The sequence below is a fragment of the Methanofollis sp. UBA420 genome (genome assembly GCF_002498315.1).
Lineage (GTDB): Archaea > Halobacteriota > Methanomicrobia > Methanomicrobiales > Methanofollaceae > Methanofollis.
Map to the genome: position 1 here is coordinate 2,808 of NZ_DAGX01000002.1, position 56,222 is coordinate 59,029.

Genomic DNA, 56,222 nt, shown 5'->3' on the forward strand with positions numbered 1-56,222 from the left:
GTGCGTGGATTGAAACGTACTTGCATGTTCTACCCCCATGACAACTTTAGGTCGCACCCTTCACGGGTGCGTGGATTGAAACTCCAGGCCACCCCCATCAAAACCGACCACATCCGTCGCACCCTTCACGGGTGCGTGGATTGAAACCCGGTCGCTACCAGTGCGTCGCGCATCGTGGTGGTCGCACCCTTCACGGGTGCGTGGATTGAAACACGAGGACGGGAAAGTCCTCCAGCGTCCCGCTCACCGTCGCACCCTTCACGGGTGCGTGGATTGAAACTCCTCGGTTTTCGGGGCACATGGCGGAGCGTTGCAGTCGCACCCTTCACGGGTGCGTGGATTGAAACCTCGCCCTCTCCCCCGCGGACGGTAAGCGCGGCGGCACGTCGCACCCTTCACGGGTGCGTGGATTGAAACCAGGAGCTGTGCGGGTACTCGCTCCTCGCCGAGGTCGCACCCTTCACGGGTGCGTGGATTGAAACCCCCCGACGCGGACGATGACGCTCCGGCCACTAGTCGCACCCTTCACGGGTGCGTGGATTGAAATCCGTACCTGATACGACCTTACCTGGATAATGGAGTCACACCTTCACAGGGGTGTGGACGAAATCACTGTCGGTCATCTCTTTAGGGGAGTGCCGGTGAGGGTATCAGGAGGGTGATCACCGGATTTTACTATTTTTCACCTGTATTGGTGCCTCAATTCTGTTCCTTCTGATCACATCACCGATTCCTGGTGCTGCCTGAGCATATTGCATATGGGGAATATTATATATCCTCTCGATATCTTCACCATGGACTCTCATATCGGTACCGGGCCGCCCGGACCGAAAGCCCGCGACGCTGCCGGGATCGATACCGGCCCTGCCATCCCCGACGCGGCGATGGAGGGCCTCTGAGAGGTGAAGATGATGAAACAGAAGATTACCTATGTATCCCTTGAATCGGACGAGAGCATGCACCAGTTCTACGAGGCGGCGCTCGCGGAGATCGAACGCACCCTCGGCCACCGCCACCCGCTCTATATCGGGGGCAAGGAGTTCGCCCCTGTCGACGAGTTCGTGGTGCGCTCGCCCATCGACCGGGACATCGTGATCGGCCACTTCCAGAAGGCAGGAAAAAACGAGGCCGAAGCCGCGATCAGGGTCGCGAAAGGGGCCTTCCCGGCATGGAGCCGGACCGATCCCGAGGAGCGTGTCGAGACCATCGGGCGCGTTGCCGACATCCTGGAGGAGGAGATCTTCGCCCTTGCGGCCCTGATCACCCTCGAATCCGGGAAGACGCGAACCGAAGCCGTCGCCGAGGTCGGCGAGGCGATCGACATGATCCGGTACCACTGTCTGGTCTACGACAGAGCCAACAGTTTCGTCTTCAGGATGACGCCCGAGGTGCGGGGCGGCATGAACTACAGCGTGATGAGGCCCCACGGCGTCTGGGCCGTCATATCGCCCTTCAACTTCCCGCTCGACCTTGCGGCCGGGATGGCGTCTGCGGCCCTGCTCACCGAGAACACCATCGTCATGAAGCCGTCGAGCGCCGCGCCTCTCTCCTGCATCATGCTGTACGAGGCATTCGAGGAGGCTGGCGTCCCGCCGGGCGCCGTCAACCTCGTCACCGGCCCGGGCGCCACCTTCGGCGAGGTCGTCACCACCCACCCGGACGTCGACGGCATCGCCTTCACCGGGTCGCATGAGGCCGGGATGTGGCTTCAGCGCGCCTTCGCCGTGAAGCAGCACTACCCGAAACCCGTGATCACCGAGATGGGGGGCAAGAACCCCTGCATCGTCACGGAGAAGGCCGACCTTGAGAAGGCCGCCGAAGGGGTTGTGCGGGCCGCCTTCGGTTATGGCGGGCAGAAGTGCAGCTCCACGTCGCGTCTCTATATCCAGGAGAGCGTGGTCGAGGAGTTCGGCCGGGCGCTGATCAGGCGGACGGCAGACCTGGTGGTCGGCGACCCGCGGCGGCGTGACGCCTTCTTCGGTCCGCTCATCTCGGCGCATGCCCTGCAGACCTACGAGGACGCCGTCGCCCTCTGCAGGCAGGACGGCGGGCATATCCTCACAGGCGGGGAGGTGCTCCGCGACGGCGACCTGGCCCGGGGCTATTATGTGCGCCCGACCATCGCCGCCGGCCTCCCGCAGGACCACCCCCTGATGAAAAAAGAACTCTTCGTGCCCTTCCTCTGCGCCCGCACCTTCACGACGCTGGAGGAGGCCCTCCTCCTCGCCAATGACACGGAGTACGGCCTGACAGCCGGCATCTTCTCCGAAGACGAGGACGAGGTCAGGTACTTCTTCGACACCATCCGTGCGGGCGTCTGCTATGCGAACAGGCAGGGCGGGGCGACGACCGGCGCCTGGCCGGGGTACCAGTCCTTCGGCGGGTGGATGGCGAGCGGTTCGACCGGCAAAGGGGTTGGAGGGCCGTATTATCTCCTCTCCTTCCTCAGGGAGCAGGCACGGACCTCCCTCTGAACCCAACCTTTTTCCCCTCGCCCTGCCCATTCCCGGTCATGGCAGGTCCTGACAGGCGCTGGTTTCTTCCCGACCTCGACGCGGCGGTGCTTTGGTGCGACGAGAGGAATCGCCAGGGCATCAGCTGCAGCATCAGCCCCCTCGGCGAGTACGTGCAGGACCGTGACGCCGCGCGGGAGGCCGCATCAGAGTGCCGTGCCGCCGTCAGGGCCGTCGAGGCGCACGCGCTCGACGCCTCGGTCGCGGTGAAACTCTCTGCTCTTGGTGCAGTCTTCGATAGGGACGGGTGCATGGCGCACCTCGGACGCATCATGGACGAGGCGAAGAGGCGAGGGGTCAGGGTGGAGATCGACATGGAAGGGCGAAACCTTGTCGACTTCACCCTTGCAGCGGCAGGACGCATGGCCGGGGAAGGGCACCGGGTGACGCTGGCCGTCCAGGCCTATCTCCAGAGGGCCGCCGCCGACCTCGGTGCGATGGAGGAGGCCGGGATCAGGCCACGGCTTGTCAAGGGAGCATATCTCGGCGACACCCGCAACTTCGAGTTGATCCAGCAGCAGTTCCGGGCCCTGGCCGCCTCACTCCTCTCCTCCCGCACACCCTTCTCGGTGGGGACCCATGACCCCGACCTTGTGGAATGGCTGACCGCCCATGCGGAGAGCCGCGACCTGGTGGAGTTCGGCTTTCTGATGGGCCTTGCCGACCAGACCAAGACGGCGATGGCCGCGGACGGCTGGAAGGTCTCCGAATACGTGCCGTACGGCCGGAGGGGATCGATATATGAGGCGCGGCGGCTGCAGTACCTCGACCGTCTCCGCGACCTCGGCCGGTCGCCCCTCCCCTGACTCACCACCACCGCGTCTGTGCCAGGGGTGCGATGAGGGAGGGGTCGTCGTTTGCCGGGTCATTGACCCTGCTCCCCACAGGGGCCACGGTCATCGTCTCCGCCGGGACGGGCCCGAGGAGTCCGGCGGGGTCGTCCCCTGCAAGCCATGCCGCCTCCCTCTCCTGCCCCAGGACTGCGGGCATGCGGGAGTGGACCTGCGCCACGAGCACGTTTGCGTCCGTCGTGACGATGACGAACGACCCCCGATCGTACAGCCCCGCGAAGGCGAAGAGGGGTTCCTCTTTCAAGGTGAAATAGAAAGGCCTCTTCAGGGCGTCCCACTCGTAGAAACCGGTGGCCGGGACAAGGCACCGCCCGCCGTCGAGGAGGCGGGCGAAGACCGGCCTTTCAGCGAGGTTCTCCGCGCGGGCATTAACGATCAGGGGCGTGCCCGGAAACCCCCAGCGAGCAGGGAGGATACGCCTTTTTCCGTCCCCCGTAACGATGGGGAGTACCTGGCCGGGTGCGGCATTGTAGCGCGGTCTTTTGAGGATGTCCTCCCCCTCCGCGCCGAAACGCACGCTGATCCTCTCGGGAGCGGCGATGGCGAAGCGTCCGCACATGGCCGGGTATCGGCGCCTCCTGTACTTAGTCTCTTTGCCCGGCGTCTGGGTGAGGTCCCTCCCTCCGTCCGACCGACTCCCTCACCCAGGCAAGGTAGTCGGCATGGCCGCCGACGACCGGGAGGGCGATGATCTCCGGGACATCGTACGGGTGGGCCCCCCCGATCGTCTCTGTCAGGTTTTCGAGGAGTTCGCCTGTCGTCTTGATCACCATCAACTCCTCCCTTTCATGCTGGATCACTCCCTCCCAGCGGTAGATGGAACCGACCCCCATGATGTTCACGCAGGCGGCAAGGCCCTTCCTGACGATCAGGTCGGCGATCCTCTCGGCGTCCCTCGTCGGTGCAGTGCAGAGGACGACGACGACCTCTCCCTTCACTCAGACCCACCCCCTCGCGTTCATCGCCTCGACGACATTGCGGACGGCGATGGTGTACGCCGCCTGCCTGAGGGTGAAGTTCTTCTTCTGGGCCGTCTCGTGGACGGCGTGATAGGTGGAGGTCATCATCGTCTTCAGTCTCTTATCCACCTCTGCGGCGTTCCAGTGGTCCATGTTGAGGTTCTGGACCATCTCATAGTAGGAAACCACGACCCCGCCGGCATTGCAGAGGAGGTCCGGGACGATCACGGTCCCCTTCTCCTTCAGGACCGCTTCGGCGTCGGTGGTGACAGGGCCGTTGGCAAACTCCGCCACGATCTTTGCCCTCACCCGCGGTGCGTTCTCGGCAGTTATCGTGTTCTCCAGTGCCGCGGGGATGAGGATGTCCACGTCGAGGGCAAGAAGTTCTTCGTTGGTGATATTTTCGGCGCCGGGGAAGTCACTGACGTTCCCCGTCTTCTCCTTGTGGTCTTCGAGCCTCCTCACCTCAAGGCCGTTCCTGTTCAGGACACCGCCTTTGCTGTCGCTCACCGCCACCACCCGCGCTCCGGCGAGGTACTGGCCGAGGACGGCCGCGTGGGTGCCGACGTTCCCGAAACCCTGAACCGCCACGGTCGCCCCGCGGAGGTCGATGCCCGCGTCCTCTGCCGCCTCGGCGACGACGTACCACCCGCCCCGCGCCGTGGCGTCTTCCCGCCCCTCGGACCCGCCGACGGAGAGGGGTTTGCCGGTGATCACCCCGAAGGTCGTCCTTCCGACGATCCGCGAGTACTCGTCCATCATCCATGCCATGACCTTCGGGCTGGTATAGACGTCAGGGGCCGGGATGTCGGTGTGCGGCCCGACGATGCGGGAGACGCCCATGATGTACCCCCGGCTCAGCCGTTCGAGTTCTCCCTCCGAGAGTTCCTTCGGGTTGCAGACGATCCCCCCCTTCGCGCCGCCGAGAGGGAGGCCGAAAAGGGCGCATTTCCATGCCATCAGTGCCGCAAGGCCACGGATCGTGTCGATCGTCTCGTCGGGGTGGAAGCGTATCCCCCCTTTTGTCGGCCCGCGTGCGTCGTTGTACTGGATCCTGAATGCCTGGAATGTCCTGATCCGGCCGGTGTCCATCCTGACCGGGATGGAGAAGTTGAACTCTCGCATCGGTGTCTTCAGGATCGCCTCGACATCCGGGGCAAGGCTGAGGTCATAGGCGCACTGGCAGATGTGCCCCTTGACGGTCTCAAAGAGGTTGATCTCTGTCATGGAAACACACCTGCATTCCCCTGTGACCTCATAAACCTGTGGGCGGCGGGCGGGGGAACCCTCGGTGGATACCGGCCTTTTCGGCCTCTCTGAGGGCTTCGTCGTACTCGGACGCAGTGATGCGGCGGCCGAGGCCTTCGGGGAGGCCGCGCCCGCCCTCTGCGGCGTGCCATTCCGGCCGATACTGGGCCATGACGTTCACGTAACTCTCTTTCGAGACCTCCTGCGCGATGAAGCGGAAGACCTCGCGGCTCCCGGCAAGGCCGTCAGGGAGGACGAGGTGGCGGATGATCAGACCGCGGACGGCGATCCCTTCCTCGTCGACGACGAGGTCGCCGACCTGCTCGTGCATCTCCAGGACTGCCTCCTGCATGTACCGGGTGTAGTGCGGGGCATGGGAGAGTCTGCGTGCGGTCTCGTCGTCGCCGTACTTTGCGTCGGGCATGTAGATATCCACGATGCCGTCGAGGAGGCGTATGGTCGCCGCACAGTCGTATCCTCCCGTGTTGTAGACAAGGGGGAGGGAGAGGCCCTCTCCGGCGGCGGTCAGGAGCGCCGCGATGATCTGGGGGACGAAATGGGTCGGGGAGACGAGGTTGATGTTGTGGCACCCGTCGTCCTGGAGGGCGAGCATGATGCGGGCGAGGTCGTCGCAGGTGATCTCCCGCCCGGCGCCGCACTGGCTGATCTCGTAGTTCTGACAGTATTGACACCGCATCGTGCAGTTGGAAAAAAAGATCGTCCCTGACCCATGTCTCCCCACGAGTTCGGGTTCTTCCCCGAAGTGCGGGCCGAAACTCGCAAGCTTCGGGAGGCTCCCGCTCCGGCAGAAACCCACCTCCCCGTGCAGGCGGTCCACCCGGCACTGCCGCGGGCAGAGGGTGCAGGAGGAGAGGCGTTCCCATGCCTCCACGGCACGCCGGGCAAGCTCCCCCGTCTTCAGGAGGCCGAGATATGACGACGCTCTCCGTCCCATGGAGTCTGCTTATGTGACGACGAAGTCGCCCCGCATCCTCGTGGCATGGGGGTCGCACCTGAAGAAGTACGTCCCTGGTTCAGACGGTGCGGTGAAGGTGTAGGTGGCCGTGCCCGGCCCTGTCACAAGGTCGCCTTTGAAGATCACGTCCTCGGCCGCGCTCGTCTCATAGACCGCAAAGTTGTGCTGGACGCCGGAGTCCTTGTTCTCGAAGGTGATGGTGACTTTCGCTCCTGCCGGGACTTCGATGGTGGAGCGGTCGAAGGCAAGGTTCTCGGCCGTCAGGGCGATGGTGACCGGTTCTGCGGGCGGTCTCGGTGTGACGGTCGCTGTGGCCGTTTCATTTGCGGTCATATTCGTCGTCAGGGTGGGTGTCTCGTTTGTGGTCGAGACGGTGGTTTCGTTTGCAGTCGTGGTGATGGTCGGAAGAACTGTCTCTGTCGGTGTCGGAGTCGGCGTCCCTCCCCCCTGCCCGCCCGTACACCCGGCGGAGAGGGCGAAGGCGGCGATGAACAGGATCAGGGCCAGAAGACCATATCTGCGATTCATGATGGCGGGAGGGCACTGTACTCTATATACCTTTCTCCGGCAGGCGTGTGCCTCTTCAATGCCCGGTCCCACTCTATGAGCATGCAGGAATGTGCGGTAGTGAAATACGAGGTGAAGAAATCGCGGTTCTACGCCCACCTCTACGAGATCGACGACCCTTCAGACCTTGACGGCATCCTTGCGTCCCATGGGAAGGAATACCGGAATGCCGCCCACCACTGTGCGGCCGTCAGGTTCCTGGACGGTGCCGTCCCTGTCGAGTCCTTCAAGAACGACCGTGAAGTGGGGCATCCGGGCAAGGCCCTCCTCGAAGTCCTGAAAAAGTACTCCCTCGACCGCCACGTCCTTGTCGTCTCCCGCGTCTTTGGCGGGATAAAACTCGGCCCCGGCGGCGTGACGCGGGCCTTCAGGGACGCGGGGGAGGGGGCGGCGGCGCGCTATGCCAGGCGGTGACGTCGCCCTGCCGGTACCACCGCTCTTTTCTCCGCGGCCGTCGACCTCGATCTGTGAAATCGTTCGTGCCTGCATGGCTCTCAGGCATCCTGGGGCGAAAAAATGTGGCCGCCGCCACAGGAGGGACCGATCTTTCTCCTTCCCTGATGTGGGAGGAGGTGCTCGCTCCTGCAGGGCGGGAGCGGGGCAGGACAGAGATCACCCCCGGCGAGATCGAGGCGACCTGCGCCGCGCTCGGCGCCGCCCTGACAAAGGCGGACCTGCTTGCGGCGCTCGCCCGAGCGCTCGCCCTGTACTCGGTCACCGATATCGAGGCGATGGTGCGGAACTTCGAGAGGAAGACGGAGACGCTTGACCCCGCGTACCGCCGCCGCCTCGTACCGAAGGTGAGGGAGGAGACTGTCGGGGCATATCATGATCTCCTCCTCCTCTGCAGGGAGGGGGAGGTGCCCGAAGGCCTGGTCGCGGCCGACCTCCCGGCCTATGCGGCGATGGTCGCTGAAGCCTGCCGCACGCGGGTGCAGGCCGGAAAAGCCGTCGACCTCTTCTTTCTCAAATATATCCTCGCCACCTTCACGATGTACGTCCGCGGCCGCCCGGCGCACCCGCCGGGCACCCCCTTTCCCGGCGGGCTCGAGGTCTACGAGGAGGGTGGGGAGTACTATTGCCCTGTGCGGGAGAAGGAGGGCGACGTCCCCTACTCCCTCTGCCCCTTCTGCCCGGCGCGGCAGGACACGGGCAGCCGCGCCCTCCACGGCGCCGGTGCAGAGGAGAGGATAGAAAAAAGAGGGATCATCGAAGAGTCACGCCGGAACTACCATGGCTGAGGGAGCACCCGACCCGGCGAGGGCGATCCTCCCCTCGGTGACCGGGGTAAGGGGCGTCTGCACCCTGACATATGCTTCGACGGTTTCGATGACCGTGATCCCTGTCCGGAGTTTCCTCTCATCGGGAATCGCGGCGAAGAGGGCATACCCGTCCCCTCCCCCTGCAAGATAGTCGTTGACAAGGACGATGTATTCCCTATCGTCCTCGACCGGCACCCATGTATCTCCCTCACGGACAAGGACCGATCCGACTCTCGAACCCTCGCACAAAACCTCCTGCACCTCTTTTCCATCATAGACCGCGGCATATGCCGGCCTCTCCGTGTCGATGGTCACTCTCGCCCCGCCGACCTGGAGGAACCCGGACTCCTGAATGCCCCGGGAATCAGGGCCGAGGGCTGATGCGCTCATCTCAAGCATCTGACGCACCTCCGTCCCGTTCATTCTGACGATGACGACCTCGTTCCCGAAGGGAAGGATCTCCGAGAGCATGCCCTGCGTGATCGGGCCTGCCGGGAAGATGCGGTCTCCCCGGATACCACCGCTGTTGATGACGGCGATATCGGCCTCCCCGAACCATGCAAGCCCGGCATCGGCGATCAGGTCGCCGAGCGGCATCTCCCCCGTGCGCAGGTGCGCTTTCACGGCGTCGATCGCCACCGTGCTCTCGCCGATCGCCTCCTGTCCCTGATTTTCCATCGCCGCCCTGAAGGGTGTGAGATAGTCGCTGACCGCGGGGTCTGACACGACGGCACTGTCCATCGGCACCGTCTCCCACTGCCAGTCCTCGATCCCGTCCCCGGTGAACGCGAACCTCAGGACGCCGAGGCGCTCGCCCTGGCTGCCGTCATGGACGATGACCGTCGTCCACCCGCCCGGACCCCCGACGCTCTCGCAGACATAGGTGTGGTCGTGGCCGCCGACGACGAGGTCGATCCCTTCGACCTGCCGGGCAAGGTCCTCGTCGCAGGCCGTGCCCATGTGCGAGAGGGCGACGACGATCTCGGCGCCGTCCTCCCTGAGGGCCCTGACCTCCTCCCTGGCCACGCCCACGTAGTCGGGGTCGACCGTGACATTGGGGCCGGGACTGGTGATGACGGCGAGGTCCGGGGTGATCAGGCCGAAGAAGCCGCAGCGTATCCCATCGACCTCGATGACCGTGGAGGGCCTGAGCACCGATGCGAGTTCGGGATCGGTGACCCTGAGATTGGCCGAGAGGAGGGGGAACCCGGCATAGCGGGTGGCGTTCAGATAGTGCGCCGCCCCGAAGTCGAACTCATGGTTGCCCGGACAGGCCGCGGTGTATCCGGCAAGGGTCATGGACCGCAGTTCGGGTTCGCCGCCATAGGCGGCGTACAGGGGGCCTGTCAGGTCGTCTCCGGCCGAGACCAGAGCCCACCCGTCGACGTCTCTTGCGATCGCATCTTTTGCCCCCGCGATCCTCTCGATGCCGCCGACGGTCATGCCCGTCGTGTTCGCATAGGGAAAGATGTGGCCGTGGAGGTCTGCCGTCGTCATGATGGCAATCTCTTTCCTGTCGTCCTGAGGAAGGAGGGATGCCGCAACGAAGACGAAGAAGACGAGGAGGGCGGCGGCGAAGAGGAGCACGCCGACCTTCATGCCGGGAGAAAGAGAGAATGTTTTTTTCACCCTCATCCGTGCGTGAAGCCGGGAGATATGGGTTGTTCTTTTCTCCGGCAGGGCGAGGGATGGGTTACAGCGCCCCGCCGCCGGCAGGACGCATCATGGGCTGCACGTTCGACCCGGCCATCTCGCCCATGGCAAAGGCGTACCTGTCCTTGATCGTCGTCGGGAGACCGCTCTCCGGGATCGTCACAAAGCCGAAACTCCCGTAGAAACCGACGAGGTCGAGGGTGGAGTGCATGTACAGGGTCTCCCCACCGCAGGCCGGGACGAGCGCGGCAACCACCCTCTTCGCATACCCCCGCCCCCTGAACTCCGGCGGGGTGAAGACGCCGTCGACCTCGAGTCCGTCGGTGTGGCGGCGGCACCTGGCCACGGAGGCGAGGGTGCCCTCGACAAAGAGGCCGAAGATCCGGTCTGTCCCGGGGTCGGCCGTCTGCCCCCGGTAGTGTGTCCAGACATCATCGACGAGGGGGAATTCGCGGACGTCGAGTTCCCTGACCGCGATGTCGAGGTCCAGAGCCGGGACGAGGACGCATACCGGTACCCGCGCCCTTTTCGCGACGTCCGCGGCCGTGCTCCCGATGGGAATGTTCGTGATATAGTCAGTCCGCCCGAGGCGCGGCAGCAGGACCAGGGAAACACCCGCTCCCGCGGCGACATCGCAGATCTCGTCGGCCGCGGGCCCGACCCTGAGAAGGGTCTGCACTCTCATGCCCTCGCCTTCGAGGCGGTCCTTCAGTCCGGAGAGGCGATCCCCGGCGTCCCGGATCCTGACCTCCATCTCCTCCTCGCTCTCGGCGCTCGTGATCACGTGGAGGAGCACCACCTCAGGCACCTTCAGGCGGTGGAGGAGGGAGACGACCTGCAGGGAGGGCTTCGAGAAGTCGACAGGACAGAGGACGCGGGAGAAGAGTTTTCCCCCACCATTTTTTGGGGCGTGGACGACGAGGACGTGAGTCTGCGCCCTCCGCAGGACGCCTGCCGAGACGCTGCCCAGGAAAAAGCCGCTGATGATGTTCCGGCCCCGTGCACCCACGACGATGAGGGACGGCCGTTCTTTCCCGGCAAGGTCGAGGATGGCGCCGATGATGTCCCCCTTTTCGGCCTCGACCAGGTGGTCGGTGGCGTCGAGGCCCCACCCGAGGAGGGTGGCCCTCTCCCGTGCGAGTGCCGTTTCCGCATCCCCGGCCGTGGACGCAGGGCCGGAGAGGAGAGGGAGGCGGGGGGCACGCCCCGGTTCGAGGACATGGACCAGGATCACGTCCCGCGCCGTCGGTATCTCGGGGATGCGTGCGGCCGTCGCACGTGCGTCATCGGAAAAGTCGGTTGCGAAGAGGACTCTCTCAAACATCGTCGTCTCCCGGGGAAGACACTGTCATTCCCCTGCCCCCGGTGTCCGGGCTCATGATAGGGAGATGGGGTGAGGAGTAGATAATAACGTCGTTTTATTTCTTGAATGTCTGGAGGCTTTATGGGGCACCTGGGATTACCATGAAAACCACCTCAGTGATTTTCAAAGAACCGCTTGAGACTTCGTTTCATGAGCGATTCTACAGAAATCTTCAGTGTCGGATCGATGTATACCCTGATCCCATGAGGAAAGGAGTGGATCCACCGCCTTCCCCATACTGCCTGCCGGGGGTTCATCGAAGACCTAAAGGTCTTCTCAAGCTCGCTGGCGCTCGCAACCCCCGGTCAGCGAAAATCACAGATTTTCTCGACTTCCTTCGGTCGTCCCCCAGTTGCGATTGGCCCCGGGAAGAGCGAACAGGATATTCAGAGGAGGAAGATTGCCGTATCCCTGTCAATCCCGAGCGGGGTGCGAGCGATAGCGAGTTCAAGAAGACGAAGTCTTCGCTGTCCGGGGGCTGCGAACGGAGTGAGCACAAGAAAATCTCTGATTTTTGGCGTAGTCCCCCGGCGTAGGCACACCAGAATAGGTTTTCAAAAGAGCCCGATTTTCCGTCTTCTCGTTACCCCCGGACAGCGAAGATCTTCGATCTTCTCGACTCCCTCCGGTCGTCCCCCGATCTTAGGATAGGACCGGGGAAGAGAGAATGGAGATCCTGCTGAGGGAGATTGCTCTCCACACCTTATCGAACTACAGAACCTATCCTTCCGTCTTCTCCGAAAGCCTTTTCAGGACCGCCTCCGCGGCGAGGGCGGCGGTGGAGAATGCCGCCTGGATGTTGAACCCGCCGCAGTCGCCGTCGATATCGAGGACTTCGCCGGCAAAGTAGAGGCCTTCGACGCGTTTCGATCCCATCGTCTTCTGGTTCACCTCGTCGAGGGCCACCCCTCCCCGCGTCACCATGGCGACGCCATATCCGCCGAGGGCGTCGACGGTGAGGGTGCAGGCGGTGAGGTGCTGGAGCAGGCGGGTCCGTGCCGCCTTCGTGAGGTGGGCGCAGGTCGCCTCCGGCGGGACCTCGGAGAGGTCGATGAGCCTTTTGAGGAGGCGTTCAGGGACAGGGTATCGGGAGAGCACCGACCTGACCCTCGCACCCCCGCCAGCGGCCAGCGCCGCCGTGATCTCCTCCCGCATCCCTTCCGGGAGGACCGGGACCACGAGAGTGTCGCCAGGTTCGATGAACCGGGAGAGGTCGAGGATTGCCGGGCCTGAGAGTCCTTCGTGGGTGAAGAGGAGGTCGCCTCTCTGGTCGCCGATCTTTTTGCCGTCCCTGAAGAGGGAGACGGTCACGCCCTGGAGGGAGATCCCGGCGAGGTCCGCGAAGGGGTAGTCCCTCACCGTCACCGGTGCGAGCGCGGGTGCTGTGCCGGCGATCGTGTGGCCGAGGGACGCGGCAAATGCATACCCGTCGCCTGTCGAACCTGTGGCCGGGTACGAGGCGCCGCCTGTCGCGATGAGGAGGAAGGTCGAGCCATATTCGCCGACCGCCGTCCTGACGGAAAAGCCGTCCCCACTTTTTTCGACGGCAACGACCGGTTCTCCGCACCGCACTGTCACGCCCGCGTCCCGGCACTCTGCGAGCAGGAGGTCGAGGACGTCCTGTGCCTTCCGCGAGGTCGGGAAGACCTTGCCCCCCTCTTCTGTCGTCAGGGGGACGCCCCGTCCGGTGACATGCGCGATGAGGTCGGCGTTCGTGAAGGCCCGGAGTGCCGGTTTGAGAAACTGGCCGTGCTTCCCGTACCGGGTGAAGAACTCCGTGACGCTCCCCGCATGGGTGATATTGCACTGTCCGGACCCGGAGACGAGCAGTTTTCTCCCGGGCATCTTCTTCTTTTCAAGGAGGAGGACAGTCCCCCCTCCGGCACCGGTGCGGGCCGCGGCAAAAAGCCCGGCAGGCCCTGCCCCGATGACGATCAGATCATATGTTTCCACGAGTCCTCTTCTATTCCTCGCCTCCCGGCATGATGACTCTTTTCACGGCGCCACGGTCGGGAAGATCGCCTGATGGAGGTCGCGTTCTTTCCACAAAATATCTAACCTGTTGTGACAGAGATTTCACACAGTATTACCCTGGACTGATGGCCGATGAAAAAAATGGCAATACTCCTCATCTGTATCTGTATACTCTCCCTCGCTGTCCCCGTTCTCGCGGACGGGGAGGTCGTGGTACGCCAGGTCGGCACCGCCGCCCCCGCGCCGGGTACCGAGGTGACGGTGACTCTCTCCCTGAACGGTTGCGAGGCCGGCGGTATCGTCGAGACCCTCCCGCCGGGCTTTGCCTATGTGAAGAGTTCCCTCCCCGCGGGCCAGGTGCGGGTGGAAGGGGACCGCGTCTGCTTCGCTCTTCTCGACGAGACGACCGTCACCTATGTGGTCCGCGCCCCGGAAGAGGGCGGCGGCGAGATCACGGGCGCGTGGTGGGACTTCGGTGCCCGGACACAGGGCACAATCGCCCCCTCCCGCCTTGACGTCGGCGGCACGGCAGCGGCCCCCGGTCCCGGCGCCCTTGCCGTGATCTTTGCGCTGGTGGCTGTCCCCCTGCTCAGGAGGTGCCGGCGATGAAGCAGGTGTATCTCCTCCTCTGCCTGCTCCTGGCCCTCGCCGTGCCGGCGGCCGCGCTCGTGCCCGGCGACACCGACGGCGACGGCGTTCTTAAGCAGGACGAGTTTGCACGTATGGTCCTCTCCTTCCTTACTGGCGGCGCCGACGCACTCCCTCTTGCTGACGTGCAGGACGCTGCCGCCCTCTATCTAAAGGGAGAGGGTGCCGTCGCCCCTGCCTCTCCCCCCGCACGCGTTGTCGTCTTCAACGGCGAGACCCTGGAGACACTGCGGTCCCTCGGCATCGGTCCGTCGAGCGTCGTCGGTATCGACAAGTTCTCCGCGCAGAGACCGGAGTTCTTCCCGGAGTACGGGAACACCACCGTCGTCGGGAGCATCTGGTCGCCTGACTACGAGAAGGTCGTATCCCTCCACCCTGACGCCGTCTTCCTGTACGCCACCACCTGCAAAGACGCCTGCGACGAGATCCAGGCAAAACTCGCGGCATCGAACCCGGAGATCAGGGTCTACAGGTTCGACTGCTTCAGGCCCGAGAACTATGTCGACGAGGTCAGAACCCTTGGCACCATCTTTGGCCGTGATGCAGAGGCAGAACGCTTTGCCGCCTTCTACACGGGGGCGCTCGACACCATCAGTGCAGAGACAACCGATATCCCTGAGGCGGAGCGGACGACGGTGTACCTGGAGAACTGGCGGGACTACAAGACCGGCGCCGCTGCCTCGGGATACGAGGACAAGATCGTCCGTGCCGGCGGGAAAAACATCTTCTCCTCTCTCGCCGCCGAGTACCCTGAGGTCGACCCCGAGGCAGTCATCGCCGCCGACCCCAACGTGGTCGTCAAACTCATCGGTGCAGGTTCCTACATCTCCGGCGGATACCAGAACACCGACCCTGCCAGAGTCCCGGAGATCCACGCCTCCCTCATCGAGAGGCCCGGATGGACCGACCTCACGGCGGTGAAGGAGAAGAGGGTCTACCTCCTCCACAACGACATCTTCGGAGGACCGGAGAACTTCATCGGGATCGCCTACCTTGCGAAATGGTCCTATCCTGACCGCTTCGCCGGGTTCGACCCCGCAGCCCTCCACCAGACCTATCTGGACGAATACCAGCACCTCGGGACCGACCTGACCGGGATGCAGTTCGTGTACCCGGCGATATGATGGGGACCGAAACCCTGCTGGAGGGGTTCGCCGCCTCCCGGCGGAGGCGGGCCCTCTTCCATGCCCTCATGCTCGTCCTCCTCGTCCTCCTCGCAGGCGTGGCCATCACCCTTGGCACGGCCGACCTCTCGGTTGCTGACGCGTATCTGGCCGTTCTTGCCGGCCTCTTTCCCGGCCAGTTCACCGCACCTCCCATGGCGGAGAACATCGTCTGGAACTACCGTCTCCACCGCGTCCTCTTTGCAATCGTGGCGGGGCTCGGCCTCGCCATTGCGGGGACGGTGATGCAGGGCATACTCAGGAACCCCCTTGCAAGCCCCTTCACCCTCGGCATCTCCTCGGCGGCGGCGACCGGTGCCGCGGTCGCGATCGTCCTCGGTGCCGGCCTCGTCGACGGGGAGTTCCTCATCATCGGGAACGCTTTTGTCTTCGCCCTCCTTGCCGCCGGGATCATCTATGCAATGGCCCGATACAGGGGGATGGGGGCCGAGTCGATGATCCTTGCCGGCATCGCCCTGATGTACCTCTTCTCCGCCGTCACCTCTCTCCTCCAGTACCTTGGCACCTCAGAGGAGGTGCAGGAGATCGTCTTCTGGATGTTCGGGTCCCTTGGCCGGACAGACTGGACAAGTCTCGGCATCGTCACCCTCATCGTCGCCCTCTGCACGCCCTATCTCATCTGGCGGGCATGGGACCTCAACGCCCTTGCCGAAGGCGACGACATCGCGGAGAGCCTCGGCGTCCCGGTGAAGAGGTCGATGACTATCTTCATGCTCATCGCCTCCCTCATCACCGCCGCGATTATCTGTTTCACCGGGACCATCGGTTTCATCGGACTTGTGGCGCCCCATATCACCAGGATGGCCATCGGCACAGACCACCGCTACCTCCTCCCGGCTTCAGGTCTGGTCGGGGCCCTCCTCCTCCTCGGTGCGGACAGTCTCGCCCGGACCCTCCTTGCACCGACGATCCTCCCTGTCGGGATCATGACGGCATTCCTTGGCGTGCCCTTCTTCATCTTCCTCTTCCTCCGCGGGAGGGGGGCCTGATGGTGTGCCTGCGTGTGAAGGACCTCGCGTTCTCGTACCGCGACCGGCAGGTCCTCTCCGGGATCACCTTTGACGCAGAGGGTTCCGCGGTCCTCGGCCTCGTCGGCCCGAACGGGTCTGGCAAGACGACACTGATCAAGTGCATCGACGGCATCCTCAAAGCGGAGGGTTCGGTGGACCTCGACGGCGAGGAGGTCCCGGCCCTGCCGCGGCACGAGGTGGCGAGGCGGATCGCTTATGTCCCGCAGGGCATTGCAAACCACTCACGTGCGACGGTCTATGAGACGGTTTTGATGGGCCGCCGCCCCCACATTTCGTGGCGGATACGACAGGAAGACGAGGATGAGGTGGTGCGGGCCCTGGAACTCCTCGGCATCGAAGACTTCGCCTTCAGGGAGGTCGGTACCCTCTCGGGCGGCGAGCGCCAGCGGGTGATGATCGCCCGCGCCCTTGCCCAGGGTTCCCCCCTCCTCCTCCTCGACGAACCGACGAGCGCCCTCGACCTCCGGAACGGGATGGAGGTGCTCGAAGTCGTGCGCCGTCTCGCCCTGGAGGAGGGCCGTCTCGTCGTCATGGCGATCCACGACCTCTCCCTTGCGGCGCGGTTCTGCACCGACCTTATCATCCTGAACAGGGGAGAGGTCCATGCGCGGGGGCCTCCTGCCGATGTCCTCACCCCGGAGGTGATCGCCGACGTCTACGGTGTCGAAGCGGCGGTCGAGACGCGTGAGGGCGTGCCGTACATCTTCCCGATACGGCCGAAAGAAGGGAAATAAATGAGGAGTAAAAATACCTACCTCTTTTGTTAGATGACGCTTTTGTTATGTATTCGGACAAATGCCTCTGTTCCAGATGTAAGAGTTACCATTTCCGAATCCGATCTTTGTTCCTTGATACTTCCGTTTCAGTTCATCGAATATTTCTCCAGCACGTCTCAATTCACAACTCCACTTCTTTTGTATAAGGTAGAAAGGCGCCTTCTATCCTGCTGCTCGAAAGAACTCCCACTTTTCTGCCAACTTTATCGCGGCATTCATATGAGGTCAGGGCCAATCTCTTCTGAACTCATATGAGCCTTCTTCCCTGCCAGGAACCAACCGCGCCTGAAAGGCGGTGCATCCTCATCATCGCCACAGTCGCCGCATTCCTCACGCCCTTCATGAGTTCGTCCATCAACATCGCCCTCCCTGCTATCGGGGCGGAGTTCATGGCAGACGCGGTGCTGCTCGGGTGGGTCCAGACCACCTTTCTCCTGGCCTCGGCGATCTGTCTCGTCCCCTTCGGGCGACTCGCCGATATCCATGGGATGAAGAAGGTCTTCCTCGCCGGGATCGTCATCTTCACGCTCTCAACCCTTGTGTGCGGCCTCTCGCCGTCGGTGCATGTCCTCGTCGCCCTGCGTATGGCGCAGGGTGTCGGCGCCGCAATGACCGCGGTGACCGCGGTGGCAGTGCTCACCTCCATCTTCCCGCCGGGCGAGCGCGGCCGGGTGCTCGGCATCAATGTGGCCGCCGTCTATACGGGCCTCTCCATGGGCCCCTTCATCGGCGGGGTGCTGACCCAGCACCTCGGGTGGCGGAGCATCTTCCTTGCCGCCGTCCCCTTCGGCATCCTTGCTGTCGTCCTCACCCTGCGGTCGCGGGGCGAGTGGTCGGCACCCCGTGACGAACCCTTCGACCTGACCGGTTCTGTCGTCTACGGGGCGACCCTCCTCGCCCTGATGTACGGCCTCTCCCTCCTCCCGGCGGCCCTCGGCTGGGTGTACCTTGCTCTCGGGGCCGTCGGTCTCGCCCTCTTTGTCCGGCTGGAACTGCGGACGGAAAACCCTGTCCTCCAGGTGCGGCTCTTCAGGGAGAACCATGTCTTCACCTTCTCCAACCTCGCCGCCCTGATCAACTACAGCGCCACCTTCGCGGTCGGCTTCCTCCTCTCCCTGTACCTCCAGTTCAACCGCGGCCTCGACCCCCAGACGGCAGGTCTCATCCTGATGGCACAACCTGTCGTCCAGGCCCTCCTCTCCCCCGCGGCAGGGCGGCTCTCCGATCGGGTGGAGCCCCGCATTGTCGCCTCGCTTGGGATGGGGGTATGCGCCGTCGGGCTTGCGATGCTCGCCGCCCTCACCGAAGAGACTTCTTTTCTCTTTATTCTCATCTCCCTCCTCGTCCTCGGCACGGGCTACGCCCTCTTCTCCTCGCCGAACACCAATGCCATCATGAGTTCGGTGGAGAGGCGCTTCTACGGCGTGGCCTCGGCCACCCTCGCCACTTCCCGTCAGGTCGGGATGATGCTCTCGATGGGATTCGTGATGATGATCTTCTCGGTGGTCATCGGGCGGGTGGCGATCACCCCGGCCGAACATGCGCAACTCCTCACGAGCGTGAACCTGGCGTTCGTGGCCTTTACCGCTCTCTGCGTCCTCGGCGTCTTCTTCTCCCTGGCGCGGGGGCGTGTGAGGGGGGAGACGCAGCGGGTCTGAAGGGTGGCGAGTCCCTCTGGCCCCGACATCTTCGCCGGCGCTTTGAGGATGGGGTATCTCCTGCATGGTTCTTTTCCCGTCTCCCGAAGTTAATCCATTTATGTGATCATAATGAAAGTAATATGGATATGGTGGAGAAGAGAGAGCGGTCCCCGGCCCCTGTCGGGTGCGAGGACGGAATGACGCGTATCCTGGACCTTCTGGAAGAGGAAAACCATGGCCTTTCGATCTCAGATATCTCCCGGAAGATCGACCTCAACCGCAACTCAGTCGCGAAGTACGTGAACATGCTCGTCTTTGCGGGGAGGGTCGAGATGCAGGTCGTCGGGTCGGCGAGGGTCTACCGCCTCGCCGTGCGCTTCCCGGTCTCGACTATCTTTCCTTTCCTGCCCGACCCTGCCGTCACGGTCGGTTCGGACCTGAGGATCAGGCACGTCAATGCACACTTCTGCGCTCTTTTTGGTATGAGGGGGGACGATATTATCGGTGCTCCTGTCTCGGAGACATCCTGTGCCTTTCTCGATCTCCTGGCCGACTCCAGGTACCTTGAGGGGGCGGTGAAGGGAAAAAAGGACGGCGGCGGCACCTGGCGTTCCCTTGAGGGGGAGTGCGGTGCCTATGTCGTCTGGACAGTCCCGACCGTCTTCGAGGACGGCGACCATGGGGCGATTGCGGTTATACGGCATGATTAGATCCCCGGCCCGGAAGAAGCCCATATATTTTCCGCTACTCTCTCCAGACGAAAGTGATTGGACGGCACTCTGCCTCCAGAGGCACGCTCTGGGCCGCCCTGGGGGATATCCATTGGCCCATATCAAATAAAATATACAAAGAGTTATCTATTGCACTTCCCATGTAAAAATAAATGAGACTCAAAGAAATATCACTGACACTGCTCCTTCTATCGGTGCTTTTCATCTCAGGATGCCTCTCCGAACCAGCCGCGATCAACGTCGCGACCGGGGGAGCATGGAACGGGTCCTGCGTCCTCGACCATGGGGAAGAAGTCGCACTCTCCGGCGAAGGCCCGACGACCATCCCGCTGGGAACGGGATCCGGCGAAGTTGCATGTACATTTTATAAAAAAGATCTTTCCCCGGACAGAATGGTGGTGTCCCTCTCTCGCGGAGAGAGAGTGCTCGTGGAGGGGAACACTGCGGTGCCGGGCGGGATGGTCATGTTCACCTGCAATATTTCAACAGGCCGGTACGAACTGAGGGCGCACACCGACGGTCCGAAGGAATATCTCTTGAATGTATGGTATGATGGGCCATGGGAGGCGGAGATCCCTTCGGATGAGGGGATACGCCTGGTGAACGGGACCAACTGGAAATTCTATTCCTATAATTCAAGCGACCTGACCGTCCATATGGGAGCACGGAAACTTGATGCATCGAATAATTCGCTGATCATCGGCATTCATGACGCACATTTCCGGGAACTCGCCGTGAACAGCATCTCTGAACCGAATGGCGCCGTGTCGGTCTCGTACGTTGTGGAACCTGCTCTCATCTTCAAAAGCGGGGTGAAAATATCGGTCTCCTCTGAAGAGAGATGGAAGGGGTGGTATGTCGTGAATGAAACATATACCTCCATCGAGGGGTACGGAGATGATGAGACATATTATCTGGGCGACGTGAGCGGACTGGTCCGCCTGAGTGTTTATAAATCCGGCAATGACAATGAGACACTCTCCGTCAGCATAGAGAAAGATGGTACGATCTTGAACAGCGGTGAAACCTCTGAAGAAAATGGGAAGGTTACGCTCCGGGCAAATGTTTGAACCCCAAAGGCGTCCCGATACGCTGGATACGGAGAAGGTGGGAGACCGCAGAGTGGGGATCCCATGAGCGCTATTTTTTGATCGCCCACCTGTCATCCCTTTTCAATCTTATAATCTGGACTGAGGTCCTCTCTCACCTAAAATTATGGGGCCATGATCTCCCCTGACGAGATCGGTGCGCCTGTCCGCCGGTCGATGAACCGGTAGGTGAGGTAATGACCTGACTCGACCGTGAACGTCTTCCCCTCTCCCCAGGAGATGCCGTCCGTATCTCCTTCTTCGGCGTACAGGACGAACCGATCGCCAAGGAGAACATCTTTGCCACCGTTCTTTGCAGACCTCTGGAGATACTGTTTTTTATCGGGCTCGTTCCTGATGATGACATGCTGCGTGGCATCGTCCCGCACGCCAAGGCTCACCTGCACCAGATCGAGGTCGAGCGGGTCACCGGCCATGTGCTCGAAGACGACCATATACTCGCCGGTGTCTGTATCATGGACCACATCTGACGCGATCAGGTCTGCCCTGACCGACTGCTCGTTTTCACCCGCCGCACCAGTGGCGTAGACCGCCACCAGGGCCACGATGATCAGCGTGACCGAGATCATCAGCATGACGCCGATCACCTCAGACACGGCGTTATCAGTAGCATTCATACCATTGTGCATATCATTCACCGTTCCTTCAGGAGAAGACTGCTCTTATGGAGGAGAGCGCCGCTCGGCAGGTGATAGACCGCCACTTCGACCGCAGGCGACTCCTTGATGCGGTCAGACAACTCTCCATCAAGCTCAAGGAATATGTCGGTTGTCTCCAGGCCTCCGGTATCCAGACTGCCTCCCGCCTTCAAGACATCGGATCCAAGGAGCGTCTCCAGTTCTTCCTCGTCATGGGACGCAGAATACTGACTCCCGTGGACCCAGGTGGTGACCTTGAGGTCTTCGACCCTGACCGGGTCCCCGCCCCGGTGCTCGAAGACGAGACAGAAGTCGTCCCCGCTCCCTGCAGTATATACCGCAAGATCCACCGAGGGCGCCTTCTCCTTCGCATCGACAGCCCCGCTGGCAAAGGAGGCAACAAACGCGGCGAGGATGATCACGATCGCCAGGAGGAGCATCACCCCGATGACCGGGGAGACCGCCGTCTCCCTCTCTGCGTCTAACATACGCTCACCTCGCCGGTCACGGTACGGAGGGTCACGCTCACGGGATGTACCGCAGGGTCGAACGTAAGCGTATGTGTATCATGGTCATGGACATACGTGGCGCCGACGACCCTGCTGCAGATATGGTTCAGATGTTCCTTCATCATTGAGTCTGAAGTGCAGTCTTCGAAGACGATACGACTCACTCCAGTCAGAGAGACCTCCTCTCTGGAATCTGCCGTTGCATTCAACTCAAGCGTGGCGATCCCGCTCCCGGTGATACATGACCTGCCACTCTCGGGGGCGAGGTCCGCCAGGGTGATCTCGATGCCATTGCTGGAGTCGGTCACATCGACGAAAGACCCGAGGAACGCGTCACTGTCTGCCAGGGCGGCGGCCCTGGTGCTGTAACGCGAAGACTGCGGCACCGCCCTATCATCCTTCGTCACCTCGACAAAACCGTACTCCCACCGATACCCCTGCGGTTCCCAGGTGGTAAACGAGGGCATGTAAGATATGTTCACGATGGAGGTCCCGGCCTCCTCTGTTCGTGTAGTATTCATGACCGTCACATGTACCAGGGGTTCCTTTCCTATGGTGACAGACCCACTCGATCGGACCGGACTCAGGATGACCTCGCCGCCGCCAAGGAAGAACGGTTCACTGAACCTGGCCGACGTCTTCTGTGACACCACGTGATCGATGTCTGAACCGAACCTGACAAAGGCGTCCGCCACCTCGCGGGAGTGTTCAATCTCAGACTGCTGTTTCAGCCCGGGAAGATACGTTGCAGAGTAGATCGCGATTGACGTGGCGATGATGCCAAGGACCAGCATCAGTGCGATCACGGTTGAGACTGCTTCATCTTTCTCCATCTCAGATCTCCCCCGAGTAGACGACATTCGTCTGCGTCACCAGTCGCACGATATCTCCTCCCTCAAGGGGGCGATCAAGGACGACCTCCAGACGCCCACCGAGATCGAATGCCCCGGTGCGATTGCCGGTGTGGTCATAGAGGAAAAAGTCAGGGGCTGTGTACTCATTCCTGTCCTGTCCCTCCCCGAGAATGACCACTGTCAGGTCTTTCTTCTCCACCCAGTCCCCACCTTTGTGCCAGAAGATCACGGTGGAGTCACCCGACACATTCGTCATCGCGATATCGACGCTTGCATCCCGGCCACCCGGGATCAGGGAGAACGCCGAGGTGGCAAAGAGGGCGACCAGGATGATGACCAGCACTATCATGATCATCTCGCCGACGACCGAGGATACCGCCTCCTCGTACTGTTTTTTGCCATTCATGGAACCTGCCTCATATGATGTAGACAAAGAGGATCACCGTCGCAGCCAGCATGACGCAGACATGCTTCAGGCCTGCAAGTACATTGTTCGACGAGAGCTGCCCGGCCATGATCCCGGAGAAGAATCCAAGAATTATTCCAACGTGAAACATTTCCCGGATGTTTGTACTGATATCGAAACTGACATCATACGCAGAGAAACTTGAGATAAAGGCGACGTTCAGCTGGTAGGCCGAGTAGAGATAGATGCCAAACGAGAGATAAATCACCGCCAGGTAGACGAATGAGACGTTCAGCCGCTTTGTCTTCATTTTAATGTAGTGCTGAAGGTCGTTGATCGCGATCGTCAGGATCTCGCGGATGTAATCAGTCACCTCGCTTGCGCGTACCAGAAGTGAGATCGCCCGTTTCACCGAAACCAGACCGATACGCTCTTCCATCCGTACGAGAGCACCCGAGACGCTGGATCCGAGCCTGAGTTCCTCGGCGGCGATCTTCACCTCATGGGAGAGGACGCCCATCGTGGTGTTGGAGATCATGAAGATGGCACCCTGCAGCGTCATACCGATATCACGCATATCCGCGATCTCGGCGAGGAACTCAGGCAGTTGCGCCTCGACTTTCATGACGTACCGGCGACGCACCTCGTAGGCGATCATCACCGGTACCACGGTCATGATGATGGCAAGACAGAGAAAGACCTCCGGGGTATAGGAAGGAAAAAACGACCTGAAGGGACCAAACCGGTAACCGAGGAAGAGGACGATGAGCAGTCCGACACCAATCATCGCCCCGACGGTGTAATCTGAGATGAAAAAGGTTCCGGGATGGCGGAGGATCTCACAAAGACGCAGCCAGCGTTTTCTTGACTCAAGGTTTTTAAGGAATTTCTCGTCGGGTTCTCCCCTGGTGCCGATATCCAGAATATCAGCACCAAACTCGGAGTCCCGTATCTCACGGTGCGTGACGTCGAGGTTGTCAGGCGGGAGGAGGACGTATAAGATGAAGATAAGACAGATCGCTCCCAGCGGGAGACCGAGGTACATGAGCGGCATGATGCCGGAAAGCTGGCTCTGCCCGGTGAGGTTCTGCGCCACCAGCATGATGATGATCGCAATGGGCCCGGCGACAAACACGGTCACGTATATCTCCGCGATCATCTCCAGGATCTGGAGGAGGGATTCCTGCTCCTGGCGTGCGAGTTCACGGTATGTCTCGGACTTGGAGTTGAAGAAACTGGTGAGGCTCCCGCCGCTCCGGTAGACCAGCGAGAGGTCGTTGATCAGTTCCTTGAAGTTGGCGGAGGGCGTGACCTCCTGGACATTGCGCATTGCCGTGAGCAGATCGAGGCCGAAGAGCTCGACGTCCCGCACGATGAGCCCGCACTCCTTCGAGACTTCGCCGTAAAGGTCGTCTGCCTCGTAAACAGTCCGGAATATGTCATAGAGCGTAAGGGTTGACGAGAGCGCCTGCATGTAGGTGACCGCATGGGGGAGGTCAGCCTCGATCCGTGTCCGGCGCCCTTCTGCCTGAAGGAGAGGGTAGAAGTAGATGCCAAGAAGCAGCAGGCCTATAATGGCAATAAAGCCGATCAGGATCGTAATGCCGTACGGGAGGAAGGGGAAGATATTGATTTCGACTCCGAAGAGGGAGAGGAGGAGAATGGAAAGTATATAGAGAAAACCGGCAAGCAGAGTTACGATCAGACCATACTGCAGGTATCGGGCAGCAGGGATCGGTATATGTGCCGACAGCAATGAATGTGCGATCGTATCCCTGAAGGTACTGGACGCTGCTGTTTTTGTCATTGCTGTTCCTGCACCGTCATTTCCTGTATCATCTGCCCGACCATCGAAGGAGCAAGGACACCTTTCCGGACCATATCCTCAAGAGCATTCTTTCGAACAGCAAGAGCTTTTTCAAGTTGCTCTTTATCCCAACCATTCCTGTAGGCGATATCGTCAAAGACAGCCGACTGATCGTACACTCTGACGAACCGATCTGTCCGATGGTCCCAGGTAAAGAGCGGTACCCACCTGACGTCATCGTCAACGACCTGGATCTCGTTCAGCGAGAGACACCGGCGGAATCCTCTGCCCCCGTCATGGAGGAGACTCTGCACCAGGACCAGGTCGAGAGCGTTGAACATAGCCACCGGGACGTTGATGGGGTCATGGGTGAGGCGGTTCACCGTCTCCCGCACGTTTCCTGCGTGAACGGTGGAGTACGTGGTGTGCCCGGTATTCATTGCCTGGAAGAGGGTCTGTGCCTCCTCGCCCCGCACCTCGCCGACGATGATGTACTCGGGCCGCTGGCGCAATGCCGCTTTCAGGAGGTGGAACATCCCGACGTTCCCTGTGCCGCTGACATTGGCACTCTCCCGTGTCCGCATAGGCAACCAGTTGATATGCGGCAACTGGATCTCACGGGTGTCCTCGATGGAGACGATCTTTGCCACTGATGGTATGAAGAACGAAACAGCGTTCATCGTCGATGTCTTGCCGCTCGCTGTCCCGCCCGAGATGATCATGCTCTTCCTGTTCTCGACCGCGAGCCAGATATGTGCCATCAGGTCAAGGTCGTAGGTGTGGTTTGCGATGAGGTTGACCGGGGTCATAGGGTCGGCCTTGAACTTCCTGATGGTGAATGAGCTCCCTCTGGAAGAGATGATGTCGGAGTAGGTGATCTGTGCACGCGACCCCTCTGGAAGGGCGGCATCGACGAGGGGGGTCGAGAGCGAGAGTTGTTTGTCGGCCTTCTGGGCAAGTTTGAGCACGAACTTGTTCAACTCTTCATTGTCATAGATGCAGTTTGTCTGAATATTGGCGTATTTCCGGTGATAGAGAAAGATCGGGATATCAGGGCCATTGCAGGTGATATCTTCGATCTTATCGTCGTTCATCAGGGGGTCGAGTTTCCCGTAGCCGAGGAAATTGCGCCTGAGGTAATATACAAGGACCTCCACCCGTTCATCAGGCATCTCCGGGTCAAAGGAGCGGATCACCTTTCTCAGGAGATCTGGATCGAGATCGAGTTCGCCTCTCTTGCGGGCAGTATCATAGATCAGCATCGCCCTGAGCTGTTCAAACGTCTCTTCCAGGATGATCAGTTCTTTTTCTGTGACTCCGGGTTCGACGATTTCATACCTGAGGCCGGTTGCGTCCCCGCGGGAGATATTGACGTACGAGAAAGGAGGGACCAGCCAGTACCGCTCGACCATATCCACTGCTGGATCTGCGGGGGGGAGGTCCAGGATGAACGGACTGGGGTCAGGGACTTCATCTGCTGCGACATCTGCCAAAGGGGTTTCTTGTGTCTTCTTTCTAAAGAGAGAGGAGAAGTCGAACATTATATCCCTCCACAATAGGTCTTCTCAGCCGGTTTGCCATGATATTCGATGGCCGCATGTACCTCACAGTTCCTGACAAAGACCGCCAGCGCGTACTCTCCGGGGCCGAAGACGGCCTCGTTATTTCGCAAGTTCGCACCGTAGATCGTCTGCCAGCCGAAGGTCCGGTCAAAGACGGCGGAACCGTCTTCGATGCGGTACACCGCAAACCTCACGTCGCTGTACGGGGTCATATCTTTCTCTGTATGCTCTTCGTCCATCTTCTGGACCGTATAGGAGACCCGCCAGGGGACCGGTGCGACGACCTCGGTGACACCCCGGAGCGAGTAGTCCTCCGGGTTCTCAAGCAGGGGGTCCTGCATATCGAGGATGTTCTCGTGGAGGCGCCATTTGTCGTCATAGGTCCAGGCAATCCCTGAGGGGTACCAGGTGTCGGCATAGTATTCCTGCACCGGTTCCAGCCAGGTGATCAGCGGCGAGGTGAATTCAGAGACCGGCATGCGAAGGGCTGCGGTGAGACTCTCGTTCGCCGAAAAGAGAGGGTCTTCACCAAGGGGTTGCTCTCCGGCGATGGTGGTGTTGGCATCGAGACGGTCGTCCCGCGAGAGTGTCCAGCCCTGCCAGAGGCCGTCGCCGCCGTTGAAGTACGGCTTCATGCCATCGTATGCGCCGCGGGGAATGCCTTTCTCCGTGGTGTTCACGGTCCAGGCTGCGGTGACGAGGAGCGGCTGGTTCCAGACGGCGTCCTCTATGACGACCGTGTCGGCGGCACGCAGGTCTGTCCCTGTGACAAAGGTCTGGTTTGCCGGGTAGTAGCGTACGTTGTCAAGGGAACCGGAGGAGGTGGCGTTGTGCCAGACGGCGTCGCCGGAGTACCACCCTGCGTCGGCATCGCAGCCTTCAGGGAGGGCGGCGAGAGCGGTCTTGTTCCTGGCGTCGTAGACGAACCTGCCCGCCGGGGTCTCTGCAACGGCCCCGTAGAGTCTTCCGGTGAGCGTGCCGTCATGGACAAGGCCGAGTGCGGTGGCCTCAGGGATGATCGTGCGCCGGTCGAGGCTCGCGGGGTAATACAGGAGGGAGACACCGTACCCCATCTTATCGAGGATGGCAGCGGCAAGGACGGCGTGGTCCTCGCTGTCCCCTTCCTCAGTCGCAAGGGTGATGACCGGGTAATTCGGGTACGCTCCGGTCTGCCGGCGCTCTTCGTCTGTGGTGTAGTTGAGGCTTTTTACAAAGGCGAGGACGTTGCCGACAGTGTCGCTGTCACCATACCCCGATGTCAGGGAGGTGGCGAGGAACCATTCTGCGATGGTGCTGATGGTTCCATCGTCGCCGTCGGTCACGACGTACTCTGCCATTTTCTGTGGTTTGTCTTCATAGGCCCCGTATGACGAGGATACAAAGTGCTGGTAGGTGGAGTTGGAGATGTAGAGTTCCATCTCCATCCCGGTCCCGCGATAGGTCCAGGTGTAGGACTTGGGGCCGGCGACCTTTCTCTCCTGATCGTCGAGGTCGTGCCCGCGCAGACCGGGATCGGTGTCCGGTCCGGGGGTACCGGGGACCTGACCTGGACCGAGGGGGCTGTCGCCACCGAGAAGACCGGAGAACCTGAGAATGGCGATGGCGCCGACGATAATAATCGCTATCACAAGAACGGCGATGACTTTCTTGAACAGTGACTCGTCGAAGGCGAGGTCCACGGTTATCTCCTCCTCCTCTTCGTGATGAGTGCCCCGAACACTGCGGCAACCGCGAGGTATGCTTCAAAACCAGGGGACTGGGTGGTCATGGGTATGGGCGTGGACTCCGAGATCTGAGTGGGCGTGAGGCTTGAATAAGGGGTGACGGTCGGAGATGGAGAAGATGTAGGGGTTTGAGCGGGAGTTATGGGAAGGGACGGGTCCTGCTCGGGTTCGTTCACAGAAGCAGTCCTCTGGCTTCCTTCTCTGTGGAGTTCGAAGGTGGTGGTGCTCTTGTACTTGACATCCTTGCACTCGACTTTGATTTCATACATTCCCGGATACCATGAACTGGAGTCGACTGCGTCGTAGGAAAACGGACGGAGTCCGGTGGAGGGGTCGTACTTCCCTGGATACGTGTAGTCGATCGGGATCTTCATGACGGTATTTGCCTTGCCCCCGTCATAGAGATCAAGGGCGGTGACCGTCAGTGTTAGTTTATCGACGACCTGGGTGCCGTCGGCAGTCGTTCCTTTTCCGGCAAGATTGGTCTTTCCTTCGACGACCAGGTCGTCGCCGACGACCAGGTCGCCGGGCGGCCGGATCTGGATCACGGGTTTCGCGACGGTGAAGGTGTCCATCGTATATATGTCGTCAATGGTTGGCGAATCCAGTGCCTTAACCAGGGCGTCAGCAGCGTATCTGGCATCGAGAGATCCAATGTTCACTTTCAGCGTACCGTCCGTATTGAATATCTGGTTCAGGCTTCCTCTGAAGTAGAGGCTGTTCTCCGGGAGGAGGTCGAACTGGCCGTCATGGCCTGGGTGGTGGTAGACGATGAAATATTCCCCCGGCGTGAGATCATAGGTAAAGTTGCGCGAGTGGGTGATCCCGTACGAGCCTTTTTCTTCATCTTCACCGAGCGGGAACCTGGGGTTAAAGTCGGCATACCTGAAGTTGGGGCCGAAGATGTACCACTTCATGTGGCCGGTGGAACTCGACATCCCGGTGTTGCCCGGGCTCCCTCTGGCATACCACCAGGAATAGAGGTAGTCCCCGCGGGCAAAGGTCCCCCCGGTATTCTCGTCGAACTTCGCGTGAAGGGTCGGGCTGCTCAGTTCATACTCCCAGGAGGGGGGGACTTCGCCGTCGATAGATCCGGGAGCACCTGGATAACTGCTCTTCTGATACCCGATAGGCTGGAGGTTGGCGTGGACGGTGTAGGTTCCTTCATCACAGGAGAACTTCGAGGTCTCCCAGCTGTAACTCCATGTTCCAAGGACCGGATTGTACGAGGTGACAGTGAACGAATCAGGTGCACCGTCCACCACTTCCCGCGACGGGTCGGTGAGGGGAGCGCCGTTCGGGGGCAGGTTCGGCCCTGTGACTGAGAGATAGATTGGAATGAGAGTTGTTGCAGATGTTTTGTCGATATTTTTCAGGGTCCCTGATAATTCGATGATATCTCCGATGGCGTACTGGTTCTGGTCGGGCTCATCAAAGATCAGGCTCATGGCCTTCTGGTCGATGGAGAATATTGCCGTCACCGGCTGGACGGTGCCGGGGCCGGTCGCGGAGACGGTATAACTGGTGGGCTGAGCGTCTTTTGGAATATGGATGTTCAGCCGCACCTCTCCGTCCCACTCAGGGTGGGCACGCACATGATAGTCCGAGATCGTGGGCTCGTCCCATCCGCCCCCGTCGAAGAACGGGAAGTCTTCTCCATTCTCCGGCACAGGCAGGCTGAGGTCGTACTGCATGAAGGGCATGCCCTTGACGGTGAGGATGAGGTCGTCGTTACGCTGCACAGAGGTCTCAGAGAGTTCAAGGGTCAGGGGGTAGTCCTGTACCTCGAATGAATACGGCAGTTCGTAGTTCATGTCATTCAGGGTCATCCTGAACACCATTGTTGCGTCGCTGCCAGGAGAGATCGCTCTCTGGTCGGAGAGGCGGAACACGTAGGTATCGTCTGGTGCTGCAGGGTCTGCGGTAAGTTCTTTGAGAGAGACCGTACTTCCTGCGGTGTTGGTGATCCTGCTGGTTTTGATAGTGCCCTGCAGTTCGTACTCGTACCATGACGAGTCCTGGAACTGGTTGAGGGGGAGGGTGTGGTCGGGCATCTGGAACTGTATGCCCATCCGGTAGGGAATGGTGTTCTGCCGGCTGGGGTTCGTCTCCGGTTCGATGTCTGTCCCGACGGTGCGTATCTTCATCTGCCCCAGGCAGTCAGCAGCATTCTGGATCAGACAGTACCTGCTCGCACTGCGGTTTCCATCGCTGTAAACCGGATAATACTGCCCTGATTTCCCGCGGATGTAATTTGCGATATTGTTGGTGATTGCAATCGGGTCAACCTGCTGTCCGGACTCGTCAATTCTCACGATCCGCACTGGTTCTCCTTTTATGGGGTCGGAATAAGCCGAGAAGTTCACATTTCTTTCGCCCATAAAAACGGTATCTCCCGGGCTTATCCCTGCGTTCGGTCCTTCAGGGGTTGAGAAACGCGCTGAAGCAATTGAGGCAGACGTAGTCAGGAGAAGGATGGTTATACACAGGACTGCTATGATCCGATAGTGCTTCATAATAGTAAGACTCCCTGGGGCGGAGATCTGCCGCCATATCAAAAATATTTGATTTATCGCTATTTTATTTGATCGCAATGCAATGCCGGCATGCACCTCTGAAATGCGAGATTGCAGGGCTTAATTTTAAAAAAGAATCTAAAATAACTCCGAGTGCATACGGAATGTTTAAATTCGCGTTTGTGGAACAACATTATACAAATTTATTGTTATAACTCATATTTATTTGTCAAATGGAGAAACGACACCATGATTGTACAATTCCGGAAAAGTGCACCTCCCTTGTGGAGCAGGAAAAAACCATACCCGGATGAACGGGACGAGGCGGTATCCCCTGTTGTCGGGGTGATGCTGATGCTCGTGGTGACGATCATCATCGCCGCGATTGTCAGCAGTTTTGCCGGGGGCCTGGGGTCTACCACCGAGAACGCCCCGGTGGCAACTCTGGCAATCAAGATGTTTGCCGGACCGAACGAGAAGAACGTGACAATTGAACACCTTGGCGGCGACCCGCTGGCGACAAAGGATCTCAAGATTGTCAGTTCTTTTACTGTGCCAGAGATGTGGGGATCCGATGAACTGGAGAAGAGCGGGCGTGTTATTAAACACACGATTGACGGATCGCTCTCGCCGGTGGAGGCTAACGCCATTAAAACTGATGTTGCCGGGTATCCTTTTACGCCGCAGGTGACCAACGACGACAGCATCGTGTCCACGAGGACTGCGGATAAAACATTCGGGACGGCCATTCTCGTGCCTGGCGGACGGCTCACCTTCGACCGTGACAACTTCCTTGGATTTGAAACAGGCGTGCGTAGTGTCTACGGGTTTGGTGAAGGCGTTACGGTTAACGTCATGATCGTCCACACCGGCAGCGGGAAGGTCCTCTTTGATAAGGATGTGATTGTACCGTGGTAAATTCAAGGAATGACGATGCGGTCTCGCCGGTCGTCGGCGTGATGCTGATGGTTGTGGTGACGATCATCATCGCTGCAACGGTGAGCGTATTCTCTACGGGGTTTGTCTCAGACACAGATGCTGCACCAGGCACCCTGGTCGAGTATGTCGGGGTGCTCACAGGGCAGAGCGGGGGTCTTGGGGAGATCGGTCTGGTATTCGAGAACAAGGGAGGAGAGACGTTGCTGTTGTCAGATATGAACCTTCACCTGAAGTCGACTCTCTCAGGGGGGGACGAAGTCTCGATCTCCTACACCGATGCCCCCTCCTCGAAGTATCTTGATATCCCCGTGCCAGATGAAGCCCGTCTCTTATCTGATTTCACGTACCGCATGAAGAAGATCGGGGTCGCGGACTCAGCAAGCGCCGCCACGACTGTGGCCAATTCTAAAATCAAGGCGGGCGACAGGTTCGTGATCCACGCGGACCGCTTCATCGAGGACGGTACGAGCAGGTACGGACGTGTGGCGTACGTCTCCGACCGCGGCATGGAGGGCTCACCGTACACCAGCGGTGAGTTCGAGGTGAGCAGCAGGACCACGTACACGCTCAGCGATAAAAACACAGGGGCGGTCATCGCCTCAGGCACTCTTGTAGGAAGTGTGTTATGAACAGGCAGATCAGGAAGAGAGAAAAAATGATTTCTGAGAAGTACGACGCAGTCTCCCCGGTCATCGGCGTGATGCTGATGCTCGTGGTGACGATAATCATCGCCGCATTTGTCTCGGCGTTCGCCGGCGATGCCTTTGGAAACACCGAGACCGCCCCCTCGGCCGCCATCGACGTAAAAATGATCTCCGACGGAGGGGACCACAAGGACCAGTACGTCATGCTCATCGAGCACCACGGGGGCAGCAGTATCCCGACGTCCGACCTGCGGATAGTCGGTTATTACACGCCACCGGCATCAACAAAAAAGACCATGCAGCGCGGTGAGGTGACGTCCTCGACAAAGGCTGTGAGAGGGATGATCATTCATGACGAGGAGATCTCCTCTGTAAAGATCCCGTACCTGAATGACGTCGCGTGCGGCACACCTGGGGACGATGAGACGAACTTCGGGGAGTACACCTTCTCCTCAGGCGATGTCATGAGCACGGGAGGGTCTAAAGGCACAAGCACGGTGCTCGGCTTTGACATCTCGACACCAGAGAAGCGTAATGAATATGGTTTTGTGAGAGGGTCTGCGGTTGACGTCGAGATCATCCATCTCCCAAGCCAGAAGAGCCTTTTCAGCGGCAGGGTGATTGTACAATGACTGAATCATATGGAAAAGAGGACGATGCAATCTCTCCGGTCGTCGGGGTGATGCTGATGCTCGTGGTGACGATCATCATCGCCGCCATGGTGAGTGCATTCTCCGGCAGTGTTGCACAGGACCAGACGCTTGCACCGCAGGTCTCACTCTCTGCATCCTATGTCTGCAGTATTACAGATACCGAAAAAACGAATGAAGTTCCCGATCATTCTGATAAGCTAAACAATGGCATTAAGTTCCGTCTCTCAGGTGGGGATTCTTTCTCGCTGCGGGATATTACGGTCCAGTTGAAAAACGGGGACAGTGTCATAAACTTCGACATGAAGACTCACCTCAACAACACTGCGGCAGCGATTGATAAGTCAAAATTGACACTCATGAAAGACTCCGAGGATAAGGAGACATATTTCGCACTGCCGGGAGGAGGCGATGAACAGGGAGAAGGCGATGAACTGATCACCGTCGGCGACTCGTTCATGATCGTCGCCGATGACTGTTATGACAGCACCCAATCCCTTGATAAAAATGTTGCGAAGGGACGGTTCCTCACCTGGTCTCCTGAGGATTCAAGCGGCACATTCAAAGTGCAGGCCGATGTGCCCTTCGATTACACGATCACCGATCAGTTGAGCGGCAAGCCCATACAGAGAGGTACACTCATCATACGGTGAGGCTGCTTTCTGGAAATAGGGTGAATAACAATGTGCAGAGAGAAAAAAAGTCCTGAAGCGGAGAGTCCCTCCTTCTTTTTCATTGAAAAAGAATGTGCGGTCTCGCCGGTGATCGGGGTGATGCTCATGCTTGTCGTGACGATCATCGTCGCCGCTCTTGTCAGCAGTTTCTCCGGTGGGCTGAGCGATTCGGCCGAACCGGCACCGACGACGGCATTTGAGATCAGCATCCGTGCGGGAGATGCTGTTGGAAACGGGGCGACATCTAATGCGCCCGGCCCGGCCCCCGAGTGTGTGGTGCTGACCATGACCGCAGGAGATACCCTGAATTCCGGAGATCTCCGGATCATCACGACCTACACGGTGCCGGAGACCTATAACGGGGTACATCTGGCACATGCCGGCAGGGTCATCAAACACACACTGGACGGTGCGATCGGTCAGGACGATGTGTGGGATGATAACTCGGACCCCTTTGTTTCCCAGGTCAATGGGTATAAACTTGAAGATGCTGCTTTAAACTGCCTGATTCCCGGATATGGCATGGTTGGCAAAGGTAAGCCGTACTTTGGCACCTGCCTGTTCAAGGCGGGCGAACCTTACTGGTTCAAGGACCGTAATGCGTTCCTCGGCTTCGATGTGACCGACAGGCCTGCATACGGGTTCCAGGAGGGATCTGTCGTCCATGTGACGATCGTCCACACGCCAAGCGGTCAGACAGTGTATGATAGGGATGTGGTGGCGACATGGTGATGAAAGAGATGCAGGAGGCCGAGCATGCCGTCTCTCCCGTCGTTGGGGTGATGCTGATGCTCGTCGTGACGATCATCATTGCGGCGGTGGTCAGTTCCTTTTCAACCTCGCTTACCGGCGAAGTCGAGACAGGATCAGACGCTCAGGTGGAACTGGTCGGGATATCTTCCGGAGGTGGTCAACCAAGAACATTTGAGCAGATCGGGGTCGTTTTTGAAAATGCCGGCGGCGGCACCCTGGACCTCAGGAACCTGAAATTCTATATGACCGGTAGCACGGGCTGTCAGGGAGCGTTTACGCTGACTTATAATGACCCGGTCAGCCTCGAATATGTTGAAGGCAGCCCTTACCTGAAAGGATCATGGAGATCTCGTGTTACGCTTACTAAAAACGCAACCGGATACCGGATGCAGAGGTTCGGCAGCGGCCTGACCATCGAAGAGCTGAAGAACCCGATCATCGAACCGGGGGAACGGTTCATCATCTACAGTGAATTTTACATGGCGCCATCTTGGTCTCCTTCAGCGCAACTCGGCTTCAAGGTTGATCGCGGGGACCCGGATAATCCCATCGATACCTGGGCAAGCGGTGCAATCGCTATCGACGGCGGCAGTGAGTATACCCTCTCGGACACCAAGACCGGTGTGGTCTACTCCTCCGGGTACCTGGAACCGGAGCATATATTCTAAGGTCATCCGAAAAACTCTCTTTTATTTTTGTGTCGCCGTGTGTGACGTTCCGGAGACCGCTCATGATCGAATCGGTGTCTCTCCCGAATTTCCGGAAGACCCACGCGGATTTCCGTCTTCCCCGCTCTTTCGGTCGAGAGACTCCACCACGCCGGGCATGGGCACCAGAACTCGACTTTTCCAGATTTAAATGTGGGTCATTTTATGGCGGGATAGCATCGGACGGGATCCGGCCGCCGCATCTGTCCCTCTCGGCCACGCAGGTCATCGAGGGATCTGTCCGGGGCGCAACTAACTCTACGCCCCTGGAGTACATGGTCATCGACAGGAACGGCGGCAAGGCGATACAGACCGGATCTTCCGGGCTCCGGTAAGAAATCCGAACTTTCCCCGCTCTTTTTCTGTACACGTTCTGGTTTGAACATTCGATAATGGTTTCAGAAATCGCTTTTAATCCGGTACCTTCATTATATGCCTTGAAACATATCTTTGAGCATGTACGCGGCACCGAAGCCTGAACACCTCCCGTCCCGGCGACCGCATGGGAAGGCGAGCGGGTGAAGGGAGTTCTCTCACTGCAGAACGCTATCGTTCTGATCAGTTATGCCGGAACCGCTGCTGTCATCGCTTTTTTCCTGTCCCACATCGGCGAGGGCTGGGGCGGTATCGACGGCCAGCGTTTTCATGCCATGGCCGGGACCATCCTTGCAGGCCTGATACCATATGTCGATTTCGTCGACCCAAAACCACCTCTGCTCTACTTCACCATTGCTCTCATGGACTATCTCGTCCCTGGCAGTGCCGCCGACGCGGTGGTGATGGCCGCCCTGAATGTGGGGTCTGCCCTCCTTCTCTGGCGGATAGGGGTCGAGGACTATGGCCGTGTCGCCGGTTATTCGGCAGGACTCCTTTACCTTGTCGGTGCTGCGTTGGTGCAGGGATATTTTCTCTTCAGCGAGCAGTTTGCGGTCTTCCTGATCCTCTGCGCCTATACCCTCGCACGCCAATCGCGTTTTGCGGGAGCGGGTCTTGCCCTCGGCCTCGCCTGCGGGTTCAAGCAGTATGCGGTCCTCGGTGCAATCCCCCTCCTGTTGTTGATGCGAGCGGAGGGTGACCGCCGCTATCATCGCTTCGTCCTCCCGGTGGCGATAGCCGCTCTCAGCCCCTTCGGCGTGCTGTATCTGGCATATGGTGCTGAAACTGTGTTCGATGCCCTCTTCTGGACATGCGGAGTCGCTCCGGCCTATCTCTGCGGCTCGGATATCTCAGGAATACCGAACTATTGTTCTGAGAGTCCTATCGGCTTCGTCGTCAATCTGGTGGCAAGCATTGCGATGGTCCTGCCGACCATCCTCTTTGCCGGCGCGAGCGTTGCCCGGCGAGGGCTCAGGACACCTTCTGAAAAAGCTCTATGCCTTTTTGCCCTCCTATTTGTTCTGACTATCCTGATCCGGCAATATCTCCATTACTGGATCATGGCCCTGCCCTTCCTTGCCCTCCTTGCCTGCAGGGAGTTTGCTGACGACCGTCCGGTCAGGCAGGATCCAGATGGGATATCCAAAGGGACCAGTGTAGAGAGATGCTCTCCTCTCCCTGACCCTCACAAGGAGGAGGGTCAAGGCGAGAGGGAGTGAATCAAAAAAGTGGGGAGTTTCAGACCTTCGCATTGAAGGCAAAGATCCGCCAGCCGTTCATGTCGAGCATTTTCAACTGGTTCCCTTCGATCTCGTAACTCCTCACGGCCTTGAGGATCGACAGGTACCTCTCCTCCTGCGCCATGATCCCCTCGGGCTCAGCGCAGATCTTCTTCGTGGACCCTGCCGGGCCGAATGTCAGGGACGACCCCGAGAGGTTGTAGGTCGCGAAGTAGTTGTTGCACCCGGCCGATCCGGTGACCTTCCCGTCTTCCCCGAAGACTGCAGTGATCTCAGTCCCTTCAATGACCCGCACCGCGATATCTCCAAGGTGGTAGGTGTCAAGCACCCAGGTGGTGCCCACGAGGGGCAGGGCGACGGGGGCCTGTGCCTCTTTGAAGACGAGGACTGCCGTGCCGTTCCCGTCCATGAGAGAGAGCCTGTCGCCTTCGATCGTGAAGGAGGCCACTGATTCGAGGAGTGACAGGAAGGTGCTCTCCTGCTTCATGATATCCTCGTCCGTGCAGGCCATCAGTGTCGATCCTGCGGGGCCGATGGTCATCTCAGTGCCGTTCACCGTGTATGTGGCGAAGTAGCGGTTGCACCCGGCCGACCCGGCGATCCTTCCGTCCTCGTCGAAGACGGCGGTGATCTCCGAACCCGCGATGACCGAGCTGACAGCATCGCCGGTGTGGAGAGACTCAAGGGTCCAGTTCGTCCCTGTCAGGGGCTTCGGCTGGGGGGGGACGGCCTTCGCGAACATCAGGACCTTCGTGCCGTTCGCGTCCATCAGGGTCAGTTCCTCTCCCTCGATCGAGAAGGAGGCAACCGTTCCAAGAAGCCTGAGGTAGGTGCTCTCCTGCTTCATGACGTCCTCGTCCGTGCAGGCCATCAGTGTCGATCCCGCCTGGCCGATGGTCATCTCAGTGCCGTTCACCGTGTACGAGGCGAAGTAGCGGTTGCACCCGGCCGACCCGGCGACCTTTCCGGCCTCGTCGAAGACGGCAGTCACTTCGGAACCTGCGATGACCGAGACGACGGCGTCGCCGTCATGGTACCACTGGAGTTCCCAGGCAGTCCCGACGAGCGGTTCGGGCTCAGGCGGCACATGCTTCTTGAAGACCAGGACGGCGGTGCCCTTCTCGTCGAAGAAGGTCAGGGTGTCGTCCTTGACTTCATAGGTCTTCACCGTGTTGAGGAGGCCGAGATACGCGCTCTCCTGCTCCATCACGCCCGGTTTCATGCAGTACATCTGCGTCGAGATCGCAGGGCCGAAGGTGATCGCTTTGCCATCCACTGTGTACGAGGCGGAGTAGGCATTGCACCCGGCCGAACCACCGGCCGTGGCATTCTCCCCGAACACAAGGGTGACCGGAGTTCCTTCGAGGGCGTTCACCATCGAACTGTTCTGTGCATACGAGACGAGGTCCCAGGCGGTGCCGTTCAGGTCGATCCCCTGGACCGTTTCATTGTCTTTCCCCCCCGGTGCCTGCCCCGTACATCCGGCGGCAAGGAGACACGCGGCGAGGACGATGGCCGTACCCGCCAGGGGCAGGGCCTTTCGCATGGTGTCCTTCATAGGTCGCATGACCATGAGTGGATCCCCTCAATACATATATGATCCCATGACTGCGAGAAAATTCGCACCTATTTGTGCTCAAAATCGTAATCTGAGGCACAATATGTGGTTTTATGATGGTTCCAACCTGCCCCGGGCGGGTGGCGTCCGACCTGCACGGGACCTGACTCATTCGTTCTCGAAGGTTACCTCACCTCCGCCCGAAGTGTTCAATGGCCTTCGAATTTCCGAATAGTCTTCGGGAAGAGTACATCAACCCCGAATACCCGACCATAGATGCAGAGACATGAACACAGCCAGGACAAGGTCCGGGAAACCAGGCAGAATGGACGCACCCGCGGAGGTCAGCGCATGAGCGTTGTTGCCTCGATCAGAGGAGTGAAGAATCCCGACGAGATCCCTGAAGTTCTCAGGGCCATCTTCGGGCAGGCGTCGGGCAGGGCCGGGGATCGAACGGCCACCTCGCCAGGGGGTGAGACGATGTGACGATCGCCGGGAATCTGTGATACTCCTTTGCTCGGGCCGCACCAGCGCCTCGTGCATGTCAGGGGAATACCATGGTAATTATTAAATATCCTCGGATTGTGCCCGGAAGCGCGTCCCAGGGTGGTCGGGACGATAGGTCTCCGGGACCATACACCAATACCGTGTTTCACACCCTCCTTATGTTTCACGCATCCGGTGTCGATATGGGAGGACTGATGGACCCTTTTTTGCCTGTATTTCTTTCAGACCCTTTTCTGCACCCTTCGGATCTTTCGGAAAAATGGTCAAAATCCGAAAGATGTTTCGCTCCCTGAAAAATCCCGAAGATCTTTCGGGCAGTCCTCATATCACTCGAAATATCCACACTAATGTCGAGGAACAGCCTGCATGCAGCTGATTGAACTCACATCCGGTGATCGTGCACGGATCATCGATATTCATGGTCGGGACGGTTTCATCCAGCACCTCGCCCTCCGCGGGATCCAGGTCGCCGTATCGTCACCATGGTCTCCTCCACCTTCGGTCCCATCGTCGTCCAGAGTGGCGACGGCGAGGTCGTGCTCGGCAGGAGGATGGCGGCACAGATTATCATCGAGAGGTTGTATGACGCAGAAGAAACTGAAAGAGATGGAATATGGCGAGAGCGGGGTTGTCATCGAGCTCCGTGGTTCCCGTCACGATTTAAACTGCCTTGGAATCAGAAAAGGAAAACGCCTGGAGATGATCACCCGGCAACCGATCAAGGGGCCGGTGGTCGTCCTTGCGGAAGGGGTAGAGGTCGCCATGGGCCTTGAGATCGCCGCCCTGGTTGTGGTCGAGGTCTAACATACAGGAGCGTAACACACACATGAATCAAAAGGACCAGAACATCCGCACCGTCCTGATGGTCGGGAACCCCAATGTCGGCAAGAGCGCTCTCTTCAACCGACTCACCGGTGCCGAGGCCGTCGTCTCCAACTATCCGGGCACGACCGTTGACGTCATGAGGGGCACCCTCGTCGAAGGCGGCGCGACCTATGAGATCATCGACGTGCCGGGCGCCTACTCGCTTGAACCGCGGGACGCCGCCGAAGACGTGGCCGTCCATATCCTGAAAGAACACCCCGACGCCGTCGTGCTCCTCGTCCTCGACGCCACCCGCCTGGAGCGCGGGCTGTACCTGAGCCTTGAGGTGATAGAGCGGGGTGCGCCGGTTCTTGTCGTCCTCAATATGATGGACGCCGCCCGCGCGAAATCGATCGCAGTCGACGCCCGCCGCCTGCAGAACCTCCTCGGCGTCCCGGTCGTCCAGACCTCGGCCACGGTCGGAGAAGGGATCAAGGATCTGGCAGGGACGCTCAGGAAGGCGCAAACCGCCGACATCGACGCCATAGCCGCACGAGCAAACGGTTCTTCGCCCGAGACCGCCCGTATGAGCGGGTGTTCGGGCTGCGCGGGCTGCGGGGGGTGCCACTGATGGGACTCACCGCAGACCAGCGCTGGGACCTCGTCGACCAGGTCGCACGCAAGGTCGTCTCGACCGGCGTCTCGCGCCGCGGCCTTGCCGACGCCCTCGGCGATCTCACCGTCAAACCGCTCACCGGCCTGCCGGTCGCCCTCGCCGTCCTGTACGCCTTCTGGAGCGTCTTCTGCTCGTTCGCAGGCGACCTCGTCACCGACGGCTTCATGGTCAAGTTCTTCGACAACCGCTGGCTCCCCTGGCTCCAGAGCGTCTGGCCAGACCCGAACAGCATCCACTACTTCCTCTTCGTCGGCGACCCCCTTGCTGACAACTGTTTCGAGGCCTTCGGCGTCCTGACGTCCGGACTCTTCGTCTCGATAGGCGTCGTCCTCCCTGCGGTGCTCGTCTTCTACCTGACCATGACGCTCCTGGAAGACTCGGGGTATCTGCCGCGGCTTGCGGTTCTCGCCGACACCTTCCTCCACAAGATCGGGCTCCACGGCTATGCAATCGTCCCGACGATCCTGGGCCTCGGGTGCAATGTCCCGGCCGTCACCGCCACCAGGGTGCTGGAGACGAAGAAGCAGCGGTTCCTGATGATGACGCTCCTTGCGATCTTCGTCCCGTGCGGGGCACAGCTCGGCATCATGCTCGCCGTCATCCCTGAATCGGTGGGTTGGGTCATCCTGTATCTTCTCATCGGTTTCGCGGTCTTCGGCTTCCTCCTCAACCGCCTGATACCGGGGGAGAACCCCGAGATCCTCATCGACGTCCCGCCGTACCGCTGGCCGACATGCGAGAATGTGGGGAAGAAACTCTGGAACCGGACAAAGAGTTTCCTCAAGGAGGCGATCCCCTTCGTCTGGCTCGGTATCCTCATCGTCAATCTCCTGTACCTCGCCGGTGTGATCCAGGTGCTCTCCACTCTGCTGGCACCCATCTTCGTCACCTGGTTCGGGGTGCCGGCCGAGACGGTCGCACCGCTGATCGCCGCATTCCTGAGAAAGGATCTGGCGGTCGCACAACTCTCCACCATCGCCATGACGCCGTACCAGATGATCACCTCGGTTGTCCTCATCTCCATCTACTTCCCCTGCGTGGCCACCTTCGTGGTCATGCTTCGTGAGGGCTGGAAACAGCTCCTGGCAGCCATTGCGACCCTTGCTGTGGTCGTCTTCGCATATGGTGGGGCAATCCACGGCATCGGCATCCTCCTCGGGGTGGCATAAATGAAGAGATCATATACCATCGCATCCGTCGGTGCCGCCCTCGTCGGAGCGGCGGCACTCGTCCTCGGCCTTGCCGACGTCCTTGTCTGGGCGGGCGGCACCGGGCCGGTCGGTATCGGCATCCTTGAGATCACCGGTGACGACTTCTTCCACTGGGCATGGGGCGGTCTGGTCGTCGCCCTCGGAGGACTATTCCTCCTCACAGGCGCCCGCTCATCCGGCGATCTCGATCGCCGCGCCACCGCCGTCCTCGGTGCGGCGATGGTCGGCCTGATCGCCGGGTGCGATATCTTCGGTATGATCTGTGGCGGCATCCCGGCGGGAGAGGAGAGCGAGGCATTCTTCAACTCGCTCGAAGGTTTCGTCGCCGGCTTTATGCCGCCGTACAGCCCGGCAGTCCTCCTGCTGCCCTTTGTCCTCCTTGTCGGCTGGCTCCTCCTCAATCAGAGGCAGGAAGCCTGACCAACCATTTTTGATGGAGTATGGCCAACGTACAGGGTGTGACCACCCTCACCAGAAAAGCCGAAGACTATCTGGAGGCGATCCTGAACGTCTCCCTTGAAAAGGGCTATGCCCGGACAAAGGACGTTGCAGGCGAACTCGACGTCAGTCCCTCCAGCGTCGTGGAGATGTTCCAGAAACTCGACGCCATGGGCCTTGTGGAGTACAGGCGGTACGAAGGTGTGACCCTCAGGCCCGAGGGCGAGAGGATCGCGCGGGTGATCAAGTCACGGCATGACACCCTCAAGTCCTTCCTGATGCTTATCAAAGTGCCCGAGGGCGTCGCCGATAAAGACGCGTGTTTCATGGAACACGAACTCCATCCCGAGACCATCGAGCAGATTGGAATATTGGTCGAATACTTCGGCAGAGGCGGCTGTCCTGCAGGAACACTTGAGCATTTCTCAGCGTTCTGCACAAAGTCCCGCTTCGAGAAACGCCACCGGTGAATATTAGAACCGTGCGGGCGATCGGTTCCCTGCCTGCATGATGACCGACCCCGCCTCCGTCTGGGTGGCCTTCGGGCTGACCCTGCTCGCCGGCCTCTCGACCGGCATCGGAAGCCTTGCCGCCCTCTTCACCAGCAGGACAAACACCCGGATGCTCTCGGTCGGGCTCGGTTTCTCGGCCGGGGTGATGATCTATGTCTCTTTTGTGGAGTTCCTCCCTCTCGCGCAGGAGGGCCTCGGTGTGTGGCAGACCGCGGCCGCATTTCTCGGCGGCATGATTGCCATCGCCGCGATCGACCGCCTCGTCCCCTTCCCCCAGAACCCCCATGAGATCAGGCGGGTGGAGGAGATCTGCAATCAGGCCGGGAGGGGTTGCGGGTCTGCCGGACTCTATCGGACAGGCATCGTCACCGCCGGTGCGATCGCCCTCCATAACATGCCCGAGGGCATGGCGACCTTCTCCAGCGCCCTTCTCGACCCCGGTCTCGGGGTCGTGATCGCGGCCGCGATCGCGATCCACAACATCCCCGAGGGGATCGCGGTCTCTGTACCGATCTATTATGCGACAGGGAGCAGGACGCAGGCCATCGGCTACTCCCTCCTCTCCGGACTTGCCGAACCGGTCGGTGCCCTGATCGCCTTCTTTATCCTCTCCCCGTATATGGATGCCGCACTGTCCGGCGCCATCTTTGCGGTGGTCGCGGGCATCATGGTCTTTGTCGCCCTCGACGAACTCCTCCCGGCCGCGAGGGAGTACGGGGAGGCGCACCTCTCGATCTATGGACTTATTGCCGGAATGGCGCTGATGGCCGGGATACTGGCGGTGATGTGATGCGCCCGGGCATCATCTGGCGCGAAGATCGTGTGTGTCCATGCTGACGCTAAAAACGTATCGTGATGCCTCCGTATCTATTTGTATTCTTTTTAGGGTCTGTAAATAGTGGGTGTGAAATAGAATTTGGATATAAAAAGCGTAACGTATATTATATATTGCAATAAAATATTGGACGGAATCTTTCATATCCGGGGCCTGAGAATCCGTAATCTCTAATTCTATCGTAAAAAGACAATTGGAATCCTTTTCCGATGAGTCTTATCGGCAGCACAGAGAGTGCAGACCACCAGGCCAGACCGTACGTAACAGAGAGGGTGTGGCAGTCCTCCTTGACAGTGTAAAGAGAGAGAGTATGGATCGAATGGGAAGAGAGAAGAGCAATTCGAGGTTTTCCGGGTCGTTGGCGTCCTGCATGCATTCCGGAAACCTGCTCATAAAACAAAGTCTCGGGCATCGGGATGAAAAATGCCGCAGGTGTTTTTCATGGTAAACTTTCATAGTCCTTGCGGCATCAGATCTGAAATGCCTTTTTTACGGGATTCTGAAGGCCGGGTCGATTATGACCTCCTGATCGACAGCATCGTCGCGGAGATACCCCACGACCTGGAGGCCCTCGGCAAGGTCGAACCCCTATGCCCCTACTGCGATGCGTATTTGAAGGAGAAGCCGATGGCAACGAAAAAATGCCCGGCATGCCGCAATATCATCCATGTTCGGAAACGACCCCTGGACGGGATACGGGTTCTTGTCACCGACGAGGAACTGGAGAGGCTGGAGGTCCAGAAATATATCTCACGGGGAGACTATGCCCGCAGGATCGAGGCATTGAAGGAGACAATGCATATTTTCCAGTCCTCAGGGGATCGTATGTGGCGGTGCGACGGCGGCATCTATGGCCTGTTCGTTTCAATCGAAGCTTTTTGCATGCATGGCAAGGTCGTCACCGCAGGTTCGAAGGAGGAGAGGGAGGCCCTCAGGGTATTGTGCACCCCCGGATGTTCGGGGGAACCGGTGCAGGTCGATAGCACTCTTTTTGATGATTCCTACGCCGCCCAGCGCTATGAGAGAGCACTTGAAGTCCTCCAGCTTCTCCCGAAGAGCAGGGAAAAGAGTGAGTATGCCAGAGACCTGAGAAGAATCGTCGGATATGACGACTAAGGGGGATATATATCGCCGCTCCTGTTCTCTCCCCCTGCCAGGACGTGACGGCTCACAGGAAGAGAGGGGGAACGGCATGTCTATATTATGATGCGTATATCTCTCCCTTGATACTCCGGCCAGCAAATATAGGGGGAGGTGCTTGAAGCAAATGGCACGGGTGGCCGATGAAATCATGAGCATAAGAGGCCGGTATCGCGCGAGGTGAGGAGAATGATAGACATCTTTTATGATCTCTTCTTTGTCCCTGTCCTCTTTCTGAATGTGCTCTTTGCGGTGACAATCGTTTTTTTCGAGCGCAAAAACCCCTCGACCACGCTTGCATGGCTTAGCATCCTCTTTTTCCTCCCTCTTCTTGGCTTTGTCCTCTACCTCTTCCTCGGTCACAACTATCACCGGGAACACCTCTTCAAGGTGAAGGCCGAGGACGACGCCCGTGTCCAGGGCCTGATCGCCGCGCAGATGAAGAGCCTTGCCGAAGGGGAGATCGCCTTCAGGGATCCCCGTCTGGGGGCCTACCTGGGCATGGTCCTGATGCTGATGAGGAACAACTGGGCCTTTCTCACGGCCAACAACAGGGTGACCGTCTACACGGACGGGGAGGAGAAATTTGCCGCCCTCCTCGACGTCATCGCCGGGGCGCGGGACTTCGTCCATCTCGAGTACTACATCATCAGGGACGACGCCCTCGGGCGCCGGGTCGTCGGCGCCCTCACGGAGAAGGCGCGGCAGGGCGTCGAGGTCCGCCTCCTCGTCGACGGTCTGGGGTGCGCGCGGCTGCCCCGCGACTTCTTCGACGCCTTTGTCGGTGCCGGCGGCCGTCTCGCCCGTTTCTTCCCCTCGGTCGTCCCGTACCTGAACCCCCGGATGAACTACCGCAACCACAGGAAGATCGCGGTCATCGACGGCAGGGTGGGCTTTGTCGGCGGCTTCAATATCGGGGACGAGTACCTGGGGAAGGACTCACGTTTCGGTTACTGGCGCGACACCGCCCTGAAGATCGAGGGCTATGCCGTCGCAGGCCTCCAGGGGAGGTTCTTCCTTGACTGGAACTTTGCTTCCGGCCCAGAACTCTCCTATTCACCCCGCTATTTCCCGGAGATGGTCCCTGTCGGGGAGACCAGCATCCAGATCGTCTCCAGCGGCCCGGACGCACGGTGGAACCAGGTGAAGGAGGCCTATCTCAAACTGATCAACTCGGCACAGAGGTCGGTCTATCTCCAGACCCCGTACTTCGTGCCCGACGGGAGCGTCGCCGATGCCCTGCGGATCGCCGCCCTCTCCGGCGTGGACGTGCGGGTCATGATCCCCTGCAAACCCGATCATCCCTTCGTCTACTGGGCGAGTTATTCGTTTATCGGGGAACTGCTGGAGGCCGGAGTGCGGGCGTACACCTATGATCGCGGCTTCATCCACGCGAAGACGATCGTTGTCGACGGCATCACGGCCTCGGTGGGTAGCGCGAACTGGGACGAACGGAGTTTCCGGCTGAACTTCGAGACGAACGCCTTTGTCTACGACCCCGCGGTGGCCGGGCGCCTCCACGAGATCTTTCTTGCGGACATCCGGGACTGCAGCGAACTCACCCCTGCCGTCTATGCAGCCCGCGGGCGGGTCATCAAGGTGAAGGAGTCGGTATCCCGCCTCTTCTCGCCTCTCCTGTGATTTCCTATTCACGCCGGCGCGTAAAATAGCGCTTCAACCTCGGCATGTTCTGCTCGTAGTGGACCTGCAGGGAGGGGACCGTGTACGGCAGGAACCCTCCGAGGATCGCCCCGCCGGTGAGGACCTTCCCGAACGCGCTCGTCTCCTCGCCGACGACATGACTCCTGTTCCGCCTGATCTCCTCGATGAACTCTTCGGCCGTGTCGGCCTGGCAGCAGGTGACCACCCCGCCGAGGTGGCCGAGGAGGTGGGAGTCGGTACCGCCGGTCATGCCCTGGCCTGTGCGGACCGCCTCGTCGGCCGCCCGCGTGTTGAGGCCCCTCCCCATGCCCCCGCAGATCACCTCGAAGGCGTCGACCCTCCCTGCCACCGCAGGGTCGATGGCGTGCTTTGCCGTGCACTTCAGGAGGCCCTTGTCGAGGAAGAAATAGCCGAAGGGATGTGCCGCCGTGATGAGGCAGTCATAGCCCTTCCCTCTCTCCACCAATTCCTCCGCGGTCAGGCGGACCGCGAGGTACGGACTCTTCCCCTTCCTCTCCCTGATCTCGCGGGCATAGAAATCCTGCAGGCCGGAGAGCGTCGGGAAGTAGAGGAGGATGTGCGGCCCGTCCGCGGTGCTGACTTCCATGCCGGGTACGACGAGGGCCTCTGGCCTCCGCTCCACCGCCTCCGCCACGCCGCGGACCTCGTTGTGGTCGGTGATGGCGAGGCCGATGCCGAGGCTTTCCGCCCGTGCGAGGAGGGCCCGCACCGGCGTCGGCGCGTCCGAGTACGAGGAGTGGACATGGAGATCCGCGGGGGTGTAGCCCCTCTCCCTGATCGCGGCAGGGTCGGGACGTTCAAAGCGTATTGTCATGGTGAACGGCTAACGGTTTTGTCTGATTTTCGGCGGTCTCTGCGGGTGTCGGGTGGAACCTCTTCCTCCCCCAGGGGATCCTGAGGGCATTGGCGATGACCGCGAAGGAGAGGCCCATGTCCCCGATCGCCACCGCCATCCAGAGGGTGACGAGGCCGGGGACGGCGAGGACGGCGATCCCGGTCTTCACGGCGATGGAGACGGCCACGTTCTGGCGGACCACCCTCATGGTCTTCCTGCTCAGGTTGATGAGGGTCTCGATGCCGGCGACGCGGTCGTGCATCAGGACGACGTCCGCGGTCTCGATGGCGATGTCCGATCCGATCGCCCCCATGGCGATGCCGACGCCGGCGCGGGCCAGGGCGGGAGCGTCGTTGACGCCGTCGCCGACCATGACCACCTCACCGAAGCGGCCGGTCAGGTCTTCGACGGCCTGCACCTTCTCAGCAGGCAGGAGTCCGGCCCTGTACTCGTCGATACCGAGGCGGCCCGCGACCGCCGCCGCGACCCTCTCGTTGTCCCCGGTGAGCATCACCGTCCTGATGCCGCGGGCCCGGAGACCAGCGACCGTGGCGGCGGCGTCCTCCCTGATGGTGTCCATCAGCCCGATCAGGCCGATCACCCTGCCGCCGTCGCTGACGAGTACGACGGTCTGGCCCGCGGCCTCAAGCCGTCCTTTCTCCTCCTCCCACGCGCTCTCCACGTCGGGGAAGAGGCGGCCGTTCCCGAGGGCACAGGCCCGGCCGCCGAGGGTGCCGCGCACGCCCGAGCCCGGGACCGCAGAAAAACCCTCGACAGGCCCGGCCTCGACCCCGGCCTCCCGCGCCTTCGCCATCACCGCGGCGGCGATGGGGTGGCCTGACCCGGTCTCCAGGCTGGCGGCGATCTGGAGGATTTCCCTCTCGCCTGCGTTGCCGGACCCCTTCACCTCTGTCACCTGCAGGCGCCCGGTGGTCAGGGTTCCGGTCTTGTCGAAGACGACGACCCGCGCCCGGCCCACGGTCTCCAGGTAGTCGCTCCCCTTGATCAGGATCCCCTGCCTGGCTGCGGCCGTGATCCCTGAGACCATCGAGACAGGTGTCGAGAGGGCGAGGGCGCAGGGGCAGGCGATGACAAGCAGGGAGAGGGCGCGGTAGACCGAGTCGGCAAAGGGGACTCCGAAGACGAGGGGCAGGAGAGCGGTGACCGCGAGGGCTCCGGCGATGACCACCGGGGTGTAGACCCGTGCGAACGTCTCGATGAACCTCTCCGTCCTCGACCGCCGCTGCTGCGCCTCCTCTACATAGGCGGCGACGCGTGCGAGGGTGCTCTCTGTGTCCGGCCTCGTCACCTCCACCTCAAGAGAACCCTCCAGGTTCTGTGTCCCGGCGAAGACTTCGTCGCCGATCTCTTTTGCGGCGGGGACACTCTCGCCTGTCAGGGCCGCCTGGTCCACGGCCGAGGCCCCGGACACCACGACGCCGTCGAGGGGGATCTGGTCGCCCTGCCTGACCAGCACGTGCTCGCCGACCCCGACCTCATGGACCTCCACCGTCGTCCATCTCCCGTCCCGGTGCACCAGCGCGTTCACCGGCGCAAGGGAGAAGAGGTCCGCGACCGACCGGCGCGCCCTCTCCGTTGCACGGGCTTCGAGGAGTTCTGCGGCAGCAAAGAGGACGAGGACGGTCGCACCTTCAGCCGGGTGGCCGATCAGGAAGGCCCCTGCGGCCGCGATGCCGATGAGAACCTCCATCGTGAACCTGAGCCTGAGGAGCGAGCGGAGAGCGCTTTTCAGGAGGTCATACCCCACGACGAGCGCCGAGAGGACGAAGAGCAGGAGAGCCCCCTCCCCGTATGGTGTCGCACTGTCGACGACCAGACCTGCGGCCAGGAGGACGGCCGCTCCGGCGATGAGCGCAACCTCGTGTCGCCCGTGGCCCTCTTCCTCTTCGTGGTGTGGGCCGCAGGCCGCACAGCTGCAGCCGCCGCCTTCACTCCCGTGCATGTGCGGCCCCCGCCCTGAGCAGGTCGGTCACGTGGTCGTCGGCGAGGGCATAATACGCCACCTTTCCCTCCTTCCTGAAAGTCACCAGGTTTGCCCCTCGCAGCAGACGGAGCTGGTGGGAGATCGCCGACTGGCTCATTCCGAGCAGAACCGAGAGGTCGCAGACGCAGAGTTCCCTGCCGTTCAGGGCGGAGAGGATCCTGACCCGGGTCGGGTCTCCGAAGATCTTGAAGATGCCGGCGACGGCCTGGCTGGTCTGGTCGTCGATGAGCTGCTCTCTGGCCTCCTCGACGGCATCCTGGTGGATGCACCTGACCGTACAGATATCATCATGCATACATGATCATATGAATATATGTGCATATGAATGTGTGGTTGTGATCTCTCCCTGGACAGAGGGATAGAGAAAGTTCCAGAAAAGAAGAAACCTGACAGTCAGGGATGTGATATGAGAAAAAGGGAACTACGCCCCGGCCGGGATTCGAACCCGGGTCGAAAGCTCCGGAGGCTTTCAGGATGTCCACTACCCTACCGGGACAGGCCTGTATATGTTGGTCAGACGGGTATAAAAAAGATTGCGCCGCCATCAGAGATGACGGACATGATAGAGGTTCCAGATCTTGCAGGCGCCCTCGTGGCTGACCATGCAGGGACCGACCGGCGTCCTCGGGGTGCAGACCTTCCCGAAAAGCTTGCAGTCGGTCGGCTGTGCGATCCCCCGCAGGACCCGGTCGCAGATGCAGCCCGAGACCTTCTCGACGTGCTTGATCTCGATATCGAATTTTTTTCTGGCATCGTATTGGGAAAATTTGTCTTTCAGGCAGAGCCCTGACTTCGGGATCACCGGGAAACCCCGCCACTCGACATCGACCGTGTCGAAGACCTCGGAGATGAGCGCCTTCGCCTTCGTGTTCCCCTCCCGGCAGACCGCGCGCGGGTAGGCGTTCTCGACCTCGTGCCTTCCTTCCTTCACCTGTTTCACGAGCATCAGGAGGCCGAGGAGGATGTCCTCGGGCTCGAAACCGGCGACCACCTGCGGTACCGGGAACTGCTCGTATTCTTCGTATCCCGCCACCACGCAGACATGGCCGGGGAGCAGGAAGCCGTCAAGGGAGGCCTCGCCCTGTTCGAGGAGCCACTGCATTGCCGGCGGGACAAGGCGGTGACAGGAGAGGATGGAAAAGTTCTCGGGCGGGTGGGAGAGGATGGTCGCGGCGACCGTCGGGACCGTCGTCTCGAAGCCGACCGATATGAAGACGACCTCCTTATCGGTCTTCTCCGCGATCTCGACGGCCTTGTGGATGCCCTGCACCACGCGCACGTCCCCACCGCAGGACTCAAGAGAGCCCTTCGTGCCCGGGACCCGGAGGAGGTCGCCGTAGGTGGCGACGATACACCCTTTCTCGACAAACTCAAGGGCGGCGTCGATTTCTCCCTGTGGTGTGATACAGACAGGACACCCCGGCCCCATCACGATGTGCAGGTTTTCAGGAAGAACACTGCGCAAACCTGATCTGGCGATGGCAGCCTCGTGCGTGCCGCAGATGTGCATAAACGTATAGTTACGGTCCACGATCTCGTGGAGCGCAGCCTTCAGTTCGTCTCCTGTTGCCATGGAATCCTCATAGTTAATACGTGTACCCCCGCATAAGTGTACTCATTATGGGCGACCCCCTCTACGCTGTTCTTCTCCTCTTTGCGGGGCTCATCGGATCGGTGGTCCTGTACTGGGTCTATCACTGGTTGCTGAAACGCGCGGAAAAGACAGAGTCAAAGATCGACGATATCCTCGTTGCGGCGACGGGAAAACCCCTCATCATTACCATCCTCGTCGTCACGGTGTACCTCGCCATTGTCTCGTCGGGCATCATCCCGCCGAAGTACGAGTACATCCTCGACTCGAAGTACCTCAATGCCTTCTACATCATCATCGGGGCATGGGTGGCTTCGAGTTTCTCGTACAACTTCATCCACCTGTACGGCCGGTGGATGGCGGCCCGGACAGAGAGCGAGGTCGACGACCGGATCATCGACGTCCTTGAGATCGCGGTGAAGTACGTCATCTGGTTTATCGCCTTCCTGCTCATCCTGAGCACCCTTGACATCGACATCACGCCTCTCCTTGCCGGGGCGGGCATCGCTGGTGTCGCCGTGGCCCTCGCGGCGCAGGACCTCCTCTCCAACTTCTTCGGCGGGGCGCTGATCGTGATGGACAAGCCCTTCAAGATGGGTGATCGGATCAAGGATCAAGATCGACGACTACCTCGGGGACGTCATCAGCGTCGGTCCGCGGAGCACCCGCATCCAGACCCTCGACTACCAGCTCCTCACCATCCCGAACTCCAAGATCGCGAACTCTGTGATCATCAACTACGCCCTCCCCGAGGTGCGGCTGAAGATCAAGATCCCGGTCTCGGTCGCCTATGGCTCGGACGTCAAAAGAGTGAAGGAGATCCTGCTTGAGATCGCCAACGAGGCGGTCGATCGGTCGGCGTGCGTCCTCAACTACCCCCCGCCGAGCGTCTATTTCCTGGAGTTCGCCGACTCGAGCCTCAACTTCACCCTCGTCGTCTGGGCGAAGGCCTTCAATATGGCCTGGGATGTGCAGGACTTCATCAACACGAGGATAGATGAGCGGTTCAGGGAGGAAGGGATCGAGATCCCCTTCCCCCAGATGGACGTGCACATCAGGAAGTCATGAGACGGAAAGAAAAAAAATTCCTCTTTCCGCTCTTTTTGCTTCGATGAGATGGTTCTCCAGGAGGTACTGGAGGTACTTCCCGACCTCGTTCCTGTGCATGCCGGTGGCACGCGCAAGGTCGTCGAGGGTGCAGGGCCGCCGCCTGACCAGCGCGAGGATGGTGTCGGCGCTCTCCGGGTGAAAACTGTCGATCTCATGCCGTGATACAAGGCCGCCGACGATATCGACCGGCGCCGCCGTGATCAGGGAAGCGATATGGTCGAGAGTCCGGTGGTCGGCAGGCCGCACCCATGCGGCGGCGCCGGGGCGGTCGAGGGTGTTCAACTGGACGCGATCGGGCCTGATCTCCCGCACGGCGTCGGCGATCTTCCTGACCTCCGCGTCGTCGTCGTTGACGCCCGGGACGATGAAGACTTCGAGCCAGATCTCTCCGGAAAAACTTTTGCGAAACGCGATGAGGCCGTCGATCAGGGTTTCTGGTGAAAGACTCCGGTGCGGCCGGCAGATCTTCCTGAAGATCGGGTCGGAAACGGCGTTCAGCGTCGGGACGACGAGGTCGGCGTCGAGGAGGGCGCGCCGCACCGCCGGGTCGGGGAGGAAACTGCCGTTCGTGAGGACGGCGACGCGATATGCGGGAAACTCGGACTTGACCACCTGTATGATCTCGCCGATACCTGTGTGGAGGGTCGGTTCCCCCGACCCGGCAAGGGTGACGTAGTCGAGACGGGGCGAGGTCGAGAGATAGGACCTGAGTTCTGCGATCACGTCCCCGGTCGGGACGTACTCCTTTCTTTCGGTGGTGAGCGCCGTCGTCGGCCCGCACTCGCAGTAGACGCAGTTGTAAGAACAGGTCTTCAGGGGCACCAGGTCGATGCCGAGGGATATCCCGAGTCGCCGTGACGGGACCGGGCCGAAGAGATGACGATAGGGCATTGCAGAATCACCGGGGGAGTATGGGCGCGGACGGGCAAGAAACCACCTGTTGCCGCAGGGTGCGGGAAGCGTTTTATGAACCTCAGGACTAATGCTCTCTCATGTATGGCGTCTCCACCTACGCGCTCCACTCCCTTCCTCTCCCCGCAGCCCTTGAGCAGATCGCCGAACTGACCGACTATGTCGAGGTGATGGACGACGGCTGCCACTATATCGAGAGTGCCGAACCCCTCCTCTCCTACGACCTGAAGTACTCCATCCACGCGCCGTCCCGGAGCGTCAATATCGCAAGCACTCTCGAACCGATCAGGGAGGCGAGCGTCAGGGTGATCGATGACTGTTTCGCCGTCGCCGCTGAGGTGGACGCCGACGTCGTGGTCCATCCGGGCTATTTTGCCTGGGAGGCCGACAGGGAGCGGGCGCAGAGGCAGTTTGTCCGCTCCCTTGCCGCCCTCTCCGCGGCGGCGGAAGAGCGGTCTGTGCGGTATGCGGTGGAGAACATGGCCTGGGAATTTTTCTTCCTCCAGACGCCGGATGAACTCCCCCTCCCTGACGGCGCGGGTTTCGCCCTCGACGTCGGCCACGCCCATATCAAGGGGTGTCTCCCCGCATTCCTGCGGGTGCCGATCGATCATATCCACATCCATGACAATGACGGGACGGCGGACACCCACTCCGCGATAGGGGCGGGCACCATCGACTTCGCCGCGGTGATGGAAGCGGTCGGACAGAACGGTCTTGTCCCGGTGATCGAGGTTGAGGGTATTGACGCGGTGAAATCAAGTATTTCTGCAATACGTCCCTATTTATGAGGCATATGTCCGGAATATACATTTTTTATTATTTGATCTCATATCTGGAACTATCAACACTTTTTTATACCGGATATGCTCTATATTGTAATGCATCCGTGCCTCAGTGGCTCAGCTGGTAGAGCGTGTCCTTGGTAAGGACAAGGTCCCGAGTTCAAATCTCGGCTGAGGCTTATAGGATCTGTTTTCTTAACCCATTTCCCGAAGATGCTTGACTTTTGAAAAGTATATCTTTGTAGAATCGTTCATGAGGGTATCCCAGAACTCGTGTTCATCTGGCTATGGGGATATCTCATGTTCGGGTAGATGTTCCCCCGGATTCTCTGGCGAAGGGTGTGAACCCCCTGCCTTCTCCCTACATCTTACCGAAGCCCTCGAATCCCCGCCTATGATTGGCCCTGAGAAGATGGACAGGGGAGGTCGTGATGATGGGGGCTGCCATCCCCCCTCTCTCCTAGTGCTCGCACTCGCCGCCGACACTCCCGGCCAGAAAATCTACGGGGCCAAACTTTTTTGCATCGATGCCGCTCCTCTTTGTCGATAGTGCCGGGGCGTAAAAGGGAGCGCACCTGCCAGGAAAGGGAAAAAATATTCTGAGAATGGATCTGTTACTGGAGGTTCTCGGGGACGTACTTCTCCGGCACCATGACCTGGAGCGTGTACGACCTGATGCACTGGGTGTTGATCACAAACCAGTAGTCTCTCTGCCCCTCATAGAAGATCTCTTTCCAGTTCTCATGTTTCCACTCTCTGGTTGCATTCTCTCCCAGTATCAGGTCCGGGCGCTGGAGGGTGACGATCCTGACGAACCTGTTGGGGTCCGCGGCGTCCATCACCTGGACATTGAGGTACCCGAATTCGGTGTTGTACGGGTCGGCATCATAGCGCAGTTCCCAGTACGGCACCGGGACATGGATGATCTCGGTTGTCCCGCTCCCTGTGCCGCGGATCGTGGCATAGGGGACCATGATGTCTTTCCCGGCATTGCCAGAGGGAGTATCTCTCCACCTGACCTGCTCGTCCGTGATATTCAGATGGTATGTCGCCGGGTCGACAAACCCGATATCCCGGACCTTTCCGTCCCACCCCGGCGTGAGGGGTGTGGGTGTCGGGGCGAACGTCACCTGCGCGGGATCGCTTCCCAGAAGTGTCTGGTTGACCGGTGCCGCCGCGATCATCGGCTTGATGAAGAGCGCGATGACGATTACAATGACCAGCCCGGCGGCGAGACTGAGGAGATCTGCCCGTTCCATTCTATCACCTTCCTGAAGATGGTACTCCTGTGACGATAATACTTTTTTTGTATATCCTCGTTCATTATGCTGTGTTTAGGGTATAAATCCACAAATCCGTTTCTGGCTGAAAACGAAATGTATATATGCCAATACACAAATCAATAGTGTAGGAATGTTGGAAAGGTCCAGCGTTCACTGATCAATCAGGGTGAAGTTATGAGAAAATTCGGAATGAATGATGAGGCATTCACCGGTCTCGAGGCAGCGATCGTCCTGATCGCCTTCGTCGTCGTGGCCGCTGTGTTCTCGTACATGATGCTCGGCGCTGGTTTCTTCACCTCCCAGAAGAGCCAGGAAGTCGTCCACACGGCGACCTCCCAGACGAGCTCGTCAGTCGACCTGGCGGGCAGCGTCGTCGTGATAGGTGGCGCCAGTAACAAGCTGGCCAATGCGACCTTTTACCTCCAGCTGACCTCCGGCGGTACGCCCGTCGACCTCAGCAGGACTGCATATGCGGTGACCACGGACAACGCCTTCGCGTTGCTGAACAGTACGCAGGTAGGATACACCTGGTACAACAACGATACCGACACCGACAGCCTCCTTGAGGCCGGCGAACTGGTGAAAGTTGATGTGCCCCTGAATACTGTTAGCGTCAGCCCGAAGCAGGTCTTCACCATTGATGTGAAGCCGTCGGTCGGTGCCGCGCTGTCCCTCGCACGGACCGCCCCCACGCGCATTGTAGATGACAGATTCTATGAAGTGTACTGAGGTGAGACAGAAATGAGATCTTTCAAGCAGGAAGAAGCATTTACCGGCCTTGAGGCTGCAATCGTGCTCATCGCATTTGTTGTGGTCGCAGCGGTCTTCTCGTATGTGATGCTCGGCGCTGGTTTCTTCACCTCCCAGAAGAGCCAGGAAGTCGTCCACAGCAGTATGGCGCAGGCCAGTTCGAGTGTCGAAATCGTCGGCAATGTTGTCGGCCTTGGCAACACCCCCGACCATAAGAGTCTGACAAACGTCCTCTTCACCATCTCGACGACTGCCGGCGGCAGCGCCTATGATGTCGGAGACGTCCTGATAACCTATACCGATAAGGGCGGACAGTACATCGTCAACCGGAGTTCCTCTGTGGACAGAAAGACCGGTAAGATTACCCCTGACGTCCCCGGTGCAGGCAACTGGTCTGTCGAGAAGATCCTGAACGGGAACGACGACACCCTCGTGCAGAGGGGCGAACAGTTCCTGATTAACGTCTCGGTCCCGAAGTCTGCAACTGCAGTCTCCGGCGACCAGTTCGGCATTGAACTCAAGCCTGCGGTCGGTGCGACCCTCCAGCTCAAGAAGTACGTGCCGACCCAGGTCGACAACGTTACCCTCCTCTTCGAGTGAGGATTTGAATCTACTAACCCCCTTTTTTTTGAGGTCAGACTCTGAGAAAGGGAATGGTGATGTGGAATGACGGTAAATCAGTCTCAGGTTGACCAGATCCTTGGTGCCGCATCGGCTGACGACCCCGAGGTCAAACTCGCGAATCTGGAGCGTGAGGTGGACCTCGTCAAGATCTCGGTCAAGAAACTTCTCATCGATATCAGGGAGCGGATGAACGAGATGGAGAACCCCTTCGTCTTCGCGGCAGGTGGCATGGGATCGATGCCGGCGGCGAAGACCGAGGAAGTCGAAGAAGACGCCGAGGACGAGGTTGAAGACGAGGCCGTACCCGACACCCCCGCGCAGAAACCAAAGGCAAAGGCAGGGGACGACCTTGCCGCCCTCAAGGCAGACGAGAACCTCCTTGCCAACCTGCATGCACACCTCGCCGCCACCCAGGCCGCAGTCCAGCAGCCCCGGCAGGAGAAACTCCGCCTCCAGAAGGTCCACCGCCTCTTTGAGTG

Annotated in this window: 55 protein-coding genes, 2 tRNA genes, 2 pseudogenes and 1 CRISPR repeat array (1 of these 60 only partly in view); of the genes and pseudogenes, 35 read left to right on the plus strand and 24 right to left on the minus strand. The window is 60.1% G+C overall.

The features are described from left to right. Positions 1 to 50: 50 nt before the first annotated feature. Positions 51 to 547: direct repeats of the CRISPR family, unit length 32 nt; unit sequence GTCGCACCCTTCACGGGTGCGTGGATTGAAAC. 364 nt (positions 548 to 911) lie between these two features. Both BP869_RS00015 and BP869_RS00020 read left to right on the plus strand, forming a co-directional pair. Continuing rightward, positions 912 to 2,474: an aldehyde dehydrogenase family protein gene (locus BP869_RS00015; RefSeq protein WP_342675732.1), complete on the plus strand. Its 1,563-nt coding sequence runs from the start codon at positions 912 to 914 to the stop codon at positions 2,472 to 2,474. Positions 2,475 to 2,512: 38 nt separating this feature from the next. Next, a complete protein-coding gene (locus BP869_RS00020) occupies positions 2,513 to 3,319 on the plus strand; it encodes a proline dehydrogenase family protein (protein ID WP_342675734.1) in 807 nt (268 codons plus the stop codon). 1 nt (position 3,320) lies between these two features. On the opposite strand, the gene BP869_RS00025 is transcribed toward BP869_RS00020, so the two are convergent. Genes BP869_RS00025 through BP869_RS00045 form a run of 5 tightly spaced genes read right to left on the minus strand, consistent with a single transcriptional unit; the run spans position 3,321 to position 7,075 of the window. Continuing rightward, the gene (locus tag BP869_RS00025; protein WP_342675736.1) at positions 3,321 to 3,923 is read right to left on the minus strand and encodes an SOS response-associated peptidase; all 603 of its coding nucleotides are present in this window, start codon (positions 3,921 to 3,923) and stop codon (positions 3,321 to 3,323) included. A gap of 25 nt (positions 3,924 to 3,948) precedes the next feature. Further along, a complete protein-coding gene (gene cutA, locus BP869_RS00030) occupies positions 3,949 to 4,302 on the minus strand; it encodes a divalent-cation tolerance protein CutA (protein ID WP_342675738.1) in 354 nt (117 codons plus the stop codon). Then, positions 4,303 to 5,550, minus strand: a complete 1,248-nt coding sequence (locus BP869_RS00035) for a Glu/Leu/Phe/Val dehydrogenase (RefSeq protein WP_342675741.1) — start codon at positions 5,548 to 5,550, stop codon at positions 4,303 to 4,305. It lies immediately after the preceding gene. A gap of 28 nt (positions 5,551 to 5,578) precedes the next feature. Continuing rightward, on the minus strand, positions 5,579 to 6,526 hold the full coding sequence (locus BP869_RS00040; RefSeq protein WP_342675743.1) for a radical SAM protein: 948 nt from the start codon (positions 6,524 to 6,526) through the stop codon (positions 5,579 to 5,581). A gap of 9 nt (positions 6,527 to 6,535) precedes the next feature. Then, on the minus strand, positions 6,536 to 7,075 hold the full coding sequence (locus BP869_RS00045; RefSeq protein WP_342675745.1) for a cupredoxin domain-containing protein: 540 nt from the start codon (positions 7,073 to 7,075) through the stop codon (positions 6,536 to 6,538). A gap of 75 nt (positions 7,076 to 7,150) precedes the next feature. On the opposite strand from BP869_RS00045, the gene BP869_RS00050 reads away from it, so the two are divergent. Further along, positions 7,151 to 7,528, plus strand: coding sequence for a YigZ family protein (locus BP869_RS00050; RefSeq protein WP_342675747.1), 378 nt, complete (start codon positions 7,151 to 7,153; stop codon positions 7,526 to 7,528). A 65-nt stretch (positions 7,529 to 7,593) separates the two neighbouring features. Next, complete coding sequence (locus tag BP869_RS00055) at positions 7,594 to 8,355, plus strand: DUF2115 domain-containing protein (protein ID WP_342675749.1); 762 nt, start codon at positions 7,594 to 7,596, stop codon at positions 8,353 to 8,355. Here BP869_RS00055 and BP869_RS00060 read toward each other — a convergent pair. The 3 genes from BP869_RS00060 to BP869_RS00070 all read right to left on the minus strand — a co-directional run bounded on the left by BP869_RS00060 (position 8,332) and on the right by BP869_RS00070 (position 13,345). Further along, entirely contained in the window at positions 8,332 to 10,005 is a 1,674-nt protein-coding gene (locus BP869_RS00060) for a bifunctional UDP-sugar hydrolase/5'-nucleotidase (RefSeq protein WP_342675751.1), read from the minus strand. The genes BP869_RS00055 and BP869_RS00060 overlap by 24 nt on opposite strands. A 64-nt stretch (positions 10,006 to 10,069) precedes the next feature. Continuing rightward, complete coding sequence (locus BP869_RS00065) at positions 10,070 to 11,353, minus strand: GNAT family N-acetyltransferase (protein ID WP_342675753.1); 1,284 nt, start codon at positions 11,351 to 11,353, stop codon at positions 10,070 to 10,072. Positions 11,354 to 12,112: 759 nt separating this feature from the next. After that, on the minus strand, positions 12,113 to 13,345 hold the full coding sequence (locus BP869_RS00070) for an NAD(P)/FAD-dependent oxidoreductase (RefSeq protein WP_342675755.1): 1,233 nt from the start codon (positions 13,343 to 13,345) through the stop codon (positions 12,113 to 12,115). Positions 13,346 to 13,507: 162 nt separating this feature from the next. Here BP869_RS00070 and BP869_RS00075 point away from each other — a divergent pair, with 162 nt between their 5' ends. From BP869_RS00075 to BP869_RS00105, 7 genes are all read left to right on the plus strand, one after another. After that, positions 13,508 to 13,975: a hypothetical protein gene (locus BP869_RS00075; protein WP_342675757.1), complete on the plus strand. Its 468-nt coding sequence runs from the start codon at positions 13,508 to 13,510 to the stop codon at positions 13,973 to 13,975. Then, positions 13,972 to 15,138: an ABC transporter substrate-binding protein gene (locus BP869_RS00080; RefSeq protein WP_342675759.1), complete on the plus strand. Its 1,167-nt coding sequence runs from the start codon at positions 13,972 to 13,974 to the stop codon at positions 15,136 to 15,138. The genes BP869_RS00075 and BP869_RS00080 overlap by 4 nt, the downstream gene beginning before the upstream one ends. Beyond that, positions 15,138 to 16,187 carry an iron ABC transporter permease gene (locus BP869_RS00085; protein WP_342677359.1) on the plus strand — a complete coding sequence of 350 codons (1,050 nt, stop codon included), beginning with the start codon at positions 15,138 to 15,140 and terminating at the stop codon, positions 16,185 to 16,187. The genes BP869_RS00080 and BP869_RS00085 overlap by 1 nt, the downstream gene beginning before the upstream one ends. Continuing rightward, positions 16,187 to 16,963 carry an ABC transporter ATP-binding protein gene (locus tag BP869_RS00090; protein ID WP_342675761.1) on the plus strand — a complete coding sequence of 259 codons (777 nt, stop codon included), beginning with the start codon at positions 16,187 to 16,189 and terminating at the stop codon, positions 16,961 to 16,963. Before BP869_RS00085 ends, BP869_RS00090 begins: the two co-directional genes overlap by 1 nt. A gap of 293 nt (positions 16,964 to 17,256) precedes the next feature. Beyond that, complete coding sequence (locus tag BP869_RS00095; RefSeq protein WP_342675763.1) at positions 17,257 to 18,663, plus strand: MFS transporter; 1,407 nt, start codon at positions 17,257 to 17,259, stop codon at positions 18,661 to 18,663. Positions 18,664 to 18,791: 128 nt separating this feature from the next. Next, positions 18,792 to 19,355 (plus strand): helix-turn-helix domain-containing protein, encoded by a 564-nt coding sequence (locus tag BP869_RS00100; protein ID WP_342675765.1) that lies wholly within the window; start codon positions 18,792 to 18,794, stop codon positions 19,353 to 19,355. Positions 19,356 to 19,798: 443 nt separating this feature from the next. Continuing rightward, complete coding sequence (locus BP869_RS00105) at positions 19,799 to 20,446, plus strand: hypothetical protein (RefSeq protein WP_342675767.1); 648 nt, start codon at positions 19,799 to 19,801, stop codon at positions 20,444 to 20,446. Positions 20,447 to 20,589: 143 nt separating this feature from the next. On the opposite strand, the gene BP869_RS00110 is transcribed toward BP869_RS00105, so the two are convergent. Genes BP869_RS00110 through BP869_RS00145 form a run of 8 tightly spaced genes read right to left on the minus strand, consistent with a single transcriptional unit; the run spans position 20,590 to position 30,366 of the window. Then, positions 20,590 to 21,102 (minus strand): type IV pilin N-terminal domain-containing protein, encoded by a 513-nt coding sequence (locus BP869_RS00110; protein ID WP_342675769.1) that lies wholly within the window; start codon positions 21,100 to 21,102, stop codon positions 20,590 to 20,592. Between the two features lie 17 nt (positions 21,103 to 21,119). Continuing rightward, entirely contained in the window at positions 21,120 to 21,611 is a 492-nt protein-coding gene (locus BP869_RS00115; protein ID WP_342675771.1) for a type IV pilin N-terminal domain-containing protein, read from the minus strand. After that, entirely contained in the window at positions 21,605 to 22,465 is an 861-nt protein-coding gene (locus tag BP869_RS00120; RefSeq protein ID WP_342675773.1) for a DUF7289 family protein, read from the minus strand. The genes BP869_RS00115 and BP869_RS00120 overlap by 7 nt, the downstream gene beginning before the upstream one ends. Before the next feature lies 1 nt (position 22,466). Next, entirely contained in the window at positions 22,467 to 22,892 is a 426-nt protein-coding gene (locus tag BP869_RS00125; protein ID WP_342675775.1) for a type IV pilin N-terminal domain-containing protein, read from the minus strand. 10 nt (positions 22,893 to 22,902) lie between these two features. Then, entirely contained in the window at positions 22,903 to 24,699 is a 1,797-nt protein-coding gene (locus BP869_RS00130) for a type II secretion system F family protein (protein WP_342675777.1), read from the minus strand. After that, positions 24,696 to 26,192: a type II/IV secretion system ATPase subunit gene (locus BP869_RS00135; RefSeq protein WP_342675779.1), complete on the minus strand. Its 1,497-nt coding sequence runs from the start codon at positions 26,190 to 26,192 to the stop codon at positions 24,696 to 24,698. Before BP869_RS00135 ends, BP869_RS00130 begins: the two co-directional genes overlap by 4 nt. Before the next feature lie 47 nt (positions 26,193 to 26,239). After that, positions 26,240 to 27,940, minus strand: coding sequence for a hypothetical protein (locus tag BP869_RS00140; RefSeq protein WP_342675780.1), 1,701 nt, complete (start codon positions 27,938 to 27,940; stop codon positions 26,240 to 26,242). 2 nt (positions 27,941 to 27,942) lie between these two features. Then, positions 27,943 to 30,366 carry a hypothetical protein gene (locus tag BP869_RS00145; protein ID WP_342675781.1) on the minus strand — a complete coding sequence of 808 codons (2,424 nt, stop codon included), beginning with the start codon at positions 30,364 to 30,366 and terminating at the stop codon, positions 27,943 to 27,945. Positions 30,367 to 30,750: 384 nt separating this feature from the next. Between BP869_RS00145 and BP869_RS00150 the strand changes: the two genes are divergently transcribed. The 7 genes from BP869_RS00150 (at position 30,751) to BP869_RS00180 (ending at position 36,463) form a co-directional block, all read left to right on the plus strand. After that, on the plus strand, positions 30,751 to 31,419 hold the full coding sequence (locus tag BP869_RS00150) for a type IV pilin N-terminal domain-containing protein (protein ID WP_342675783.1): 669 nt from the start codon (positions 30,751 to 30,753) through the stop codon (positions 31,417 to 31,419). Further along, positions 31,413 to 32,069, plus strand: a complete 657-nt coding sequence (locus BP869_RS00155; protein ID WP_342675785.1) for a type IV pilin N-terminal domain-containing protein — start codon at positions 31,413 to 31,415, stop codon at positions 32,067 to 32,069. Before BP869_RS00150 ends, BP869_RS00155 begins: the two co-directional genes overlap by 7 nt. A 26-nt stretch (positions 32,070 to 32,095) precedes the next feature. Then, positions 32,096 to 32,716: a type IV pilin N-terminal domain-containing protein gene (locus BP869_RS00160; RefSeq protein ID WP_342675787.1), complete on the plus strand. Its 621-nt coding sequence runs from the start codon at positions 32,096 to 32,098 to the stop codon at positions 32,714 to 32,716. Further along, positions 32,713 to 33,387 carry a type IV pilin N-terminal domain-containing protein gene (locus tag BP869_RS00165; protein ID WP_342675788.1) on the plus strand — a complete coding sequence of 225 codons (675 nt, stop codon included), beginning with the start codon at positions 32,713 to 32,715 and terminating at the stop codon, positions 33,385 to 33,387. Before BP869_RS00160 ends, BP869_RS00165 begins: the two co-directional genes overlap by 4 nt. 30 nt (positions 33,388 to 33,417) lie before the next feature. Then, complete coding sequence (locus BP869_RS00170) at positions 33,418 to 34,140, plus strand: type IV pilin N-terminal domain-containing protein (RefSeq protein ID WP_342675789.1); 723 nt, start codon at positions 33,418 to 33,420, stop codon at positions 34,138 to 34,140. Continuing rightward, complete coding sequence (locus BP869_RS00175; protein WP_342675791.1) at positions 34,134 to 34,829, plus strand: type IV pilin N-terminal domain-containing protein; 696 nt, start codon at positions 34,134 to 34,136, stop codon at positions 34,827 to 34,829. Before BP869_RS00170 ends, BP869_RS00175 begins: the two co-directional genes overlap by 7 nt. A gap of 557 nt (positions 34,830 to 35,386) precedes the next feature. After that, positions 35,387 to 36,463, plus strand: coding sequence for a hypothetical protein (locus tag BP869_RS00180; protein WP_342675793.1), 1,077 nt, complete (start codon positions 35,387 to 35,389; stop codon positions 36,461 to 36,463). Positions 36,464 to 36,482: 19 nt separating this feature from the next. Here the strand turns inward: BP869_RS00180 and BP869_RS00185 are convergent, their stop codons facing one another. Continuing rightward, positions 36,483 to 38,057: an META domain-containing protein gene (locus BP869_RS00185; protein WP_342675795.1), complete on the minus strand. Its 1,575-nt coding sequence runs from the start codon at positions 38,055 to 38,057 to the stop codon at positions 36,483 to 36,485. A gap of 336 nt (positions 38,058 to 38,393) precedes the next feature. On the opposite strand from BP869_RS00185, the gene BP869_RS00190 reads away from it, so the two are divergent. The 9 genes from BP869_RS00190 to cls all read left to right on the plus strand — a co-directional run bounded on the left by BP869_RS00190 (position 38,394) and on the right by cls (position 45,806). Next, complete coding sequence (locus BP869_RS00190; RefSeq protein ID WP_342675797.1) at positions 38,394 to 38,528, plus strand: hypothetical protein; 135 nt, start codon at positions 38,394 to 38,396, stop codon at positions 38,526 to 38,528. Between the two features lie 603 nt (positions 38,529 to 39,131). Next, positions 39,132 to 39,353 (plus strand): FeoA family protein, encoded by a 222-nt coding sequence (locus BP869_RS00195; RefSeq protein WP_342675799.1) that lies wholly within the window; start codon positions 39,132 to 39,134, stop codon positions 39,351 to 39,353. Between the two features lie 22 nt (positions 39,354 to 39,375). Next, positions 39,376 to 39,984 (plus strand): FeoB small GTPase domain-containing protein, encoded by a 609-nt coding sequence (locus tag BP869_RS00200; protein WP_342675801.1) that lies wholly within the window; start codon positions 39,376 to 39,378, stop codon positions 39,982 to 39,984. Next, complete coding sequence (locus BP869_RS00205; RefSeq protein ID WP_342675804.1) at positions 39,984 to 41,198, plus strand: nucleoside recognition domain-containing protein; 1,215 nt, start codon at positions 39,984 to 39,986, stop codon at positions 41,196 to 41,198. The genes BP869_RS00200 and BP869_RS00205 overlap by 1 nt, the downstream gene beginning before the upstream one ends. Next, positions 41,199 to 41,660, plus strand: a complete 462-nt coding sequence (locus BP869_RS00210; protein ID WP_342675806.1) for a hypothetical protein — start codon at positions 41,199 to 41,201, stop codon at positions 41,658 to 41,660. It abuts the gene before it with no gap. 20 nt (positions 41,661 to 41,680) lie between these two features. Next, a complete protein-coding gene (locus tag BP869_RS00215) occupies positions 41,681 to 42,148 on the plus strand; it encodes a metal-dependent transcriptional regulator (RefSeq protein WP_342675808.1) in 468 nt (155 codons plus the stop codon). 40 nt (positions 42,149 to 42,188) lie between these two features. Further along, positions 42,189 to 42,980, plus strand: coding sequence for a zinc transporter ZupT (gene zupT, locus BP869_RS00220; RefSeq protein ID WP_342675810.1), 792 nt, complete (start codon positions 42,189 to 42,191; stop codon positions 42,978 to 42,980). Positions 42,981 to 43,505: 525 nt separating this feature from the next. Next, positions 43,506 to 44,141 carry a hypothetical protein gene (locus tag BP869_RS00225; protein WP_342675812.1) on the plus strand — a complete coding sequence of 212 codons (636 nt, stop codon included), beginning with the start codon at positions 43,506 to 43,508 and terminating at the stop codon, positions 44,139 to 44,141. A gap of 213 nt (positions 44,142 to 44,354) precedes the next feature. Further along, positions 44,355 to 45,806 carry a cardiolipin synthase gene (cls, locus tag BP869_RS00230; protein WP_342675814.1) on the plus strand — a complete coding sequence of 484 codons (1,452 nt, stop codon included), beginning with the start codon at positions 44,355 to 44,357 and terminating at the stop codon, positions 45,804 to 45,806. Positions 45,807 to 45,810: 4 nt separating this feature from the next. On the opposite strand, the gene BP869_RS00235 is transcribed toward cls, so the two are convergent. The 5 genes from BP869_RS00235 to hypD form a co-directional block, all read right to left on the minus strand. Beyond that, entirely contained in the window at positions 45,811 to 46,662 is an 852-nt protein-coding gene (locus BP869_RS00235) for a PHP domain-containing protein (RefSeq protein WP_342675816.1), read from the minus strand. After that, complete coding sequence (locus BP869_RS00240) at positions 46,646 to 48,646, minus strand: cation-translocating P-type ATPase (RefSeq protein ID WP_342675817.1); 2,001 nt, start codon at positions 48,644 to 48,646, stop codon at positions 46,646 to 46,648. The genes BP869_RS00235 and BP869_RS00240 overlap by 17 nt, the downstream gene beginning before the upstream one ends. After that, positions 48,633 to 48,983, minus strand: coding sequence for a metalloregulator ArsR/SmtB family transcription factor (locus BP869_RS00245; protein WP_342675818.1), 351 nt, complete (start codon positions 48,981 to 48,983; stop codon positions 48,633 to 48,635). Before BP869_RS00245 ends, BP869_RS00240 begins: the two co-directional genes overlap by 14 nt. Before the next feature lie 129 nt (positions 48,984 to 49,112). Further along, positions 49,113 to 49,184 (minus strand) — tRNA-Arg (locus tag BP869_RS00250). Positions 49,185 to 49,232: 48 nt separating this feature from the next. After that, positions 49,233 to 50,261, minus strand: a complete 1,029-nt coding sequence (gene hypD / locus BP869_RS00255) for a hydrogenase formation protein HypD (protein ID WP_300167153.1) — start codon at positions 50,259 to 50,261, stop codon at positions 49,233 to 49,235. 374 nt (positions 50,262 to 50,635) lie between these two features. On the opposite strand from hypD, the pseudogene BP869_RS00260 reads away from it, so the two are divergent. From BP869_RS00260 to BP869_RS00270, 3 genes and pseudogenes are all read left to right on the plus strand, one after another. Further along, positions 50,636 to 50,848: pseudogene (locus BP869_RS00260) on the plus strand (mechanosensitive ion channel family protein); the annotation flags it as partial. 28 nt (positions 50,849 to 50,876) lie between these two features. After that, positions 50,877 to 50,960 (plus strand): annotated as a pseudogene (locus BP869_RS00265) (hypothetical protein); the annotation flags it as partial. A gap of 129 nt (positions 50,961 to 51,089) precedes the next feature. Continuing rightward, a complete protein-coding gene (locus tag BP869_RS00270; protein WP_342677361.1) occupies positions 51,090 to 51,347 on the plus strand; it encodes a hypothetical protein in 258 nt (85 codons plus the stop codon). On the opposite strand, the gene BP869_RS00275 is transcribed toward BP869_RS00270, so the two are convergent. After that, on the minus strand, positions 51,342 to 52,280 hold the full coding sequence (locus tag BP869_RS00275; protein WP_342675821.1) for a radical SAM protein: 939 nt from the start codon (positions 52,278 to 52,280) through the stop codon (positions 51,342 to 51,344). The two genes, BP869_RS00270 and BP869_RS00275, sit on opposite strands and share 6 nt — an antisense overlap. Positions 52,281 to 52,381: 101 nt before the next feature. On the opposite strand from BP869_RS00275, the gene BP869_RS00280 reads away from it, so the two are divergent. After that, positions 52,382 to 53,092, plus strand: coding sequence for a sugar phosphate isomerase/epimerase family protein (locus BP869_RS00280; protein ID WP_342675823.1), 711 nt, complete (start codon positions 52,382 to 52,384; stop codon positions 53,090 to 53,092). Between the two features lie 100 nt (positions 53,093 to 53,192). Continuing rightward, a tRNA-Thr gene (locus BP869_RS00285) sits at positions 53,193 to 53,265 on the plus strand. A 435-nt stretch (positions 53,266 to 53,700) separates the two neighbouring features. Here the strand turns inward: BP869_RS00285 and BP869_RS00290 are convergent. Beyond that, positions 53,701 to 54,345 carry a hypothetical protein gene (locus BP869_RS00290; RefSeq protein WP_342675825.1) on the minus strand — a complete coding sequence of 215 codons (645 nt, stop codon included), beginning with the start codon at positions 54,343 to 54,345 and terminating at the stop codon, positions 53,701 to 53,703. A 198-nt stretch (positions 54,346 to 54,543) separates the two neighbouring features. Between BP869_RS00290 and BP869_RS00295 the strand changes: the two genes are divergently transcribed. The 3 genes from BP869_RS00295 to BP869_RS00305 form a co-directional block, all read left to right on the plus strand. Then, positions 54,544 to 55,098: an archaellin/type IV pilin N-terminal domain-containing protein gene (locus BP869_RS00295; protein ID WP_342675827.1), complete on the plus strand. Its 555-nt coding sequence runs from the start codon at positions 54,544 to 54,546 to the stop codon at positions 55,096 to 55,098. Positions 55,099 to 55,110: 12 nt separating this feature from the next. Further along, a complete protein-coding gene (locus tag BP869_RS00300) occupies positions 55,111 to 55,719 on the plus strand; it encodes an archaellin/type IV pilin N-terminal domain-containing protein (RefSeq protein ID WP_342675829.1) in 609 nt (202 codons plus the stop codon). 66 nt (positions 55,720 to 55,785) lie between these two features. Next, positions 55,786 to 56,222 carry the 5' portion of a hypothetical protein gene (locus BP869_RS00305; protein WP_342675831.1) on the plus strand. It continues 343 nt past the right edge of the window, so the window shows 437 of its 780 coding nt (coding positions 1-437); the start codon lies at positions 55,786 to 55,788; the stop codon falls past the right edge of the window.

What these genes read in the sequence shown, in the direction of transcription:
- BP869_RS00130 (WP_342675777.1), bottom strand. Translation starts at nt 24,699, where the DNA reads ATGACAAAAACAGCAGCGTCCAGTACCTTCAGGGATACGATCGCACAT.
- BP869_RS00175 (WP_342675791.1), top strand. Translation starts at nt 34,134, where the DNA reads ATGGTGATGAAAGAGATGCAGGAGGCCGAGCATGCCGTCTCTCCCGTC.
- BP869_RS00205 (WP_342675804.1), top strand. Translation starts at nt 39,984, where the DNA reads ATGGGACTCACCGCAGACCAGCGCTGGGACCTCGTCGACCAGGTCGCA.
- BP869_RS00095 (WP_342675763.1), top strand. Translation starts at nt 17,257, where the DNA reads ATGAGCCTTCTTCCCTGCCAGGAACCAACCGCGCCTGAAAGGCGGTGC.
- BP869_RS00015 (WP_342675732.1), top strand. Translation starts at nt 912, where the DNA reads ATGAAACAGAAGATTACCTATGTATCCCTTGAATCGGACGAGAGCATG.
- BP869_RS00065 (WP_342675753.1), bottom strand. Translation starts at nt 11,353, where the DNA reads ATGTTTGAGAGAGTCCTCTTCGCAACCGACTTTTCCGATGACGCACGT.
- BP869_RS00275 (WP_342675821.1), bottom strand. Translation starts at nt 52,280, where the DNA reads ATGCCCTATCGTCATCTCTTCGGCCCGGTCCCGTCACGGCGACTCGGG.
- zupT (WP_342675810.1), top strand. Translation starts at nt 42,189, where the DNA reads ATGACCGACCCCGCCTCCGTCTGGGTGGCCTTCGGGCTGACCCTGCTC.
- BP869_RS00290 (WP_342675825.1), bottom strand. Translation starts at nt 54,345, where the DNA reads ATGGAACGGGCAGATCTCCTCAGTCTCGCCGCCGGGCTGGTCATTGTA.
- BP869_RS00050 (WP_342675747.1), top strand. Translation starts at nt 7,151, where the DNA reads ATGAGCATGCAGGAATGTGCGGTAGTGAAATACGAGGTGAAGAAATCG.
- BP869_RS00240 (WP_342675817.1), bottom strand. Translation starts at nt 48,646, where the DNA reads ATGCACGGGAGTGAAGGCGGCGGCTGCAGCTGTGCGGCCTGCGGCCCA.
- BP869_RS00075 (WP_342675757.1), top strand. Translation starts at nt 13,508, where the DNA reads ATGGCAATACTCCTCATCTGTATCTGTATACTCTCCCTCGCTGTCCCC.
- BP869_RS00145 (WP_342675781.1), bottom strand. Translation starts at nt 30,366, where the DNA reads ATGGGCGAAAGAAATGTGAACTTCTCGGCTTATTCCGACCCCATAAAA.
- BP869_RS00170 (WP_342675789.1), top strand. Translation starts at nt 33,418, where the DNA reads ATGTGCAGAGAGAAAAAAAGTCCTGAAGCGGAGAGTCCCTCCTTCTTT.
- BP869_RS00110 (WP_342675769.1), bottom strand. Translation starts at nt 21,102, where the DNA reads ATGAATGCTACTGATAACGCCGTGTCTGAGGTGATCGGCGTCATGCTG.
- BP869_RS00160 (WP_342675787.1), top strand. Translation starts at nt 32,096, where the DNA reads ATGATTTCTGAGAAGTACGACGCAGTCTCCCCGGTCATCGGCGTGATG.
- BP869_RS00150 (WP_342675783.1), top strand. Translation starts at nt 30,751, where the DNA reads ATGATTGTACAATTCCGGAAAAGTGCACCTCCCTTGTGGAGCAGGAAA.
- BP869_RS00245 (WP_342675818.1), bottom strand. Translation starts at nt 48,983, where the DNA reads ATGCATGATGATATCTGTACGGTCAGGTGCATCCACCAGGATGCCGTC.
- BP869_RS00080 (WP_342675759.1), top strand. Translation starts at nt 13,972, where the DNA reads ATGAAGCAGGTGTATCTCCTCCTCTGCCTGCTCCTGGCCCTCGCCGTG.
- BP869_RS00100 (WP_342675765.1), top strand. Translation starts at nt 18,792, where the DNA reads ATGGTGGAGAAGAGAGAGCGGTCCCCGGCCCCTGTCGGGTGCGAGGAC.
- cls (WP_342675814.1), top strand. Translation starts at nt 44,355, where the DNA reads ATGATAGACATCTTTTATGATCTCTTCTTTGTCCCTGTCCTCTTTCTG.
- BP869_RS00295 (WP_342675827.1), top strand. Translation starts at nt 54,544, where the DNA reads ATGAGAAAATTCGGAATGAATGATGAGGCATTCACCGGTCTCGAGGCA.
- BP869_RS00020 (WP_342675734.1), top strand. Translation starts at nt 2,513, where the DNA reads ATGGCAGGTCCTGACAGGCGCTGGTTTCTTCCCGACCTCGACGCGGCG.
- hypD (WP_300167153.1), bottom strand. Translation starts at nt 50,261, where the DNA reads ATGGCAACAGGAGACGAACTGAAGGCTGCGCTCCACGAGATCGTGGAC.
- BP869_RS00300 (WP_342675829.1), top strand. Translation starts at nt 55,111, where the DNA reads ATGAGATCTTTCAAGCAGGAAGAAGCATTTACCGGCCTTGAGGCTGCA.
- BP869_RS00185 (WP_342675795.1), bottom strand. Translation starts at nt 38,057, where the DNA reads ATGGTCATGCGACCTATGAAGGACACCATGCGAAAGGCCCTGCCCCTG.
- BP869_RS00215 (WP_342675808.1), top strand. Translation starts at nt 41,681, where the DNA reads ATGGCCAACGTACAGGGTGTGACCACCCTCACCAGAAAAGCCGAAGAC.
- BP869_RS00045 (WP_342675745.1), bottom strand. Translation starts at nt 7,075, where the DNA reads ATGAATCGCAGATATGGTCTTCTGGCCCTGATCCTGTTCATCGCCGCC.
- BP869_RS00235 (WP_342675816.1), bottom strand. Translation starts at nt 46,662, where the DNA reads ATGACAATACGCTTTGAACGTCCCGACCCTGCCGCGATCAGGGAGAGG.
- BP869_RS00025 (WP_342675736.1), bottom strand. Translation starts at nt 3,923, where the DNA reads ATGTGCGGACGCTTCGCCATCGCCGCTCCCGAGAGGATCAGCGTGCGT.
- BP869_RS00190 (WP_342675797.1), top strand. Translation starts at nt 38,394, where the DNA reads ATGAGCGTTGTTGCCTCGATCAGAGGAGTGAAGAATCCCGACGAGATC.
- BP869_RS00120 (WP_342675773.1), bottom strand. Translation starts at nt 22,465, where the DNA reads ATGGAGAAAGATGAAGCAGTCTCAACCGTGATCGCACTGATGCTGGTC.
- BP869_RS00210 (WP_342675806.1), top strand. Translation starts at nt 41,199, where the DNA reads ATGAAGAGATCATATACCATCGCATCCGTCGGTGCCGCCCTCGTCGGA.
- BP869_RS00040 (WP_342675743.1), bottom strand. Translation starts at nt 6,526, where the DNA reads ATGGGACGGAGAGCGTCGTCATATCTCGGCCTCCTGAAGACGGGGGAG.
- BP869_RS00225 (WP_342675812.1), top strand. Translation starts at nt 43,506, where the DNA reads ATGCCTTTTTTACGGGATTCTGAAGGCCGGGTCGATTATGACCTCCTG.
- BP869_RS00115 (WP_342675771.1), bottom strand. Translation starts at nt 21,611, where the DNA reads ATGTTAGACGCAGAGAGGGAGACGGCGGTCTCCCCGGTCATCGGGGTG.
- BP869_RS00280 (WP_342675823.1), top strand. Translation starts at nt 52,382, where the DNA reads ATGTATGGCGTCTCCACCTACGCGCTCCACTCCCTTCCTCTCCCCGCA.
- BP869_RS00195 (WP_342675799.1), top strand. Translation starts at nt 39,132, where the DNA reads ATGACGCAGAAGAAACTGAAAGAGATGGAATATGGCGAGAGCGGGGTT.
- BP869_RS00090 (WP_342675761.1), top strand. Translation starts at nt 16,187, where the DNA reads ATGGTGTGCCTGCGTGTGAAGGACCTCGCGTTCTCGTACCGCGACCGG.
- BP869_RS00085 (WP_342677359.1), top strand. Translation starts at nt 15,138, where the DNA reads ATGGGGACCGAAACCCTGCTGGAGGGGTTCGCCGCCTCCCGGCGGAGG.
- BP869_RS00165 (WP_342675788.1), top strand. Translation starts at nt 32,713, where the DNA reads ATGACTGAATCATATGGAAAAGAGGACGATGCAATCTCTCCGGTCGTC.
- BP869_RS00125 (WP_342675775.1), bottom strand. Translation starts at nt 22,892, where the DNA reads ATGAATGGCAAAAAACAGTACGAGGAGGCGGTATCCTCGGTCGTCGGC.
- BP869_RS00035 (WP_342675741.1), bottom strand. Translation starts at nt 5,550, where the DNA reads ATGACAGAGATCAACCTCTTTGAGACCGTCAAGGGGCACATCTGCCAG.
- BP869_RS00200 (WP_342675801.1), top strand. Translation starts at nt 39,376, where the DNA reads ATGAATCAAAAGGACCAGAACATCCGCACCGTCCTGATGGTCGGGAAC.